General features: G+C 63.2%; 43 protein-coding genes (1 of these 43 running past the window's edge). 22 read left to right on the forward strand and 21 right to left on the reverse strand.

Going from position 1 to position 48,486, the window contains the following annotated elements; all coding sequences use genetic code 11:
- Positions 1-2,367 carry the 5' portion of a helix-turn-helix domain-containing protein gene (locus QMA15_RS23185; RefSeq protein WP_290286735.1) on the reverse strand. The gene continues 1,476 nt to the left of window position 1, outside the view, so 2,367 of the gene's 3,843 nt are visible here — the first part of the coding sequence; the start codon lies at positions 2,365-2,367; its stop codon lies beyond the left edge, outside the window.
- Between the two features lie 186 nt (positions 2,368-2,553).
- On the opposite strand from QMA15_RS23185, the gene QMA15_RS23190 reads away from it, so the two are divergent.
- Positions 2,554-2,853, forward strand: a complete 300-nt coding sequence (locus QMA15_RS23190) for a LuxR C-terminal-related transcriptional regulator (RefSeq protein ID WP_003941253.1) — start codon at positions 2,554-2,556, stop codon at positions 2,851-2,853.
- Between the two features lie 2 nt (positions 2,854-2,855).
- Here QMA15_RS23190 and QMA15_RS23195 read toward each other — a convergent pair whose 3' ends face one another.
- The 3 genes from QMA15_RS23195 to QMA15_RS23205 all read right to left on the reverse strand — a co-directional run bounded on the left by QMA15_RS23195 (position 2,856) and on the right by QMA15_RS23205 (position 7,617).
- A complete protein-coding gene (locus QMA15_RS23195) occupies positions 2,856-4,433 on the reverse strand; it encodes a glycosyltransferase 87 family protein (RefSeq protein ID WP_019746056.1) in 1,578 nt (525 codons plus the stop codon).
- A gap of 39 nt (positions 4,434-4,472) precedes the next feature.
- Complete coding sequence (locus tag QMA15_RS23200) at positions 4,473-6,620, reverse strand: transglycosylase domain-containing protein (protein ID WP_290286779.1); 2,148 nt, start codon at positions 6,618-6,620, stop codon at positions 4,473-4,475.
- 577 nt (positions 6,621-7,197) lie between these two features.
- Positions 7,198-7,617: a DUF5318 family protein gene (locus QMA15_RS23205; RefSeq protein WP_042448217.1), complete on the reverse strand. Its 420-nt coding sequence runs from the start codon at positions 7,615-7,617 to the stop codon at positions 7,198-7,200.
- 128 nt (positions 7,618-7,745) lie between these two features.
- On the opposite strand from QMA15_RS23205, the gene QMA15_RS23210 reads away from it, so the two are divergent.
- The 6 genes from QMA15_RS23210 to QMA15_RS23235 all read left to right on the forward strand — a co-directional run bounded on the left by QMA15_RS23210 (position 7,746) and on the right by QMA15_RS23235 (position 13,174).
- On the forward strand, positions 7,746-8,585 hold the full coding sequence (locus tag QMA15_RS23210; RefSeq protein WP_290286739.1) for a DUF1707 domain-containing protein: 840 nt from the start codon (positions 7,746-7,748) through the stop codon (positions 8,583-8,585).
- A gap of 9 nt (positions 8,586-8,594) precedes the next feature.
- A complete protein-coding gene (locus QMA15_RS23215) occupies positions 8,595-9,416 on the forward strand; it encodes a DUF1707 domain-containing protein (protein WP_290286741.1) in 822 nt (273 codons plus the stop codon).
- An 8-nt stretch (positions 9,417-9,424) separates the two neighbouring features.
- Positions 9,425-10,195, forward strand: a complete 771-nt coding sequence (locus tag QMA15_RS23220) for a DUF1707 domain-containing protein (RefSeq protein ID WP_205907123.1) — start codon at positions 9,425-9,427, stop codon at positions 10,193-10,195.
- A 116-nt stretch (positions 10,196-10,311) separates the two neighbouring features.
- The gene (locus QMA15_RS23225; RefSeq protein ID WP_003946014.1) at positions 10,312-10,875 is read left to right on the forward strand and encodes a PadR family transcriptional regulator; all 564 of its coding nucleotides are present in this window, start codon (positions 10,312-10,314) and stop codon (positions 10,873-10,875) included.
- A complete protein-coding gene (locus QMA15_RS23230; protein ID WP_003945979.1) occupies positions 10,868-11,971 on the forward strand; it encodes an inositol-3-phosphate synthase in 1,104 nt (367 codons plus the stop codon). Before QMA15_RS23225 ends, QMA15_RS23230 begins: the two co-directional genes overlap by 8 nt.
- A gap of 144 nt (positions 11,972-12,115) precedes the next feature.
- Positions 12,116-13,174, forward strand: a complete 1,059-nt coding sequence (locus tag QMA15_RS23235; protein ID WP_290286745.1) for a 2-oxoglutarate and iron-dependent oxygenase domain-containing protein — start codon at positions 12,116-12,118, stop codon at positions 13,172-13,174.
- 8 nt (positions 13,175-13,182) lie between these two features.
- Here the strand turns inward: QMA15_RS23235 and QMA15_RS23240 are convergent, their stop codons facing one another.
- Positions 13,183-15,300 carry an FAD-dependent oxidoreductase gene (locus QMA15_RS23240; protein WP_060939391.1) on the reverse strand — a complete coding sequence of 706 codons (2,118 nt, stop codon included), beginning with the start codon at positions 15,298-15,300 and terminating at the stop codon, positions 13,183-13,185.
- Positions 15,301-15,359: 59 nt separating this feature from the next.
- Entirely contained in the window at positions 15,360-16,745 is a 1,386-nt protein-coding gene (locus QMA15_RS23245; RefSeq protein WP_290286749.1) for a PLP-dependent aminotransferase family protein, read from the reverse strand.
- Positions 16,746-16,842: 97 nt separating this feature from the next.
- On the opposite strand from QMA15_RS23245, the gene QMA15_RS23250 reads away from it, so the two are divergent.
- Positions 16,843-17,550, forward strand: coding sequence for a pyridoxamine 5'-phosphate oxidase family protein (locus tag QMA15_RS23250; protein ID WP_069145284.1), 708 nt, complete (start codon positions 16,843-16,845; stop codon positions 17,548-17,550).
- Positions 17,551-17,630: 80 nt separating this feature from the next.
- Here the strand turns inward: QMA15_RS23250 and QMA15_RS23255 are convergent, their stop codons facing one another.
- From QMA15_RS23255 to QMA15_RS23270, 4 genes are all read right to left on the reverse strand, one after another.
- Positions 17,631-18,869 (reverse strand): HNH endonuclease signature motif containing protein, encoded by a 1,239-nt coding sequence (locus QMA15_RS23255; RefSeq protein WP_290286753.1) that lies wholly within the window; start codon positions 18,867-18,869, stop codon positions 17,631-17,633.
- A gap of 60 nt (positions 18,870-18,929) precedes the next feature.
- Complete coding sequence (locus QMA15_RS23260; protein WP_020971385.1) at positions 18,930-19,745, reverse strand: slipin family protein; 816 nt, start codon at positions 19,743-19,745, stop codon at positions 18,930-18,932.
- The gene (locus QMA15_RS23265; protein WP_029256740.1) at positions 19,742-20,212 is read right to left on the reverse strand and encodes an NfeD family protein; all 471 of its coding nucleotides are present in this window, start codon (positions 20,210-20,212) and stop codon (positions 19,742-19,744) included. The genes QMA15_RS23260 and QMA15_RS23265 overlap by 4 nt, the downstream gene beginning before the upstream one ends.
- A gap of 117 nt (positions 20,213-20,329) precedes the next feature.
- A complete protein-coding gene (locus QMA15_RS23270) occupies positions 20,330-21,079 on the reverse strand; it encodes an IclR family transcriptional regulator (RefSeq protein WP_020971387.1) in 750 nt (249 codons plus the stop codon).
- A gap of 247 nt (positions 21,080-21,326) precedes the next feature.
- Between QMA15_RS23270 and QMA15_RS23275 the strand changes: the two genes are divergently transcribed.
- From QMA15_RS23275 to QMA15_RS23315, 9 genes are all read left to right on the forward strand, one after another.
- Positions 21,327-22,379 carry an NrtA/SsuA/CpmA family ABC transporter substrate-binding protein gene (locus QMA15_RS23275; protein WP_019746070.1) on the forward strand — a complete coding sequence of 351 codons (1,053 nt, stop codon included), beginning with the start codon at positions 21,327-21,329 and terminating at the stop codon, positions 22,377-22,379.
- Between the two features lie 4 nt (positions 22,380-22,383).
- Complete coding sequence (locus QMA15_RS23280) at positions 22,384-23,241, forward strand: ABC transporter permease (protein WP_020971388.1); 858 nt, start codon at positions 22,384-22,386, stop codon at positions 23,239-23,241.
- Positions 23,242-23,261: 20 nt separating this feature from the next.
- Positions 23,262-24,080 carry an ABC transporter ATP-binding protein gene (locus QMA15_RS23285; RefSeq protein ID WP_205908030.1) on the forward strand — a complete coding sequence of 273 codons (819 nt, stop codon included), beginning with the start codon at positions 23,262-23,264 and terminating at the stop codon, positions 24,078-24,080.
- Positions 24,064-25,107, forward strand: a complete 1,044-nt coding sequence (locus QMA15_RS23290; protein ID WP_205907128.1) for an ABC transporter substrate-binding protein — start codon at positions 24,064-24,066, stop codon at positions 25,105-25,107. The genes QMA15_RS23285 and QMA15_RS23290 overlap by 17 nt, the downstream gene beginning before the upstream one ends.
- Positions 25,104-26,213, forward strand: a complete 1,110-nt coding sequence (locus QMA15_RS23295; protein WP_205907129.1) for an LLM class flavin-dependent oxidoreductase — start codon at positions 25,104-25,106, stop codon at positions 26,211-26,213. The genes QMA15_RS23290 and QMA15_RS23295 overlap by 4 nt, the downstream gene beginning before the upstream one ends.
- Entirely contained in the window at positions 26,210-27,364 is a 1,155-nt protein-coding gene (locus QMA15_RS23300; RefSeq protein ID WP_003946051.1) for an LLM class flavin-dependent oxidoreductase, read from the forward strand. The genes QMA15_RS23295 and QMA15_RS23300 overlap by 4 nt, the downstream gene beginning before the upstream one ends.
- A complete protein-coding gene (locus tag QMA15_RS23305) occupies positions 27,361-28,068 on the forward strand; it encodes a class II aldolase/adducin family protein (protein WP_279163332.1) in 708 nt (235 codons plus the stop codon). The genes QMA15_RS23300 and QMA15_RS23305 overlap by 4 nt, the downstream gene beginning before the upstream one ends.
- A gap of 41 nt (positions 28,069-28,109) precedes the next feature.
- Positions 28,110-29,051, forward strand: coding sequence for an ABC transporter substrate-binding protein (locus QMA15_RS23310; RefSeq protein ID WP_172932785.1), 942 nt, complete (start codon positions 28,110-28,112; stop codon positions 29,049-29,051).
- Positions 29,052-29,291: 240 nt separating this feature from the next.
- Positions 29,292-30,542 (forward strand): reverse transcriptase family protein, encoded by a 1,251-nt coding sequence (locus QMA15_RS23315; protein WP_279163331.1) that lies wholly within the window; start codon positions 29,292-29,294, stop codon positions 30,540-30,542.
- 13 nt (positions 30,543-30,555) lie between these two features.
- Here QMA15_RS23315 and QMA15_RS23320 read toward each other — a convergent pair whose 3' ends face one another.
- The 3 genes from QMA15_RS23320 to QMA15_RS23330 are packed head-to-tail and all read right to left on the reverse strand — an operon-like array spanning position 30,556 to position 32,576.
- Entirely contained in the window at positions 30,556-30,942 is a 387-nt protein-coding gene (locus tag QMA15_RS23320; RefSeq protein WP_003946047.1) for a RidA family protein, read from the reverse strand.
- Between the two features lie 42 nt (positions 30,943-30,984).
- Complete coding sequence (locus QMA15_RS23325) at positions 30,985-31,797, reverse strand: alpha/beta hydrolase (RefSeq protein WP_279163330.1); 813 nt, start codon at positions 31,795-31,797, stop codon at positions 30,985-30,987.
- Entirely contained in the window at positions 31,794-32,576 is a 783-nt protein-coding gene (locus QMA15_RS23330) for a helix-turn-helix domain-containing protein (protein WP_019746079.1), read from the reverse strand. Before QMA15_RS23330 ends, QMA15_RS23325 begins: the two co-directional genes overlap by 4 nt.
- Before the next feature lie 195 nt (positions 32,577-32,771).
- Between QMA15_RS23330 and QMA15_RS23335 the strand changes: the two genes are divergently transcribed.
- From QMA15_RS23335 to QMA15_RS23355, 5 genes are read left to right on the forward strand one after another with little or no spacing between them, the layout of a single operon-like run.
- A complete protein-coding gene (locus QMA15_RS23335; RefSeq protein WP_279163329.1) occupies positions 32,772-33,776 on the forward strand; it encodes an ABC transporter substrate-binding protein in 1,005 nt (334 codons plus the stop codon).
- Between the two features lie 10 nt (positions 33,777-33,786).
- Positions 33,787-34,569 (forward strand): ABC transporter permease, encoded by a 783-nt coding sequence (locus QMA15_RS23340; protein WP_279163328.1) that lies wholly within the window; start codon positions 33,787-33,789, stop codon positions 34,567-34,569.
- A 2-nt stretch (positions 34,570-34,571) separates the two neighbouring features.
- Positions 34,572-35,354: an ABC transporter permease gene (locus tag QMA15_RS23345; protein ID WP_202022878.1), complete on the forward strand. Its 783-nt coding sequence runs from the start codon at positions 34,572-34,574 to the stop codon at positions 35,352-35,354.
- On the forward strand, positions 35,354-36,160 hold the full coding sequence (locus tag QMA15_RS23350; protein WP_279163327.1) for an ABC transporter ATP-binding protein: 807 nt from the start codon (positions 35,354-35,356) through the stop codon (positions 36,158-36,160). Before QMA15_RS23345 ends, QMA15_RS23350 begins: the two co-directional genes overlap by 1 nt.
- 25 nt (positions 36,161-36,185) lie before the next feature.
- Complete coding sequence (locus QMA15_RS23355; protein ID WP_019746084.1) at positions 36,186-37,196, forward strand: YdcF family protein; 1,011 nt, start codon at positions 36,186-36,188, stop codon at positions 37,194-37,196.
- Between the two features lie 6 nt (positions 37,197-37,202).
- Here the strand turns inward: QMA15_RS23355 and QMA15_RS23360 are convergent, their stop codons facing one another.
- The 8 genes from QMA15_RS23360 to QMA15_RS23395 all read right to left on the reverse strand — a co-directional run.
- The gene (locus QMA15_RS23360; protein ID WP_279163326.1) at positions 37,203-38,036 is read right to left on the reverse strand and encodes an NmrA family NAD(P)-binding protein; all 834 of its coding nucleotides are present in this window, start codon (positions 38,034-38,036) and stop codon (positions 37,203-37,205) included.
- A 14-nt stretch (positions 38,037-38,050) separates the two neighbouring features.
- Complete coding sequence (locus QMA15_RS23365; protein WP_279163325.1) at positions 38,051-39,991, reverse strand: hydantoinase B/oxoprolinase family protein; 1,941 nt, start codon at positions 39,989-39,991, stop codon at positions 38,051-38,053.
- Entirely contained in the window at positions 39,991-42,090 is a 2,100-nt protein-coding gene (locus QMA15_RS23370; RefSeq protein ID WP_019746087.1) for a hydantoinase/oxoprolinase family protein, read from the reverse strand. Before QMA15_RS23370 ends, QMA15_RS23365 begins: the two co-directional genes overlap by 1 nt.
- Before the next feature lie 281 nt (positions 42,091-42,371).
- The gene (locus QMA15_RS23375; RefSeq protein ID WP_279163324.1) at positions 42,372-43,043 is read right to left on the reverse strand and encodes a carbon monoxide dehydrogenase subunit G; all 672 of its coding nucleotides are present in this window, start codon (positions 43,041-43,043) and stop codon (positions 42,372-42,374) included.
- Positions 43,040-45,562 carry an aerobic carbon-monoxide dehydrogenase large subunit gene (gene cutA, locus QMA15_RS23380; RefSeq protein ID WP_060939376.1) on the reverse strand — a complete coding sequence of 841 codons (2,523 nt, stop codon included), beginning with the start codon at positions 45,560-45,562 and terminating at the stop codon, positions 43,040-43,042. The genes QMA15_RS23375 and cutA overlap by 4 nt, the downstream gene beginning before the upstream one ends.
- Entirely contained in the window at positions 45,559-46,203 is a 645-nt protein-coding gene (locus QMA15_RS23385) for a (2Fe-2S)-binding protein (protein WP_029256750.1), read from the reverse strand. The genes cutA and QMA15_RS23385 overlap by 4 nt, the downstream gene beginning before the upstream one ends.
- A 2-nt stretch (positions 46,204-46,205) precedes the next feature.
- Entirely contained in the window at positions 46,206-47,108 is a 903-nt protein-coding gene (locus QMA15_RS23390; protein ID WP_019746091.1) for an FAD binding domain-containing protein, read from the reverse strand.
- An 89-nt stretch (positions 47,109-47,197) separates the two neighbouring features.
- The coding region (locus QMA15_RS23395; protein WP_290286770.1) for a solute carrier family 23 protein at positions 47,198-48,486 on the reverse strand (1,289 nt) is incomplete at its 5' end.

Here is a 48,486-nt window from a genome sequence, read left to right on the forward strand (position 1 = left end):
CGATTGACGCCCGCCCGCCACGAGGAAACGTCCGTCAGGACTGAACGTCGCGGTGACGATGCCGTCAGCTGGGTGCGGAAGAGCAGGCAAAGCAACGGCATTCGCCGAAACGTCGATGTTCCATCGCAGGACGTCGGGCGTCGAGGTACCGGCGACCAGCTTGGTTCCGTCTGGACTGAACTCCATGTCCTGCACTACGCGTTCACCGTCGACGGGAAGTGTTCCACGGACCGGATTTTCGGGATCCGACACGTCCCACAGCGCAGCGCCGCCGGCGCCACCGGTCGCAAGCAGCCGTCCGTCCGGGCTGTAGGCGACGGCAAAGAGGGCCGTGCCCTCCGAGACTCCGAGGAACTCCGCCTGCGGAACAGCTGAGGCCACACCGTCCACCATCGGATAAAGTCTGACCTTCCCATCCGAACCACCCACCGCCACAACAGTTCCGGCTGGGTTTATCCGGGCCTTCATCGCGCCGGGCGGTCCGATGATGCGAGTAGCCGAATGAACGCCCGACGCATCCAGCAATGCCGAGCGGGCTTCGGTCGTTTCGTTGACCGCAAATGCCGCCAGAGCAAGCTGCGACGCCAGCGACGGATCCCGCTCGCGCATCCTGATCGACTCGGTGGCCACCTGACGCGACATCGCCTCGTCTCGCGCGGTATCTGCTTGGACACGTTGACGATTGGCTCCGATACCGGCGACGGTCGCAACCACCGCCAACACCAGAGCGATCACCGACGCAGCTGCCAACGCAGTCACGAGCCGTCGCAGAACGCGTGTACGTCGGCGATCGGCAAATTCCTGCTGATCACGATGCTCGATGCTCGCAGCGAGGTACTCCCGCTCGGTGGCGTTGAGGTCGGCGGCGCGGGTCCGACTCGGTTCCAGTGGGAGACCGAGTTCACCCGAGTTCAGCCATTCTTCCGTCAGATGAAGACGTGCGGGTCCGAGCAGCGCACCGGGGTCGCGTCCACTGTCTTCCCACACCTGCGCCGCGTAGGTGAACCGGCGATGCACCGCCAGGCCGGCGCGGTCCGAGTCGATCCAATCGCGAAGCCGACTCCACGCTGACAGTAAGACCTCGTGCGAAACCTCGACCGTCTCTTCGTCGACGGTGAGAAGGCGCCGTAAGGCGAACCGGTCGATGACGGTGTTCACGTCGTCGACGTCGTCACCGAGGAAGAGTTCGGTGCGCGGTGCACGCCGACGCGTCTGCGTCACTTCGTCGACGTTGACCAATCGCAGGAAGATCCTGCGCGCCAACTGCTGCTGCCGCTCTGTGAGCTCGCCGTACACTTCCTCCGCGCTTTGCTGGACGGCTCCGGCAATCCCGTCGGTGGCGTAGTAATCCGAGACGGTCAGAGTTTTACGCGTCGACCGTTGCCAGGTCCCCAACAGTGCGTGTGACAGCAAGGGCAAAGCTCCGGGGTCGCTCGCCGTACGCGAGCCGCGTGGTGTCAGCTCGGATACCAGAACCTGAACCAATTCGCTCTGCACGGTCATCCCGGCCTTGATCGCCGGCTCGACGATCACCTCGCGCAATTGTTCGTCGGTCAGTGGCCCGACCACCATCGGCGAATCGTCGAGCAGCGGCACCAAAAGCGGTTCCTCCGCCGCGAGACCGTAGAAGTCGGCGCGCATTCCGATGACGGCGATGGTGTTCTCACCGAGTTCCGCGAGAGTCCGCAGTATTTCCTCGCGCCGATCACCGTCGCACTGCGTCCACAGTTCCTCGAACTGGTCGAGGATCAAGACGGTTGGTTCGTCGGAAATCGACGACGGAATTCCTCCCGTACCCGGCTGCAGAATTTCGACCCGCCAGCCGTCGAACCGTGAATCGCCCTCGGCAACCTTGGGGGCGAGCCCGGCCCGCAGCAACGACGACTTACCCGATCCGGAAGCACCGATCACCATGAACTGACGGCGGCCGACACCTCGTATCGCCGACGCCACCCGTTGGGCCAAGTTGGCAGTGAGTTCGTCTCGACCGAAGAACCACTCGGCGTCCTCCTGCCGGAACGATTCGAGACCTCGATACGGAACGGTGGCGTCGCCGCGTCGTCTGGCCGTCAACTGCCTCACTCGTTGCACCGCACTGATCCAGCGCTGCCGCTCATCCTCGGAATCGACGCCGCATGCCTCGAGGAGCGCAAAAAACATCGGGGTACTCGCCGGCGTCGGCAGGTGTTGGCCGGCAAACCATCCGCTGACGGTTCCGTGCAAACCACCCGAACGCTCGACCGCTTCGCGAACCGTCAGTCCGGCTGCCTTCCGCAACGCCGTGAGCGCCTCAGCAAACTGTCCACGCGACTCGATCTGGCCCGGATCGACCTGATTGTGCCTACCGGCTTCCGCCTTCGAGTTCATAGCGAGGCACTCTATCGGAGCAGGTAGGAGATTTGTCCGTTGTATGGACTCTGTATCGAGAGAGTTGCACCCGTTCCACTGAGACACCTCGATCGAAATACTCGTCTCAGTCGCACCTTGAGCCAGCAGCCCTTCTGCAAATAAGGCAGTCGACGCCCATCCCCTCCGTCGAAAGGCGCTACTCGCATGTCTTCAATCGGCATTTCTCCGAAGATCGAGGCAAACGTGTCCCGAGTCGGCAACCCCAAGCACGGCAAGCACAAGCCGAAGCTGAGCGTCCGCGAGATCGAAGTACTTCTTGCCTGGCTACGTTCGGATTCCAAGTCCGAGGTCGCCGAGACACTCGGCCTACGCGTCTGCACCGTCAACACACACATCACTCGGATCCGCACGAAGTACAGCGACGTCGGGCGGCCGGCTCCCACGAAGGCAGCGTTGTTTGCCCGCGCGGTCCAGGACGGGTACACCACCCTCGACGAGTGGTGACCTCAGACCGCGACGGGTTCCGGTTCCTTCGCCTTGGACGGCTTCAACCAACCGGGTAGCCAGGCAGGTTGTTTGTCCGGTGCTTGATCGAGAACACCGCCCGCCGGATCGTCGATGAACCCGTACCGCACGAGATCCTCCGACGGCCGGTAGATCTGCCGGAGCACCAGCGCGCACAGAACGAGTACCGCGATGTCCCGGATCACGACCGTTCCGGTGAACCACTGCTCGGGCAGCCCCTTGTTGGACACCCCGAGGTAATACATCATTCGTGGAACCCAGACCAGGGCGTCGATGGTCATCCACGCGAGCAGGAGTCTGCGGTGCGGCAAGGCCAACACGGCCAGCGGCACCAGCCACAGAGAATACTGCGGGCTCCACACCTTGTTCGTAAGCAGGAAGCCCGCCACCAACAGGAAGCACAACTGTGCAACGCGCGGACGACGCTGCGCCGTCAGGGCGACGTATCCGACACCGATGCAGACGGCCACGAACAAAAGCAGAGAGACGGCGTTGAGATTCGACGGTGACTCACCCTGTGCGAGAGGACCGTCGAGGCCCTTCCACGACGTGAACGACGCGATCACGTTGTAGAGGGAATCGGGATCGGCCCCGCGCTCGGAGTTGAGCCGGAAGAACTCGTACCAACCGTGGGGGTACAGGGCGGCGATGGGCAGGTTCACCGCAAGCCATGCCGCGACGGCGCTGAGTGCGGTCACCAGCCAGTCCCTCGTCTTGCCCGCGCGCAGACACAGGACAAAAAGCGGTCCGAGTAGGAGCAGCGGGTAGAGCTTCGCGGCGCCGCCCAGGCCGAGCAGGATTCCCGCGAGCACGGGCCGCTTGCGTGCCCACGCCAACAACCCGCCAGCCGCGAACGCCGTCGCCAGAGGATCGAAGTTCGTGAACACGTGCACGATCACCAACGGGGAACACGCGATGAGCGCACCGTCCCACACTCGTCGTCCGGCCAGCAGGGTGCTCGCCCACACGGTGACCAGCCACGCCAACGCCAATCCGAACGCCACGACGTTGAAATAGAGCGCCACCTGAATCGCGCCCGGCAGCCAGGTGATCGAATCCCACGCCTTCGCGACTTTCATTGCGCCGTACTGATAGAGCCCCGAGATGACCGGATACTCCATGTACCGCATCTGGATCGAACCGTCGCCGCGTACTTCTTCCCACGACGTCTTGTACGGGAATGCTCCCTGATCGAGGCGTTCGGCCCCGTACAGCGGAACGGTGTCGGAGTAACACATCGCCACGTACTGACGGCTGCCACTCCAGTCGAGGCCGACCTGCCCGCTCTCGCCGACCGGCGCCTGCTGAATACAGCCGGCCTTCGCGAACCAGCCGAAAGCCAAGAACACCACGGCGAGCAGAAGGATCACTCGCATCGGGGTGAAGAAGCGAGTGCGTCCGATCAGTGCGTGACGACCTACCGGACCGCCGATGGTTCCCGACAGCGCAGACACCATCGCGTCGTTGCGACTGGGAACGTCCCGCCAATCCGCCGAACGAAGATCTTCGGCCAGCGGAGCGGGGGAGGTCGGTTCGGCATCATCAGCATTCGCGGCCACTCCGCGAGGTTACCGTCTTTCGAACCGACCACCCTCCAACTACTGGCCGGGGCTCACACCTGCCGGTTCTTCCTCGGTGGTCTCGCCTGCCCCTGGTACCTGCGGCGTGGTTGTCGTCGGCCGGGAGATGCCCGGAATCGGGATGGTGATGCCCGGCAGAACCTCGACCTGCGTCGTCGTCACCACGGGCGGCGGAGTGGTTTCCGTCGTCGTCGGTGCGGTGGTCGGCGGCGCCGACGTCTTGGGCGGTGCAGGTGCCGTGTACTCCGGAACACCACCGGCTTGGCCGTTGATCTTGCCCGGCGTCGGGAACTTCTCGTTGTCGGTGCCGTCGAGGGCGCCGTCCATCGTGTCCTTCCAGATGTCCGAAGGCAGACCCGAGCCGTAGATCATCGCGCCGCCCGAGTTGGTGATCGCTTCACCGTCGGGAGTTCCGACCCAGACCGCGGTCGAGAGTGACGGCGTGTAGCCGACCATCCATGCGTCCTTGTTGGCTCCGGTGTCACCGAGCTGCGCAGTACCTGTCTTCGACGCCGACAGACGTCCGCCGGCCAGGTTGTGACCGCGCGAGTACGCCGCGATCGGCTGCATCGCAGCCGTCACGTTGTCGGCGACGGCAGCGTCGATGCGGTCCTCACCGGCGGGTGCGCCGCGGTCCAGCAGCACGGTGCCGTCGGCGGCAACGACCTTCTGGACGAAGTGCGGTGCGTGATACGTGCCGGATGCGGCGAGCGTCGCGTACGACGACGCCATGTCGAGCACGCGGGCCTGGTACTGGCCGAGCACGATGCCGTTGTTGGGACCGGAACCGTCAGCCTCGGTGAGCGACGGGCCGACGCCCGGGATGTCCTTCGGGATGCCTGCTTGGTGTGCGATGTCCGCGATTGCCTGCGGGCCGTTGCCGTCGAGGCTGAGCATCTGGCGGTAGAAGCTGGTGTTCAGCGAACGCTTGAGCGCCTCTGCGATGGTGCAGGTGCCGCAGCTTTCACCTTCGACGTTGCCGATGGAGATGCCGTTGACGGTCAGCGGCGAGCTGTCGTACATCTGCGAGAGCGGGATCCCCTGATCCAGGGCGGCTGCGAGACCGAACACCTTGAACGAGGAACCGGTCTGAAGTCCGGCATTCGCGAAGTCGTATCCCGCGCCGTCCTCACCGCCGTAGTACGCCTTGACGGCTCCGGTCTTCGGGTCGACCGATACAACGGCGGTGCGCAGGTTCTCCGGCTCACCCTCCATGTTGGAACGGGCTGCCTCGACCGCTGCGGCCTGAGCCTGCGGGTCGATGGTCGTGGTGATCTGCAAGCCCTCGGTGTTGAGCAACTGCTCGCTGATTCCAGCGTCGCCGATCTCCTTGAGCACCTGACGCTTGATCAGGCCCTCGGGTCCGGTCGAGCCTTGGCTGCTGTTGTCGACCTGGGCGAGCGGGATGTAGACGGGGTACTGCATCGGCGTGCGCGCGGCCTGATCCAGCGTGCCGGCGGACACCATGCCGTCGAGCACGTAATCCCAACGGGACTTCGCGCCGGTCGGGTTGGTCTCGGGATCGAGGAGCGACGGAAGCTGAATCGACGATGCCAGGACGGCGCCTTCTTCGATGGTCAGCTGGTCGACGGGCTTACCGAAGTAAGCCTTGGATGCTGCGCCGATGCCGTATGCGCCGCGACCGAAGTAAATGGTGTTCAGATACGCGGCGAGGATGTCGTCCTTGGACCACTCGTTGGCCATCTTCGAGGAGATGACGAGCTCTTTCATCTTTCGCGTCAGCGAACGCTCCGAGCCGACGAGCGCCTTCTTCACGTACTGCTGCGTGATGGTCGAGCCACCACCGGCACTGTCGCGACCGAGGACGTTGTCTCGGGCTGCGCGTGCGAAACCGGAGATCGAGAAGCCCGGGTTCGAGTAGAAATCGCGGTCCTCTGCGGCCAGAACGGCGTTCCGAACGTGAAGCGGTACCTGATCGAGCGAAACCTCGACGCGGTTGCCGTCCGGCGGGACGACAGTACTGATCACCGTGGTGCCGTCGGCGGCGAAGACCGTCGCCACCTGATTGGTCTTGAGGTCACCTGGCTTGGGGACGTCCTGCACGATGTACGCCGCCATGAAGGCAAGGACGGGCAGAACAAGACCGAGCGCCACCAAGACGTAGGCCGAGCGGCGAACTGTGCGCCACTTGGACTTCTTCTTCACGGTGCTCTTTCTTCCCTTCGGGGGTTGTCCGTCGTTGCCACCGCCACCGGAGCCACCTGTCGGCGGCTTCGTCGGCGGAGGTCCGACCGGCGGGCGGGTGCCCGCGTTGGTACGGGTGGTCGCTGCTGCTGCCGCGACGCGCTGGGTCGGTTCGTTTGCCTGAGCGCCTGCGGCGCGATCCCGAGGCGGCGGGCCGGCAGGTCGGCCTTGCGGCGGACGACCCTGAGGAGGGGGACCGGCGGGGCGGCCCTGAGGAGGCGGGCCCGAAGGTCGGGCTTGCGGCGGACGACCCTGCGGCGGGGGTCCCATCGGACGGCCTTGCTGCGGACGACCCTGAGGGGGCGGACCCATCGGAGGGCGTCCCTGCGGAGGCGGACCCTGCGGTGGTGGACCCATCGGACGTCCCTGCGGCGGACGACCCTGAGGAGGTCCGGCGGGACGGTTGGGACCGACGGGACGGCCACCCGGGTTGTTGCCTCCCGGGTTGTTGTTGCTGGGGGAACTCACGAATCAAATCTCCAGTGGTCACGGACCGATCACGTGCAGACTTCGATCGGGCCCTTCTTCGGGTGTGGCGTTACTCGCTGGCGGTGCGCCGGCTTGGTGGGCGTGCTCGCCGCGGTCGCGGCGGCGCAGGTACTGCGCCGAGCACATAGGACTGCACCAAGTGGTTCCAACTGCAGGTACGGCACACCTCTACAACGTGCACCGTGAACTCCTCTGCTGTTTCCGCAAGCCGAGCGAGCTCGTCCGAGGTTCGGGCCGATCCCGAAACCTGACCGAGCTTGTCGCCGAACACCCAGGACACGAGCGTCAACTGTTCCTTGCGGCAAATGGGGCAGACGACGTCGCTGCCCCGGCCGTGGAACTTCGCGGCTCTGAGTAGGTACGGATCGGCGTCACACACCTGCTTGACGTCGGTCCGACCCGCAGACACTTCGGCCAGCACAGACCGACGCGCGAGCGCGTAGTCCACAACTTGCCGCTGTATCCGCACCTGACCAGCGTACGTGCGTCCGTGCCGCGACGGACGGTTCGGGAGGGTCACGATGAACACATTTCGGGGGCTGGGGGCATGGCGACCAGCCATTACGATCACTTCCTGTGAAGTCTTCTCGTTCTCCGATGACGCGTGCTCGTGATCTTGATCGCGTCGAAACGTGCAATGTGTTGGACGCCGCGTACGCCGAAGGGCAGTTGAGCGCGGAGGACTACTTCGACCGGACCGAGAAGGCGAAGTCCGCGAAGACCCTGCTCGCACTCGCACGCCTGGTCAACGATCTGCAGGTGCCGAAGATCGAGACCAAAACGGTGCCTCGGACGTCGACGGCACGAAAGGCCGTGTTCGTCGGTGCTGCTGCTCTGATCGTCGTCGGCGCGATCGCAGCAGTGGCGTGGAGTCGGTCACCGTTGACGCCCTCGGAAGACATCACAGCCAGTTATGCCAGCACTACTTCCCTCGCTCCGCCGTTGCCGACCACCACCCCGGTGCCGGAGCCGACCGTCGAACCGATCCTGATCGCACACATCGACACGTTGACGCCGGAAGGAATCGGCGCATTCATCGAGAGGTATCGAGAAGAGTTCCGTGACATGTTCGTAGACGACGCCAGCTTCCACGGCGACTACTCATCAGTGAGCCGGGCGGTCCCCGATGCTCCCGCTCTCACCGAGTCCATCAGTTTTCGCGACGGCTTCGAGAGGGAAGTGACGTCCATTCCGCGGCGAACGGGCCAGCCGACCTTCGACCTCGGTTCCATCCAGATCGACAAGCTCGCGCCGTACATGGTGAACATCGGCGACTATGTCAATGTTTCGGACGCCGCGATCACCCACTTGATCGTGGACGCGAACTACGGCGTCCCGGAGATCGCGATCTATGCAGAGAACGGACTCGGCCACCAAGGACGCATCGAGGTCACGCCGTGGGGCGAGATCTCTCGTTCCTACCCGTACGGGAGCTAGGGTGAGCCGGTGAGTGGGTCCCCGACTACTACCTCTACGCGCACCCGTGCGCGCGACGTCGACCGTTCCGATACCTGCGCCGTTCTCGATACGGCTCTGTCCGACGGCCAGATCACGGTCGACGAGCACGCGAACCGGACGGCTGCGGCCATGACCGCGACCACGCTCGGACAGCTCGATCTGCTGGTCCGCGATCTGCAGAAAGCAACGCTGCGCAACGCCGTCGCCAAAGTTCGCCGTATCGACAAGATCTGGTACCTCGCAGCCGCATCGACTATCTTCGCCGGCCTGATCGGGTACCTCACCTTGTCCGCCGACCCTTCACCCCCACCGCCTCCACCGGCGGCAGCCGAAAACGTCGAACCGCTTGCCCCCATTGTGAGTTCGACGTTGAACACGGTCACCGCAAGCGGGATCGGGGAATTCATCACCAGATACAGCGCCAAGTACGGCACGACGATAATCGATTCCGCCAACTTCTACGACGGCTATGCAAGCGTCACTCGCGCCGCCGCTGTCTCGCCGAACCTGGAGGAAGACATCGACTTTCGAGGCGGTTTCACACCACGCGACAGCACGTCGACTCGAGCAGCCAGCACCGTCACCTTCGACCTCGCCGCCGTCGACATCGACAAACTCGCCGGATATCTGGCAGGAGTGTCCGCAAATCTCAACGTCCCCGACGCCGAGATCACACACATCAGCATGAGTTCGTCGAGCGACGATCCACGCGTCTCCATCTACGTGAGCAACAACCTCGGCGCGAGCGGGTGGATGGACCTGACGCCTGACGGACGCCCGATCCGCTTGTCTCCCTTCACTCCTCGATAGGCCCGGACATGCCGAACGATCTGACCAGGACCACCCGCGCTCGCAATGCCGATCGCGAGGCTACCTGCGCAGTGCTGGACTCCGCCTTCGCCGACGGGCAACTCACGGCGACCGAGCACGACGAATTGACCGAACTCGCCGCGGTGGCTGTCACTCTCGGCGATCTCGAAGATTTGACGTCCGATCTGCAGACCGAAGCGTCTCTGCCTGTTCTCCGGAAAGAACCTTCGCTCGACACGCGTTTGATCGCCCTTGTGATCATCGCTCTGTCACTGGTGTCGGCAATCGGCTTCGGAATCAAATATGTGGCGTCGGACGTCACGATCTTCTCCAGCCCCGAGCCACAGTTGCACACCGTCGACGGCCTGGGGGCGATGTTCCGTGCCATCGAAACGCAGTACGGCAGCGGACTGGTCGACGAGATGACCATCTATCCCACTTATGCACGCGTAACGCGCGCCGATCCTGCTGCGCAGCGCAAGAGCCTCGACAGTTACTACCGAGGCGACCTCGAGGACACGACTTCGGGAGGATCGCGCGAACCCGACGTGACACAGATCGACGTCACACAGCTCGATCCTCGCATCGTGATCGCCCTGCTCGACGGCGCCGGAACCACAACGTCGGTGCAAAATCCGACCACTCGGTACGTCTCTGTCGGAAGCACCGAAACCGTGCCGACCATCGAGATCCACGTCGGCAACGACCTCGACGAAAGCGGGTACCTGACCGCTGGCCTCGACGGGGAAATCATGTCGATCTACCCGTTCACCCCCTGATCTAGCCGTGACACCTTGGTACACGTATCGGGCCGCAGTGTGGTTTTATATATCGGCGCGATATAGTTGGTTATCGCATCAAGCGGTTAGGTTCAACGACTCGGGAGGTTTGTCAGTTGCTCGAACTCGCAATCCTCGGGCTGCTCCTCGAGTCACCGATGCACGGATACGAGCTGCGTAAGCGGCTCACTGGTCTGCTCGGCGCATTCCGCGCGTTCTCGTACGGATCGCTGTACCCGGCACTGCGGCGCATGCAAGCCGACGGATTGATCTCGGAAGACGTCGACACTGCCACCGGCACGCTCAAGCGTCGGGCGCGTCGCGTCTACCAGCTCACTCCGGAAGGTCGGCAACGGTTCACCGAACTGGTCGCCGACACCGGGCCGCAGAACTACACCGACGACGGTTTCGGCGTTCACCTCGCCTTCTTCAGCCGCACCCCCGCAGAAGCGCGGATGCGGATCCTCGAAGGCAGGCGACGCCAGGTCGAGGAGCGCCGTGAGGGGCTCCGCGAGGCCGTCGGTCGGGCCAGCGGATCGCTGGACCGCTATACCCGTCAGCTCCATCAGCTCGGACTCGAATCGAGTGAACGCGAAGTGCGTTGGCTCAACGAATTGATCGCAGCCGAGCAATCGACAACAGGAACATCCCGGAAAGAAGGAGAACCCGACCATGGGTGAGAACAGCACCGCGGTGCGCGTAGCCATTGTGGGCGTGGGTAACTGCGCCTCGTCCCTGGTTCAGGGCGTCCACTACTACAAGGATGCCGACGAGACCCAGACGGTCCCCGGCCTCATGCACGTCAAGTTCGGTAAGTACCACGTCCGCGACGTGCAGTTCGTCGCTGCGTTCGACGTCGACGCCAAGAAGGTCGGCTTCGACCTCTCCGAGGCGATCCTCGCGAGCGAGAACAACACCATCAAGATCGCCGACGTCCCGCCCCTGGACGTTCCCGTTCAGCGTGGCCCGACCCTCGACGGCATCGGCAAGTACTACGCCGAGACCATCGAGCTGTCCGACGCCGAGCCCGTCGACGTCGTCAAGGCACTCAAGGACGCTCAGGTCGACGTCCTCGTTTCCTACCTGCCTGTCGGTTCCGACGACGCTGACAAGTTCTACGCACAGTGCGCGATCGACGCAGGCGTTGCGTTCGTCAACGCTCTGCCCGTCTTCATCGCTTCCGACCCGGAGTGGGCTGCCAAGTTCAAGGACGCCGGCGTCCCGATCGTCGGTGACGACATCAAGAGCCAGGTCGGCGCCACCATCACCCACCGCGTGATGGCGAAGCTGTTCGAAGACCGCGGCGTCGTGCTGGACCGCACGTACCAGCTCAACGTCGGTGGAAACATGGACTTCAAGAACATGCTCGAGCGTGATCGCCTGGAGTCCAAGAAGGTTTCCAAGACTCAGGCCGTGACGTCCAACCTGACCGGCGCACTTGCCGGCAAGGTTCACGACCGCAACGTCCACATCGGCCCCTCGGACTACGTGGAGTGGCTCGACGACCGCAAGTGGGCATACGTCCGCCTCGAAGGCCGCGCCTTCGGTGACGCTCCCCTGAACCTGGAGTACAAGCTCGAGGTCTGGGATTCGCCCAACTCTGCCGGCATCATCATCGACGCCGTGCGCGCAGCCAAGATCGCCAAGGACCGCGGCATCGGTGGACCGGTTTACCCGGCTTCCGCTTACCTGATGAAGTCCCCGCCGGTCCAGATGGCCGACGACAAGGCTCGCATCGAGCTCGAAGCGTTCATCATCGGAGCCGACGAGGCCTGATTTAGGTTCACGCTGATTCGGGGTCTTGCGCCAACGGCGCAAGGCCCCGATTCTGTTATCCGCAGGGTGTTTCCGCATCCGCGCGGGTAATCACGCCTGCGGCTGCCGAATCGCCGCGCGGGTCCGGGTGCCGATCAGCGTGGAATGATGGACATCAGAACCATCACACGGATCGAGGACCCCATGTCGATTACGTCGCTGCCAGTGCTCGATCTGTCGCTGGCGCAGAACCCCGACACCGCCGGGCAGTTCCGCACTCAGCTCCGCGAGGCCACCCACGAGGTCGGATTCTTCTACCTGGTCGGCCACGGAATTCCCGACGAACTGCAGCGACGCCTCCTCGCCGTCGCCCGCGAGTTCTTCGCGCTACCGACTGCCGAGAAGCTCGCGATCGAGAACGTCCGCAGCCCGCACTTCCGTGGGTACACCAGGCTCGGCGGCGAACTGACCGAAGGCAAGCAGGACTGGCGCGAGCAGATCGACATCGGCGCCGAACAGCCCGCAGCCGAGCGCACCGACACCTCACCGGCCTGGGAGATCCTGCAGGGCCCCAACCAGTGGCCCGACGCCCTTCCCGAACTCCGCGACGTCATCACCGAGTGGAACGACACACTCACCTCGATCGCATTGAGCCTCTTACGCGAATGGGCGGTAGCCCTGGGCCAGGATGCGAACATCTTCGACGACGCGTTCGCTCACGATCCGTCGATCCTCATCAAGGTGGTGCGTTACCCGGGCCGCCCGAAAGGTGCCGGCTCCCAGGGCGTCGGCGGGCACAAGGACGCGGGTGTACTGACACTGCTCTATGTCGAACCGGGCAAGGGCGGTCTGCAGGTCGAGCACGACGGCGACTGGATCGACGCCCCGCCGATCGACGGGGCGCTGGTGGTCAACATCGGCGAACTGCTCGAGGTCGCTACCGGCGGCTACTTGAAAGCGACTGTGCACCGGGTAGTTTCACCCGAAGGTGACGGTGAACGTATCTCGGTGCCGTTCTTCTTCAACCCGAACTACGCAGCGCAGATCCCGGAGTTCGACCTACCGCCCGAGCTGGCGGCGCGCGCCACCGGCGTCACCGCGGACGCGAACAACCCGATCCACGATTCCTACGGGGCGAACGCCCTCAAGAGTCGACTACGCGCGCACCCCGATGTCGCGGCCCGATGGTGGCCGGACATCGTTGCGGCACAAAGCGCTATCTAGGGGATGGGTCAAAGATCCATCGCAACTTTCCACGCCGTGTGCATCGCACCTTCGATGTAGTCGACGTTCACCGCGTCACCGACCACGTGCACGTCGGAGACGACGCCGATCAGAGCGTCGGCCAGCGGCGCTTGCGCTGACACCCCCGAGGCGACGACAACCATGTCGGCTGGAGCGGTCAGTGTCTTTTCACCGGAACGGAATTCGACGTGCTCCTTGGTGATTCGCTGCACCGTTGAATTGCGGTGAATGTCCACACCGACATGCTTGGCGTGGCGCACAGCCGTCCAGCGGCGCGGCATCGCCATCGGAATACCCAACTGCTGGCCTTCTTCGATCAGCGTCACATTACGACCTCGCTCGGCCAGGAACTCCGCAAGCTCAAGTCCGACAAGCGAACCACCGATCACGACAACGTCCTTACCCATGGGCAGGAACTTGCGGGTCACAGCTCGGATCGCCGCGGGGCTCTTGGTGATACCGGACAGCTTGCCCAACTTGGCCATCGTCCGCAGGAACGGCGGTACCTGTGAGACGTCTCCCGCTCCGGTCATCAACGCGCGCAACGAATCACCGGTGTGCACGTGCGGCAAGTCGCCGCCCGGAACACTAGGCCGCTCACGAACTGCACCGGTGGCCACGACTACGGCGTCGGGGTTCAGTGCCCGGATCGAAGCAACCGAGGCTTCGGTCTTCAGTCGAACATCGACACCGAGACGCTCGATCTCCACTTTCAACCAGCTGAGCAGACGTCCGTTGTCCGGGGTAGTGAGGCTCGAGAACCACAGGGTGCCGCCGAGGCGATCGGATTTGTCCAACACCGTGACTCGGTGCCCACGTTCAGCGGCCACGCGAGCCGTTTCGAGACCACCGGGGCCCGCTCCGACCACAACAACGTGTTTCGGGGTGCTGGTCCGAACGAAGGGGAGCAGCGCTTCGTTGCCCAGGGCAGGGTTCACCGCGCACAGCGGGGTCTCGTCCCAGAAGTTCTCCTGCACGCAGACGTAGCAATTGATGCACGGCCGAACCCGCTCGGGTACACCGTCTTTGAGTTTGTTCACCAGCTGTGGATCGGCCAGGAGCTGGCGGCCCATCGCGGCGAAGTCCGTGCGACCTTCCGCGATCATCTTCTCGCCGACCTCGGGGAGCATACGTCCGACCGTGATCACGGGGATCGATATCGCCTGCTTGATTCGCGTTGCATTGTCCGTGTAGTAGCCGACCTTGTCGGGCAGGGGGCCGTCGGTGAAGTTGGCAAAAGCATTCAGCGCGGTACCGGTGACGTGAATGGCGTCAGCGCCGGCCTCTTCGAACATCTTGGCGGCCGCAGCAGCCTCGTCGACGGTCAGCCCGTCGGTTTCGCCGTACTCTTGACCGGCCAGACGCACGATGACGGCAAGCGCACCACCGACCTCCTCCTTGACCGCCCGAATAACCTCACAAGCCAGGCGAGCACGGTTCTCCATGGAACCTCCGTACTCATCGCTGCGCTGATTCGTGTAGCGACTCAGGAACGCTCCGAGGACGTAGTTGTGGGCACAGTGAATCTCGACGGCGTCGCCGCCCGCCGCCTTCACTCGTCCGGCAGCCTCGGCGAACATGCGGACGAGCCAATCAAGATCTTCCTTGGTGGCCTCGTGGTAGGTCGCCCTCTTGCCCTCGTTGATGGCAGCCATCTTGCCCAGTTCTTCGGGCGTGCAATCGGCCATCGCACTCATGTCACCCGGCGGCTTCGGTGTGGACGGGACCAGCTGCGGTCGGCCGTCGAGGGTATCGATGCGCGCCACCTTGCCGTGGTGTGTCATCTGCACACAGAGCTTGCTGCCTGCGTCGTGCACCGCGTCGGCCAGCGCTTTGAGTCCGGGGATGAACCGGTCTTCGGAGAGCCCCGGTTCCTTGCGGCTGGTGCAGCCCAGCGGGTACGCAACAGCGCAGCAACCGGTGATGATCAGACCCGTTCCACCGGCCGCACGAGCCACGAAGTGGTCGATGTCGCCCTTTTCGATTTCCCCGTCTTCACACAGGTTCATGTCCATCGCAGGGAGAACCACACGATTGGGCACGGTCATCGGGCCGATGGTGCCTGGTGCGAGCAGGTGCGGAAAGGTCTGGCTTCGGATCGTCACGAGCAGACGCTAGAACTGGACCACGCCCATCCGTTGCCGCACTCCCGATCAACGAGACTTCACGCGCTGTGACGCGCGAGGCACTCGGCTATCACCTCGAGCGCATATTCGAGGTCCGCGGATTCCACTCGCCCGTAGCCGATGACCAATCCACCGGGGTCTCCGTGCGTTCGGGTGGACTCGACCAGGGTGGGCACTTCGACGCCGTGTTCAAGTGCCTCGCGAGCGACGGTGGCTGCCAGATCCGCGTCGAGCATGAGCGTCGTGTGCATGCCGGCGCCGAGTCCGCGCAGTTCACCGAACGATGACAGTGCTTCCTCGACCGCCCGATCGCGCTCGCGGTACCTGCGCCGGGCGGTACGTACCGCTCGATCCCATTCGCCGTCACGGAGCAGGGACAGGAGTGCTTGCTGCAGCGGAACCGACGGGAAGTCGCCGATTCGCTTGCGGTGTAATGCTATGCGGTCAACCAGGTCGAGGGGAGCTACCAACCAGCCCAATCGAATTCCGGCGCCGAGCGTTTTGGCAACCGTTCCGAGATACACCACCCGATCAGGAGCCAACTGGGCGAGCGCAGGCAAAGGCGCTACGTCGTAACGGAATTCGGAGTCGTAATCGTCCTCGAACAGGACGACGTCGCGGGCGCGTGCGAACTCGATCAACTGGTTGCGCCGACCTACCGGAAGCAGCCCACCTGTCGGATACTGATGGGACGGTGTCACATACACACCGCGGACGCTCTCCGACGCCGTTTCGAGTTGGTCGACACAGAGACCATGAGCGTCGACGGGCACGTCGAGCAGCGACCATCCACAGGCTGTTGCGGCCGAGGACGCATACCGGTATCCGGGATCTTCCATCGCCAGAACAGCACCACGGGTACGCAGAGCCGACAGGGCGAGGCCGAGACCATGCGTGGCACCTGAGGTGATCAGGATTCTCTCGGGTTCAACCGACATTCCGCGGGCTCTTGCCAGCAATTCCGATAGTGCCGAACGCAATTCGTAGTCACCCGCAGGATCGGGATCCTCGAATGGTGGCGGTTTGGACCCGACATCACGCCACGCCCGCCGCCACGCTGCCGATGCACGCGGCGGCGTCCACGGCACGCCTGGCCGGAGCTGCACCCTGGGCGACATCTTGTCGGCGGCCTTCTTCGGTGTAGTCGTGGGAGTGACCGCGGGAGATGGCGCCTCGGCAACGAAGGTGCCCGAGCCGTGCACAGCGACAAGCCAACCCTCGGCGATCAACTGCTCATACGCCCGTTCCACGACGCCCCGCGCCACCTCGAGCTCCGCCGCCAGCTTCCGGGAACTGGGCAACCTCAGTCCCACTGCCGCCTTACCACTGCGGATATCAGCTCTGAGGTGGTCGGCAATCTGGATCGGGAGCGCCCGCCGATCCGTCCGGTCGAGGACGACGGCTACCGCCGAAGGAAGAAACATTCAGAACCCTCCCGGAAGTGGCAAATCGAAGTGGCCTATCGAAGTCTCCACTGATTGGACCATGACTTGAAGCCACTTTGCCACCAGCATTGTCTGCATGACAGATTCCGTTGTCTTTGCTGCCCCTGCTCCTGCCCCCACTGCACCTATTCCGCTGTCCCCGACAGCACGTACGACGCACAAGCGCGCCCGCCACCACGGCGTCGCAGAACGCGCGGCACTCGTCGACGTCTTGCAGTCCGCGAAGCTGTGCCACATGGGCGTGACCGTCGGCGGAGTTCCCATGGTGTTTCCCACCGCGTACGGGTTCGACCTCGACGGCCCTGACCGCGGCGGGTCTATTTATGTTCACGGCTCGGTGGCCTCGCGAAGCTTGGCTCCGGACAGCGAAATCTGCATCACCATCACGATCCTCGACGGGCTCGTGTTGGCGCGGTCGGGCTTCCACCACTCGATGAACTACCGCAGCGGCGTCATCGTCGGATCACCTCGAGTCGTGACCGACGGCGACGAGCGAGTGAAGGCTTTGAATCTGATCGTCGACCAGGTGGTTCCCGGACGTTCCCAACACTTGCGGGATCACACGCGCAAGGAAATGGCGGCAACCATCGTTCTTGCACTGCCGTTGTACGAGGCTTCCGTCAAGGCCCGCACCGGCGGTCCCGGCGACGATGCCGCCGACATCGGTGTCGAAACCGTCTGGGCTGGAGTAGTTCCTGCAGCTACGCACTTCGGTGAACCGATCCCGTCCGAGGATCTCGACTCCGGTGTCGCGCTTCCGGACCATATCTCGACGATGCTCTGACCGCACACGCGACTCCGACAAACGCAGCTCGCACCGGGGCATGGCTATGCCCCGGTGTGTACGTATTCAGTTGCGCCCGTTCAGGCTGCTGTCGGTGGGCTGTTCCCGCCGATCGGCTGTTGATACGGATCGATCGACATCGGTGGATAGAACACCGACTTCCGATCCTGGCCGATCTCCACCCGCCATTCCGTGTGGTGCAGTGTCCGGTGGTGATGACCGCACAACAAGATCAGATTGTCGAGATCTGTTGGGCCACCATCATTCCAGTGAACAATATGATGAGCATCGCACCACCCCGACGGCGTCCCACACCCCGGAAACGCGCACCCACCATCACGAACCGCCAACGCCCGCCGCTGCGGCACCGTCGCCGTTCTCGCTTCCTTACCGCACTCGAGCGGAACACCATTCTCATCCAACAAAATCCGGGTGACCGTGCAGTCGCACGCCAACATCCGGGCGGTGTCGATACTGATCGGACCCACCCAATCCGTCCACGCGAACCCGAGTTCCTCCGTGGACGGCAACAGGTCTTTCAACGCTTGCAGATCCGTCATATCTTTCGCACTGGCAGTGACCGTGATGTGTGGTTTCACGCCGCCCTCGATCGGACCCAACCCCGCCCGCTCGTACCGACGCAACAACTCGCAAAACCCGTCCGCACGTCGTAGCGCCGGCGTACGCGTGTCCTTGACACCATCCTTCTCCGGCGTCGGCGCCGACAAACTCGACAACAACGTGATCAGACGGGCCCCGTTCACAGCATCCAAGTCACCCTTCACAGACACACGCCCGTACAAGCCTTTCGAGGCGTAGAACTCGTTACGTTCGGAATCCTCGCCGACCGGAACACCGTCCTCGCGTTTGCCGTACTGCTTCTCGATCCGGCGGATCGCTGCCCGCACCGCATCACAATCGGCAATGTTCTTCGACGCCAACCCGAGCAAGATCCTGCGGGCCTTGTCCACATCTGCCAGGGTCATGTTCTTGGGCGGATGCTGACAAAACGACGCCACCTGACGCGCCTTCAACGCATCCACATCACCACGATGAAACGCATCCGCGACAACAGGTTCGAGCATCAACAACCGCGCCAACCCGACCAGCAGACTGCACTCGCCGATCTCCAAATTCGTCGAACCATGCAACCACTGCGCGATCGCCCGAAAACCCTTCCCACCGAGAACCTCACGGGAAAACATCTCCACGATCAACAACACCAACCGCGACTGCAACTCGTGCCGGACACGCACCAGATCGAGAACCTCACCCTTGAGGCCCTCGCCATCCAGTTGCCACGCATCCCGACTGTCCATGCAGCAATCATATTCGAACACAGTTTCGAATACAAGAGAATATCGAGATGAAACTAGCTGCTAATCAACAACTTTCGCATTCCAGACAGAACGGGCATGTTCTTGGGTGGCTGTGGAAACCTCCGCTTGGCCGCCCATGAAGGGCCGGACAAGATCCAGCGGCAAGGGGAAGACAACGGTGGAGTTGTTCTCGCTACCGATCTCGTGAAGTGTCTGCAGATATCGCAATTGCAGAGTGGTCGGATTGCGGCTGATCACCTCGGCCGCCTCGGCGAGCTTGGCCGAAGCCTGAAACTCTGCGTCGGCGTTGATGATCTTGGCTCGACGTTCACGTTCGGCCTCTGCTTGCCTGGCGATGGCGCGCTGCATGTTGGCTGGAATCTCGACGTCCTTGATCTCGACGGTCGTGACCTTGACGCCCCACGGTTCGGTCTGCTGGTCGATGACTTTCTGCAGATCCTCGTTGAGGCGTTCACGTTCGGATAGCAGCGAGTCCAGCTCAGCTTTACCGAGGATGGAGCGCAGTGTGGTCTGGGCGATCTGTGAGGTGGCGGCCAAAAAGTCCTCGACTTCGACTATCGAACGGTCAGCGTCGACGACCCGAAAGTAGGTGACGGCGGTGACCTTCACCGGAACATTGTCGCGGGTAATCACTTCTTGGACCGGTATTTTCAGCGTGACGGTTCGCAGACTGACCCGTTCCATACGATCGATCGCCGGCACCAGAATCACCAGGCCTGGGCCTTTCAAGGTGATCAATCGGCCGAGGCGGAACACCACCGCGCGCTCGTACTCGCGCAGAACTCTCACCGACATTCCCACAAGGACTGCAATCAGCACGACAAACACGGACAACACGACAAGCACGGTGGTCATAGCGGCAGCTCCCACGGTTCACGACGGCGCACTTTCAGAGTCAGGCCTCGTACCTGCTCTACGACGACGGATTCGCCCACGGCAGGCACAGAGTCGTCGTACCCGAATTCCATTCGAGCACTCCATAATCCGCCATCAAGCTCGACCTGACCCTGCGCGCCGGTCCAACTGCGAACGGTCGCGTCGGAGCCGACAAGAGATTCCGTCCCCGTACGCACGGGAGCGCGGCGCGCGGTAAGCGCTTTTCGACTCGCTACCGCCACCACGCCCAGGCCGACTACCGCGACTCCCGCCGTCACCGGGATCGCGATCAATTGGCCGATACCGTCGGATGTGAAAAGCATCCAGACGCCGGCACCGATCATGAGTGCTCCAAGCACACCGAGCACCCCCGCGGTTGGGGCATGCGCCTCGACCACGATCAACAGGACGCCCAGCAGCAGGGCAACGACACCGATCGTCGTCATCACTCGTCTCCACGCTCGCGAGGACGCGGTCACGTCGCGTAGCCATTGTGCGATCGCGCCCTCGGCTTCAACGGTAATCACGTTCGGCCGGATCTGCCACAAGCACTTCACGCCAGTTCAGAGAAGCACTTCACCGATCTGTCGCGCAGTTACCTTGGCAAGGTCGGCGAGGAACGGAATCCGTTCGTCGATCATCAGCTCGACCGGACCACGAAGCCCGAGAGCGTAACGCACAGTGCCGGATCCATCGATGATCGGAATTCCGATCGTTCGGTAATCCGGGGTCAACTCCTCGTCGTTGAATCCGTATCCTCGCTCACGAGTCAGTTCCAATTCCCGGCGGATACCGGCAACATCGGTGATCGCACGCTGAGTGGTCGCTTCACGTGGCAGCGCAGCGAGCTCGGAATCGTCGACATCGGACCACGCCAGAAACGCTTTCCCGAGTGCGCTCGCATGCAAGGGAAGGCGGACACCCTGGAGCACGTGCCCGTCGGCCTCGCGCCATCGGCTGAATCCGAGCAACACCACCTCACTTCCGCTTCGCACTGCCAGGGAGGCGGATGCTCCTGTCGTCGCGGCCAATTGCTCCAAATAGGGCTCGGACAGATAGATCCGATGCTGCCGGTAGGAGACCTGTCCGTAAGCCGCCAGCGCCGCGCCGATGCGATACCGACTGGTTGCGTCGTCCTTCTCGAGGAACCCCGCGTCGACGAGCGACTGCAGCAATCGATGCGTGGTGCTGACCGCAAGCTCTTGTCGCCGCGCAACTTCCGAGACTCCCAGTTCTTCGCCACTGCGAAAACATGTGAGCATGGTCAGGGCACGGGTTACCGTCTGAACTCCCGCGCCGCGTGCGTCCGTCACGAACGATCCTTTCGCTGTGGCCTGATCGACCTGAGAATCGGACGCTAACACGGACCCAGCAGTCCGGCCATCCTTTCCATCAGGTGGAAAGGAACCAGACGCGGACCCACAAAAGCCCAGATGAACAGACTTCCGATGTTGTCAAGATTTCCAATCTCCAGAAAACAAACGGGGGTAAAACAGACACGCACCCAATAGCGTCATCGTCGTCAGTTCTGACGAATCAACGCCTGAAGGAGCCACATACATGTCCCGCTTCCGCCGACTGCCACGAGCTGCCGCTGCGCTCGCCATGATCCCGCTGGCCGGGTTGGCGGTGGCGTGTGGGTCTTCCGATTCCGACAGCGCCGCAGGCAATTCCAGCGCCGACTTCACGCTCAAAGTCTTCGATCCCGGAAACTCCGGTGCCATCGCCGTCGGCAAGCGTGACGGAACCTACGACGAGGCGCTGGCACCGCTGGGCGCAAAGATCGAATGGGTCAAGACCACACCGGGATTCAGCTCCAACCTCAAACTGTTCAACAGCGGTGAGCTCGACATCCAAACCGGCGCATACAGTCCCGTCGTCGGCGCACTGTCGAAGGACGTGGGTGTCCGCATCTTCGCCACGTCCGACCCGTACAACAAGGACCAGGCCGGCATCATCGCCACTCCGGAATCCGGAATCAAGACCGTCGCAGACCTGGCCGGCAAGCGCATCGCCGTCAACCCTGCGGGTAAGGGCGAGTACATCACGCTCAAGGCCCTGACACAGGCCGGAGTGCCGATCGATTCCGTCGAACGCGTTCCTCTGCAACAGGCTGACGCGGCGTCGGCGTTCTCCACCGGGCAGGTCGACGCGTGGGCATCGTTCCTGATTCCGTATCAGGAGGCCAAGGCCAAGGGCGCAGTCGAGATCGCAACCGAGGCGAGCATCGACTCCGTGGACAGCACCATCATCGCCGGCCGCACCGCAGTACTCGAAGCGCATCCCGAGGTGGTCCAGAAGTTCCTCGAGGTCACTCAGGAACTCACCGCGAAGCAGCAGGCCGACCCAGCAGCCTTCGAGAACGTCTTCGAACAGACCGGTCCGCGTGCACTCTCCGGACAGCGACTCGACGACGCGATCACCCTCGGCGGCCAGATCACCAACTTCCGCTACCCGACTGCAGCCGACGCCACCGACCTCGAATCCATCTCCACGCTGTTCGCCGAGAACAAGGTGATCCAGCAGCCCCTCAAGGGCAGCGACGTGATCTTCGACCTCCAGGGTGCTGTGGCAGGTTCGGCAGCGGCAGCGCCCACCACCGAGGGGAAGTGACCCGATGGTGACGCTGACCCGCCCCGCACGAACGGCGTCGCAGTCAGTGGAACATCCGCAACTCGAAACGCCCCGCTACCGGCGCAATCGCAGCAGGCCCAAGTGGGTCTCGATCCCCCTCCGCTTCCTCGTGCCCGCGCTGCTGGTTGCCGGATGGTGGATCGGATCCGCTACCGGACTGATCCGCGAAGAGATCCTGGCCGGACCTCCGGCGGTGTGGACGGCATTCGCCGAGCTGTACCAGTCGGGTCAGTTGGTCGACTTCGGTCTCGCGTCGCTTCAACGTGCTGCACTCGGTGTTTCGGTCGGTGTGATCGTCGGATTGGTGCTCGGGGTTCTGTCCGGTCTCTCCTCGCTCGGTGAAGAACTGATCGACTCGACCATGCAGATCAACCGCGCGGTTCCGTTCCTCGCGCTCGTTCCGTTGTTCATCGCCTGGTTCGGTATCGACGAAACTTTCAAGGTGGTCCTGATCGCAGTCGCGACCGTCGCCCCCATGTACGCATACACCTACCTCGGTGTGCGCGGGGTCGATCGTAAGATGGTCGAAGCGGCACAGGGTTTCGGACTGACAGGTTGGCGACTGGTGTTCGGAGCGATTCTTCCGACCGCCCTCCCCGGTGTTCTGATGGGGCTTCGAATCTGCTTGTCGCTCAGCATCACCGGATTGATCGCCGCCGAACAGGTCGGCACACGTGAGGGGATCGGATACCTGGTCACCCTGGCGCAGGAATACAACCGCACCGACTACATGGTTCTGTGCATCGTCATGTACGCGGCGCTGGGTCTCATCTTCGACGCCGTGGTCAGGCTGATCGAGCGGTACTCCATGCCGTGGCGGAGATTGTCGGTGGCGCGGTGACGAACACGACCGTCGGCTCGCTGCCTACCTCCGAAGCACCTCTGCCGCCGTTGGCAACGCGTGAGCGGACCGGCACCACTGCGGCCGAACGACGAGCCGGATCACCAGTGGCAGTCTCACTCACCGGAGTGCGGAAGTCGTTCGGTGACAAGACTGTTCTGGGAGGTATCGACCTCGAGATCACACGCGGAGAGTTCGTCGTTCTCCTCGGCCCCAGCGGCACCGGCAAGACGACCCTGTTGCGAGTGCTCTCCGGTTTGGAAGCACCGGACAGCGGCGAGGTGCTGGTTCCGCGCGACCGCACGGTCGTCTACCAGGAACCGCGATTGATCCCGTCGAAGCGAGTTCTGGCCAATGTCACAGTCGGACAGAAGCGGTCACGTCAGGTGACCGACAATGCACGCAACGCACTCTCCGAGGTCAACCTCGCGGACAAGCACCGTGCCTGGCCGGCCACCCTCTCCGGCGGTGAGGCCCAACGCGTCGCATTGGCTCGCGCTCTCGTTCGCGAACCTGAACTATTACTGCTCGACGAACCGTTCGCGGCCCTCGACGCTTTGACCAGGCTCCAAATGCAAGACTTGGTAGGCGATCTGGTCGCCCGTCACCGTCCGGCTGTACTACTCGTCACGCACGACGTCGACGAAGCCGTACGACTTGCCGACCGCGTGCTCATCCTCGACAAGGGCGGGCTTGCCGTGGACGTCGACATCGACCTGCCACGCCCCCGCGATCGGAACGATCCCGAATCTTTGCGCTACCGAGCGAGTTTCCTGAAGGAACTCGGTGTCGGCCGCACCTTCCCCGACGGACAGGACAGTCATGACATTGATCGCTGATTCCGCAATCGACACACTCTGGTACACCCGCTGCCCCGTTCCCACCGCCAGCGGTCTCGCCAACAGTCTCGGTTGGCTCGACCGGACGGCAAACGAATCCGGAGTGCGTTTCGGCGTACTGCAAGATGCCGGACCGGAATTGGCAGTGCGCCATTTCGATCACCATCTCTCCGGACTCATTCGCGAAGGCGGCAACGTCCCCGCACTGGCCGCGCGTGCCAGTGGTTCTCCGACGAGGCTCATCGGGCTCACCTGGATCGACGAGGCCCAGGCAATCCTGGTGCGCGGAGACTCCGACATCCGCGAAGCAGGTCTTCTGGCCGGCGCTCGGATCGGTATCCCGGCCTGGGCTGCGGATCAGGCCAGGAGCTTTCCTCGCGCCATGGCCCTGCACGGCTTCGCCTCCGCACTTCGACTGGGCGAGTTGAGTTTTGCCGACGTCACCCTCGTCGGGGTTGCGACGACCGCAGCCCCCGAGGTCCGCACCGCCTCGTCCACCCGCAACACGACGTGGGGTGTCGAATCCCTGCTCCGCGGCGACGTCGATGCCATCTATGTCAAGGGCGCCCGCGCCCAGGAAGTTGCCCGCGAACACGGCCTCGCCGTTGCCGTCGATCTCGATTCCACTGCATCCCTACGTGATCGCGTCAACAACGGCACCCCACGACCGATCACGGTTCATGCCGACCTACTCGAACAGCGCCCGGACATCGTCGTCGGTTTCCTCGCCGAGAGCCTGAGAGCAGCGGACTGGGCCGCAGCCAACATCGACGAGGTCCGAGCCGTGCTGCAGACCGAAACACAGTCCGGGCCCGAAGGTGTGGTGGCAGCCTACGGCGAGAACTTCCACACCGGACTGCATTTGAGCCTGTCGGACGAGCGTGTGGACCTGCTCGGCGTGCAGAAACAATTCCTGTATGCGCACGGCTTCCTTGCCGCCGACTTCGACCTGCGGTCCTGGGTGGCGCACGAACCACTGGAACAGGCACGCGCACTTGTCGCCGCGCAGAAGGGCACAGAAGAATGACGGACGTCTACTGGGAGCTGCCCTCGCGCGGTGACGGACGTCGGGCAGTGTCCGCGCTGAACAGTCGCGGCGGCTTCGGGCCACAGCGACCGACTACCGTCGCGACCGATGTTCGCCCCGGAAACTTCGGGCCCTTCGACGAATTGGCACAGATCGTTCTCGCAGCCGAACTGTCGGGCGTCGACGGCGTTGTCGCACCGTACGATCCGAATGGCGAAGAATCCTGGATCGTTGCTGCCGCCGCCCTACGTCAGACGCGTCATTCGCGAGTGGTCGTGGAGTTTCACCCCACTTTCGGCACCCCCGTCTACGCCGCCAAAATGTCGGCGACACTTCAGCGCCTGTCGGCAGGTCGTCTCGAATGGCGAGTGAAGGTAGAGACGGACCCCGAAGACGCCGCTGCTCGCGGAGACGTGGTTCGAGGTGCCGACCGCTACGCGCGCGCCGCGGAGTTCCTGACCGTCGCACGCGGTGTGTGGAACGAGGAACAGATTCTCCCCGGCGGATTCGGCGGCACGGGTTACGACTTCGACGGCGAGTACTACGACGTACTCGGCGGCGGATTCCGAGGCATCTTGTCGGGACTCCGCTTTCCCCGAGTACATCTGACCGGAGACTCACCGGAAGCTCTGGAACTCTCGGCCCACCATGCCGATGTCCATCAGTTCACCCTTGCCGGTGACGAGTTGTCGACACGGATCACCACCCTCGACGACCGAGCATCCGAACTCGGCAGGAACGTCGAGAAGGTCCTGCGCATCCCGATCATCGCGAGGGAAACAGCCGACGAAGCCTGGGCTCGCGTCGAACGGCAACTGAGAGAAACCGATTCCGCTGCACTCGAGATCGACCGGGGCGGCATCCTGTGGTCCGGATTCGACCGCATCGGCTACGAGCACAGTATCGGCCTCGTCGGAAGCTACGAGGAAGTGGCGCAGCGATTGTCGTCGTATCGCGATCTCGGCGTGGACGGTTTCGTCCTGTCCGGTCGGCCACACATCGAAGAGTTGCACCGGGCGGGCGAGCATCTTCTGCACCTGGTCGATCCCGAGGGTCGGATCCGCAAGGAAGAGAAGGCCACCACAGAAGAGAAGGCCACCGCATGAGCATCGATTTCTATTGGCGGATCGGGATGGAAGGCGACCACGCGTCGCTGCGTACTCCGCGTCGCTACAACCGCGGCGATGCCGGTGGATACGGGCCGGGCAACATCGCTCCCGCGATCCGCGGCGGCGAGTTGGACGGATACAGCTACATCGACCACATGGCCGCGGTGGCAAAGGCTTCCGAGTCTGCCGGCTTCCTCGGTGGACTGCTGCCGTCCTTCCCGATGACCGAGGATCCGTGGGCGACCGCAGCAGCGTTGGCCGCCGAGACCACCACGTACCGTTTCATGGTCGCGTTCCAACCGGGTTTCCTTCACCCGGTACAGGCCGCGCGGATGTCGGCCAGTCTGCAGCGAGCAACCGGCGGACGTCTGGTTTACAACATCATCAGTGGCGGAGGCGGAGCGCCTCAGCTGTGGTGGGGCGACAAGGTCGACCATGACGATCGCTACACCAGGACGTCCGAGTTCCTCGATGTCCTCAAGGGTGTGTGGGACGGCGAACCTTTCGACTTCGACGGTCGCTTCTTCCAAACCCACGGCGCTGCACTTCCACCCGGACTTGCCGGCCAGCCGTTTCCCGAGGTGTACTTCTCCGGGTCTTCGGCAGCAGCCGTCGCCGCCGCCGGACTGCACTCCGATTACTACCTTTCCTGGCTGGAGCCGTACGCCGATCTGAGAGCCAAGATCGACGGCGTGCGGGAGAACTCGGCCAAGCTGGGACGCACCCCGAAGTTCGCCGTACGCATCGACGTCGTTGCCCGGCACACCGAAGAAGCCGCGTGGGCCGAGATCGAGAAAGGCTGGGCTTTCGTCGACAAGGGGGCCGCCGACCGCGCAGCGCAGGGTGATTCGGTGGGCGCCGCCCGCATCAAGGGGTGGGTGCCCGAACACATCACAGGTTACCGAGATCTGGAAGTGCAGCCCAACGTGTGGTGTGGCTTCAGCCTCATCCGCGGCGGACCAGCGTTCGGACTGGTCGGCAGCTACGAACAGGTCGCCGAAAGACTCGACGAGCTGCGCGAACTGGGCGTCGACGCCTTCATCCTCGCGGGTAACCCGCATCTCGAAGAGGCATACCGCGTCGGCGAAGAAGTTCTTCCCCTCCTGCAGCGCACCCCGATCACACCTTCTGGACTGGAGACTCGATGACCACCACCGAAACTCGACTCGACGCCGATACCGCAGCATTTGTCGAAGCAGCGCGCAAAGCAGCAGACAAGGCATTCGACGTCTTCCGCAAGACCGGAACGGTTGCAGCCAACGGGACCGTGAACTTCGTCGAACGCGTACCCGGCACCGAAATCGCGGTCGCCCTGAACGACCCGGGACCGTGGGCGGACGATCCGTCGGTGTCACCGGTTGTCGCTACGTTCGATGGAGAGGTGCTGTCCGGCAACGGATCGGCTGGTTTTGTCACCGGCTACGCGTCAGTGTTCCGTGAGCATCCGGAAATCACGAGCGTCGTCCACATCCACACTCCGTGGCTCGGCGGTTGGGCACAGACACACCGGTCGCTACCCATCCGCTATGCGGCTTCGCAGAGGCTGACGCTCTCCCGAGAGATTCCGCCGCACATCGATCGGTCCCGTTCTGCGGGCGAGTTCATTCTCGAGCGCCTCGAACGCGATCCCGATCTGGTGGCGATCTTCGAAGCCAACGGCGGGGTCAACGTCATCGGCCGCAGCGGGTTGCTCGACCTCGCGAAGTTCGTCGTCCTCCTCGAAGAGGGCGCCCAGTTCCAGGCGATCGCCGAAACCCTCGGCGGTTCGGTCGAATTCGATCCGTCCAACCTCACGGTCCAGTGGGGCCGTAGCGGACTCGCCGACGAGGCGCGTCGACGCGGCCTCATCTAGCCACCCCCATCACTGATTCAGAACAGGAAACCGTAGATCTCATGACCGTTCGCGTCGGATACTTCCCACACAACAATTCGCTGTTCGTACTGCGCCACACCGGAATCCTCGAACGCCGTCTCCCCGATGTCGAGTGGGTGGACCTGCGTGAGCTTCCCGCCAAGCCTGCAGTGAACCCGGAAAACGCCTTGCCGACCCTGCACTCGGACTGGCTGTTCGAGGAGGGCGGATACGACGTGATCGGAACCGGCTTCACGCCGCCCGTCACCGGTTTGGCCCAGGGCCGCGATCTCGTCTACATCGGAATCTCCGGCCCCCGCGTGGAGAACGGGCGCCTGGTAGTCAAGGCAGAGTCCGAGATCAACACGGTAGAGGACCTGCGCGGCAAGCGCGTCGGCATCGCGCACGGATCGTGGCAGACCACACTGTTGTTGTTCGCCTTGGATCAGGCGGGGCTGACCTGGTCCGACATCGTCCCCGTCGATACCGACGTGCGCGGTGGTGGAGCGGACCTCGTCGACGGCACCATCGATGCCTGGGTAGGAGCGTACCCGGGGCTGACCGACATCGAAGCGAACCACGAACTGCGCACGCTGATCGCCACCGACGGACTCTTCAGCCACCCCTCACTGTGGTTCACCCGGCGCAATTTCGCGGATACCAACCCGGAAGCCCTCCAGGCGATCATCGAGGCCCTGCAGGAATCCGACGCCTGGATCGAAGCCAACCCCCGCGAAGCCGCGCAGATCTTCGTCGACGACATCGAGAAGCGTGGCGGGTCCGCGAGCATCGATGCCTGGGAAGCTGCACTGCGCGGACGTCCTTTCGGTGTCAACCCGGTCACCGACGAGTTCCTCGACGAGCAGCAGCGCGCGGCCGATCTCCTGCTGAGCAACGGACTACTGCCGAAGGCGGTCACCGTCCGCGAAGCAGTCGTGCCGTGGATCAGCGAGTTCGTCGGTTCGGATCGTTCGTCGATCTGAGAACCCACACCTGACAGATCCGCTTCACACGTGACAGATACCGAACGGTCTGCCATTGTGAAGGGATGCGGCGGCGCGTGGGTGAGAGTTGGTCCACGCGACCAGTCTCAGGGGTAACCCCTGGGTCGGCCAGAAGAATTGGATACTGCGTCCACCGGCGTTCGGCACGCTCCGCGTGCTTGCCGCCGCACCGGACAAAGGATTTGGTCACCCCGCCCCGTCGCATCCCGGAGTCGAATCATGCGTGACTTCGAGCTCGATCCCGAGTTGGCGCGTCGTCTGGCCGTTGCGGCTGCTGATGCTCCGTGGACCCTCAGCGGACTCGAGGAGGCATTCGGAACCGTCTTCGGCGTTTCCCCGACGCTCCTGGCCGTGCGCGTTCTCGACCTCATGCCCGCCCCACCGTTCGAACCGCAAACGCTGTACCGATTGCTTCGCGAACTACCTCGCCTGCGGCCTGTTCCTCTCTCACTGGACACCAATGAATCTTCGGTGTGGCGGTTCGACGTTCCCCGCTACAACACCAGTGTGGACCTGGCTCGTTCACTGGATCTGACGATCTCCGAACTCGAGTGGTTTGCCGACCGAGGGGAATGGCTCCGCACGAAACCCCTACCGCTACGCCACTACCGGCCCATGCAGATCAGCAAGAAGACCGGCGCTCGCCTCCTCGAGGTACCGAAACCTCGATTGCGCGAAATTCAGCGCAAGATTCTGCGCCGCATACTCGACCTGGTGCCCCCGCACGACGCGGCACACGGATTCGTCCGTGGTCGAAGCCCTCTGACTTTTGCAGCGCCGCACGCACAGTCGGAGATCGTGATCGGTGTGGACCTCGCGCAGTTCTTCCCCTCGATCAGCGGCAGCCGCGTCCACTCCGTCTTCACCGCCCTCGGCTATCCACCCGCAGTGGCGGGAGTTCTCACCGGATTGTGCACTGTTGCAACACCTGCCGATACCCTGCGCGGCCTACCGTATGCACAGGCATCACAGCTACGCACCGCGCATCTTCCGCAAGGCGCGCCAACTTCGCCTGCACTGGCGAATCTCGTCGCGCGCAAACTCGATATCCGCTTGAGTGGACTCGCACAAGCAAACTGGCTCACCTACACCCGATACGCCGACGACCTCGCCTTCTCCGGAATCGAAGTAGCCGACGTCGGACCCCTCCTCTGGACGGTCGAGCAGATCGCCAGGGACGAAGGGTTTGCCGTCCATCCACGAAAGACCAAGGTGATGCGCCCTCATCGACGCCAACACCTCACCGGATTGGTGATCAACGACCAACCGTCGTATCCGCGTGACGACTACGATCGCTTGCGTGCCCTGCTGCACAATGCCGCCAGTACTTCTGCGCAGGAACAGAATCGGGACGGTATCGAGAACTTCCGCGCCCACATCTACGGCCGAATCGCGCACATCGGCGAAACCAGCACTACGCGCCGACGCACATTGCTGCGCCTGGCTGAACGTGTGGATTGGGACGGCTAGTGCCCGCGAGCAGTCAGACCCGCGGCGTGTAGGCCATGCATTCGACTTCCATGTGCGCACCCAGCGCCAGTCCGTCTGTTCCGAACGCACTGCGGGCCGGCAGTCTCGACGCCGGGAAGTACTCGAGGTAGACCTTGTTGAACTCCTGCCAACGAGACATGTCGTCAAGCATGACAGTGCATTTGAAGATTGCTTCGACGCCGGAACCGTAAGCGATCAGCGAAGCCACGATGTTCTCCATGGTCTGTCGAGCCTGCGCTTCGAAGCCGTCGGCCAAAGTCCCGTCCGGGAGCATGCCGATCTGACCCGACAGATACAGAACGTCTCCGACGCGCACTCCGGTGGAGAACGGCGTATCGAAAGCGGGTGGGATGAACTCGACGGTCTGAGATGAATCCATTAGATCTCCTCGGAGTTGGAATATGCGTGACGAGTTGGTGTTTCAGCGCACTGGGCGGGCACGAACATCGGCCAGGAAGTGCGCCACCAACTCGTTCCACGCGTGTGGGTCCTCGAAGTAGGGGGAGTGGCCGCGGTCGGCAAGTTCGACCACTTCGGCGTGGGGCAGGAACTCGGCGGCGCTGCGAATCCGCTCGGGTGTCATCAAATCGTCCAGCTCACCCGCGATCAGCAGAACCGGCGCCGTCACCGCGGCAAGATCGCTCGGCGAGTAGTTGTGGGCCTTGAGAATTCGGAAGAACTCGGTGTCAGGTGGGCGATGACCGAAGGTGCCGAGAGCTTGGTACAGGTATGCCCTCGCCATGTCCAAGCTCGGCAACCGTCCGCCCACAGCGGGGTGTTCCCCCAGTGGCCGCGCCGTGACGGGCGCCGCGGTGAGGGGAGGTGCGCTGTCCGGACCGAATCCGACGGGAATGCCGCCGGTCGTGCAGGCCAGGACTACCGACTCCACCCGGTCCGGAACAGCGATTGCGGCCCCCACTGCGGCCCAACCGCCCATCGACTGGCCGACCACGTGCGCTCGATCAACCGCCAACAGGTCCATGATTTCGATCAGATCCGAGACTGCCGCTACCGGGCCGTGGTTGCCATTCTCGTTGGTGGACCGTCCGAATCCTCGCTGATCCCAGCTGATTACCCGATAATGCTGAGCGAAGTACGGTACCTGTTGGTACCAGACCGCAGCGTTGCCGCCGAGACCGTGCGTGAGAATCAGATCCGGGCCCTCGCCGGCAGTCTCGTACCAGACCCGTTCGCCGTCTGCGACGGTGATGAAGCCCTCGGTCCGTGAAATCATCCTTCTTCTCCTGTGTCGGACGGGCGCTTGCCCGAAGTGTGGTCAGTGAGGAGTTGCTGCACTTCATCGGTGGCCCGCAGCAGGTGTTCTTCGACCATTCGCGTCGTTTTCGCATCGAAGTCGGTATCGAACCCGATCACCGTCAACGCGCAGAGCGGAGATCCCTTGCGGGAAGACACTGCACGCGAGACCGAACCGATGATGTCCTGAGATCGTTTGTGTACAACGGCGAATCCGGTTTTCTGCGTCTCGGCTATGTCGGCGAGAAAGCCGGTGGGGCCTTCCAGCGGATAGCCACTCTTCTCCACCATCGCCAGGTAGGGCGCCCGGGTGTTGTCCTCGAGTGCCGCGACCAACGCGAGCGGACCCGCGAACCGGTGCGGCGGAAGCAGATCCCCGAGCATCCGAGTGATCATCTTGAGTCTCTCGGGACGCAGCGCCGCGATGATCCGCGTTCCGCCGCTCTCGAGAACCTGCAGATTCACCATCATGTCCGTGCTCTCGGACAGCACCCGCATGGTCGGATCGCACAAGGCCGCCAACGAGTGCGCTGCCGCTTCGTGGGAAACCTGCAGTGCAGCCGGGCCGGGGAGATAGCGACCGTCGTAGCGGAAGACCCAACCACGGTTCGCGAGTTCTCCGAGCACTCGGTGCGCAGTCGGGCGGAGCATCCCGACTTCTTCTGCCAGTTCGCTGAGCTTCATCGGCGTGGTCGAGCGCGCGATGGCCTCGAGTAGATCCAGCGCTTTGTCGACGGCGGACGCAGAACCCTTCGTCATCCGATCCCCTCCCGGTGCCGTGGATGTACCCGGCGATCCGAAATCTCGTGTTCTTGGAAAACCCTTGGCATTCGCCTAGGAAATTACTATAGTCACAACAATCGTTCCGGCGTACGGAATTCTTTGAGCGTCTTCACCTTCCCACCGGATTACCGGCAAGGAAGTCATATCTTTCCCAGCGAGAGGCTTTCGGACATGACGGTTGGACATACCCTTCGGTCGACACCACGGTTCAGAGTTGTTGCCCTAGCTGCGGTCGCGACCGCAGCATTGGCACTGACCGGCTGCTCGAGCGACGCCACGGCCTCCGACGACGGGGGCACCCAGACCACCACGATTCGAATCGCACCTCAGCCGATCGCAGACTTCGCACCGATCTGGCTCGGAATGGAGCAGGGATACTTCACCGACGAAGGACTCGACATCCAGCTCGTCGAGGGCGGCGCCAGTTCCTCGGCTCAAATTCCGTTGCTGCTCAGCGGAAATGCAGATATGGCAGCCACGACCGCCGCCGCCGCAATTCAGGCACGCAGCCAGAACATGCCCGTCACCATCGTCGGAGGACTCACGAATTTTGCCGCGAGTGACGACGTCGACCAGTCCGGCCTCGTCGTCGCCAAAGACAGTTCCATCAGCGGCTTCCGTGACCTCGAAGGCAAAACCGTTGCGATCAGCGGATTGAAGTCCGTCAGCGAGGCAGTCATCTCTGCTGCGGTGGAGAAGTCCGGTGGAGCAGCGGACAAGATCTCGTTCATTCAGGCGCCCATGCCCAACCTCGGCGACCTTGTTTCCACTGGCGGAGCCGATGCGGCATTCCTCATCGATCCGTTCCTGAGCAAAGCAACCGACTCGGGGCTGAAGATCCTCGGCCACCCCTTCCCCTTGGCCGCGCCCGGTGTGCCAGGGACCTCGCTGGTCGCTTCGGAATCGTTTGTCGACGCGAACCCGGACTCACTCGCCAAATTCCGCACGGCGCTTGCCAAATCCGTCGACTACGCCAATCAGAATCCGGGCGCCGTCAAGGCTGCACTCTCGACACAAGCCAAGATTCCGCTCGAAATGCTGGCCAACAGCAAGAATCCTCAGTTCGTCGCAGTAGTGGAACCGGGTGCTCTCGGCACGGAGATCGAACTGCTGGTCAAGTACGGGGTACTGACGGATTCGGTCGAGGCCGATTCCTTGCTGACCCCGGCCAACTGAGTTGTCCGCCTTGACAACCCTGCAGACTCGCCGCAGGCAGGTTCTGCTCGGTCGGCTGCTGACGCTCTTCGCGTTGGCAGCCGCCTGGCAGATCTTCGGAATGCTCGGCGACGAGGACGTCAAAGGTATTCCGAAGTTCAGCGACGTGGCAGTGGCCCTTGTGAACGAACTCGGCACGTCCCCGTTGTGGACATCACTGGGACAAACGGTGACCACCACAGCGATCGGATTGGCGCTGTGCCTGGTCATCGGGATCCCGGCAGGACTGCTGCTCGCCGCGCACCCGTTCCTGACGGTCTCCTCCCGTTTCGTCATCGACTTCTGCCGAACCGTTCCGCCGCTCGCAATCATTCCGCTCTTTCTGCTGATCATGGGCCCGACGCAACGGATGGCGGTGGCACTGATCGTGGCAGTAAGTGTGTGGCCGATTCTGCTCCAGACGATTCACGGTGTGCGCAACGTCGACCCGGAACTGCTGGCGACCGCACGCTCCTTCCGACTTCCGCTGTGGCGCAGACTCGCTCTCGTCGTCGCACCGGCGTCGATGCCCTACATCTTCACCGGGATTCGCATCTCGGCAACACTGAGCTTGCTGCTGACCATCGGTGCAGAATTGATCGCGGGCGTGCCGGGACTCGGTAAGGAGATCCTGCTGAGCCAATCCGTCCCCGATCGAATGTTCGCACTGATCATCGTCGCCGGACTACTCGGAATGCTGCTCGCCTTCGCCGTGATGGCGATCGAGAATCGTTTACTTGCTTGGCATTACATCCCGAGGAGGATGACGACGTGAAGATGATGTCAGGACTTCGACTCCTCGCGTGGGAGTTGTGGCTGCCGATCTTGATCGTCGTCGTATGGTACTTCGGTTCGGAGTCGAGCAAGTCACCCTACTTCCCGCCACTGTCGCGTATCTGGAAAGCGTTTGTGGACAACTGGTTCGGTCCGGGATTCGCCCACGACGTCGTACCGAGCTTGACCAACCTTGCCTTCGGTCTCGCCGTGGCACTGGTGGTCGGCATCGGCGCCGGTCTCCTGCTGGCCCTGTTCCCGCTGGCTGCCGATATTGCCGATCCGTTTCTCCAGTTCTTCCGCGCCATTCCGGCGCTGGCCGTATTGCCCGCCCTCTTCATCGTTTTCGGAACCGGTTCGACGGGTAACGTTGCCGCCATCGCCTTCGGCGCGGTCTGGCCGATACTCCTCAACACCCTCGACGGCATTCGCTCCATCGACCCGAGTATCCGATTGGTGGCGCGCAGCTACCGGATCCGTACACCCCTCCTGGTGACGCAGGTACTCCTCCCCGGAGCGATGCCGCAGATAACAGTCGGCATCCGTACCAGTCTCGCGATCGGTGTCGTCATCATGGTCGGCAGCGAAATGTATGTCTCCACTGCAGGAATCGGTCACTTCGTGATCGTCGCGCAACAGACATTCGCCATCGCGGACATGTGGTCCGGAATTCTCCTGCTGGGAATCATCGGATACGTGCTCAACCTCGGATACGGCGTGATCGAACGATGGTTGCTCAGATGGCAGCCGCGGACCCACGACGCTCTCGCAGTGAAAGGAAACTGATGTCATCCACAGAATCTGCGGCATCGATACCCGCAGTCGAACTGAACGGCCTCGGGGTGACCTACGGCGGCCCCACCGGCCGCGAAGTGCTCCGCGGGATCGACCTTACGGTCGCACCGGGAGAAATCGTCTGCATCGTCGGCCATTCCGGCATCGGCAAAAGCACGCTGATTCGTTGCATCGCCGGTCTGCAGAAGCCGACCACCGGTGAGGTCCGCATCGCCGGGATCGCGATCGATGCACCGCCGGCCACTCTGGCTCTCGTGTCACAGGACTACGGACGCACACTGATGCCGTGGCTTCGAGTGGGCGAGAACGTTCGCCTGCCGCTGCGGGGCAACAGTCTGGCGCGGAAGATTCAGAACGAGAGGGTTACCGATGCACTCGCCGTTGTCGGTCTAGGTGGTGCTGCGCGTTCCTACCCCTGGCAGTTGTCCGGCGGAATGCAGCAGAGAGTAGCGATAGCTCGCGCTCTCGCCTATCGGCCGCAGGTACTCCTCATGGACGAACCCTTCGCGTCGGTCGATGCGCAGACCCGCGCGGAACTCGAAGACCTGCTGCTGACGCTTCAACGTGATCTTGGTATCACCGTCCTCCTGGTCACCCACGACGTCGACGAGTCGGTGTACCTGTCCGATCGAGTGGTCGTACTCGGCGGAACGCCGGCATTGATGCAGGACATCGTCGACGTCCCGTTGACCGGAGCTCGAGATCAACTGACCACCAAGGCGGACCCACTGTTCATCGAGTGCCGTACCAGGGTGCTGTCCGCGATCCAGCAGTCCAAAACGGTGGCGCCCGTGTAGTGGGCACCTCGCCTAGTCTGGCTCCGTGATCCTTCTCCTCATCGGCCTCGCGCTGCTCGGATTCTGCGGCTACCGGTTCAGGCAGGATCGGCGGAGGCTGAGCAACGGCGTCTATCTACTTCTCGGAGTGATCTTCACCGGTCTGTGGATGCTGCAGTCGGGTGCACCGGGGACCGAGATCCCGTCGTTCGTCATCGCGACGATCGCTCTGCTCTCGCCGTTGCTGGTGCTCCTGCTTGCAGGATTCCTGATCGTCAACGGGGTCACGATGCTGCGGCGCGAGGGATTCAGCGTGGCGAACCTGCTCTCCCTCGTCGCCGGACTCGGACTGCTCGTTCCCTACGTACTGCTCGCATCAGCGTTGCTGACGCAGAGATATTGGCTCGCAGTCGTTCTCGGATCGTTCAGCCTGGTCGCGTCGTACCTGGGGTTTCTGTTCACGAGCTTTCTGCTCTACTCCTACGTGTACGGACGCCAGAAGTACCAGCCCGGGATGGACGCGATAGTGGTGCACGGCGCCGGGCTTTCGGGTGCCGACGTGACGCCCCTGCTGGCCAGCCGTCTGGACAAGGCCGCGGACGTCTTCCGCGCCGAGGTCCGCGAAGGACGTTCACCACTGTTGGTCGTCAGCGGCGGGAAGGGATCGGACGAGGTGGTCAGCGAGGCTGAGGCAATGTGCGTCTACCTCGTCGATCACGGGATCCCGCGCGAGAACGTGATGCTAGAGGACCGTTCGACCACCACGCTCGAGAACCTCGAGTACACCAGGGACCTTCTCCGCGCCGACACCACGAAGCCTCGAATGGTTCTGGTCACCAGCAACTTCCACATACTCCGAACCGCAACGTTTGCCCGAAGCCTCGATCTGGATGCAGAAGTCATCGGTTCCCACACCGCCCGGTACTACCTGCCGAGCGCTATTCTGCGCGAGTTCGCCGCCGTCACGGTGGAACACAAGTGGCTCAACGGAACGGTCTGCCTGATCCTCGCCGCCCTGCCCCCACTGGTTGTCTGGGCGGCAGGAGGCATTGCGTAGCAAGCATCACCGAATCAGGCTCTCGACGCCCATCGGTCGGCGACCCAGAAGCAGTTCCACGGCAGCACTGCCCGCAAGGAAGTCGTGGTGGTTGTAGAACTCGAACATCGCCGCCAATCGTGAGCTGGCGTTGACGTCCAGGCTGCTGCCGATCTGTTCACGCCATTGATCCACGCTGATCTGTTCTATCGCGACGGTACGTGACGTCTGCTTCTCCACCATCTGTGCCACCTCCATGACGCTCAGAGCTTGCGGGCCGCCCACCTCGTACGTAGCTCCGTGATGTTCGCCCGGGCCCTCGCTCAGGACGACCGCGGCAACAGCTGCCACGTCCGCCAAACTCACGAACGAGAACCTCGTGTCCGCGCTGTACGGCACGACGATGGTCTCTGACCGACCCGTGAGTACCGCTTCGAAATTCTGCGCGTACGCACATGGTTGCAGCACAGTCCATTTCAAGGGCGAACGATGCAGTTCGTCCTCACACCTGGCTTTGTCCAGGTGATGCGGCATTGACGGGCTGAACGGCCACGCCACGGAGTGATAGACAAAGTGCTCCACCCCCGCCGAAGCCGCTGCCGTCAGCGCATTGCGAAGCAGCGCCGGCTCGTCGGGATGGACGTTCGGGGCAATGAAGTACACCCCTCGGCACCCGGCGAGCGCCTTGCGCAGCCCTCTTCCCGTTTCGAGTTCTACCTCGAAGTCCCCGTCGACACGCGCCTTTCGCACCAGTCGCCGAGCTGTCACGCTCGGCGGCAGTGCAGCGACGACTGCCTCACCGGTCTTACCCGCGGCGCCGATCACCGCGATGTCGGCGCCGCGAGCAATTCCGTTCTCCATGAGAGTTTTCCGTCCTAGACGTAGTCGTAGACCGCTGAGGTGGCGCCACCGGAAAGCTGCGCGTAGCCCGGACCCCGATCGAAGAAGGGTTCGTTCTCACCGCGCTCCGAGCGCAACTGATCCCGTAGCTCCGTGGTAGCAGCCTCGTCGACCGACGGCTCGTCACCCTCGATCAGGACAACACCGTAGTCGTCGCGTGCACCCTCCACGGAAACCTTGCGCCACTGAATGTCTCGCAAGACCTCTTCGATCGGGCGCTCCAGTGGATCTCCCCAACCGCCACCACCGGTGGTGCGAATCCGTACGACCTCGCCGGCCTTGATCGGCTCGGCATCGGTCAGCGCGTCGAACTCACGCTCGTTCGGTCCACCCGGATCCAGGACCACGGAGAACGGCCGACCGGCCTTGCCGCCCTTGACTCCCCAGCAGGCGAGGATCGAACGATCCGCAATGGACATGAAGTGCGCATCCTTGAGCATCCGGATGTGCTTCTCGTATCCCAGGCCGCCGCGGTAGCGTCCGGCTCCGCCGGAATCCATGGCCAGACCGAGCTTTTCGACGATGAAGGGGAAACGGCTCTCGGTGAATTCGGTCGGCAGGTTCCGTGAATCGGGAACGACGTGAATCGTGTCCTCACCGTCGGCGTAGTAGCGTCCGCCCGAACCGCCGCCGAGCACCTCACGCATGAGGTACGAGTGACCCTCGAAGTCCTCACCGTAAACACCGGTGTACCTGATGGTCTCCTGATCGGCGGGCATGTTGCCGTCCACAGCCTTGGCGACGACGCCGGCCAGCACTCCGAGAAGACGGAGGATGACAAACGTGCGAGCGTTGGTGGGGGCAGGGAAGATCGGGGTGATCAATGTTCCCTTCTCGGGGAACTTCATCTCGATCAGCGGTACGACGCCCTCGTTGACATCCAGTTCGGCCATGCGCTCCGGGGTGTCCGCGAGGTTACGCAGAATCGGGGCCAACCACTTGATGAGGAAGTTTCCGTCCGCGTAGTCACCGCAGTGGTTGATCGGGCCCTTTGCCTGCGGTCCGGTTCCGTTGAAGTCCAGGATGAGTCGCTCGCCGCCCTCGTCCTCCGGTCGCGTCTTCGTGAGCGTGATGCGCTGGATGTGGAGCATCGGCTCGTCGACGCCGTCGTGCTCGGCGTAGTCCTCCCACGTGTACTCACCGACCGGGATCTTGCTGAGGATCTCGCGGCGGTACGTCTCGGTGGTCGCGTCCATCATCGCGTCGAAGCACGACTCGACGGTGTCGACGCCGTAGCGCTCGAACAATTCGGTGAGTCGACGCGCACCCATCAGGCACGCCGAGCACTCGGCGTCGAGGTCAGCTGCGAGAGCGTCCGGCATGCGGGAGTTACGCGTCATGATGCGCAGCGCCGCCTCGTTGGGAACTCCCTGGTCCCACAGTTTGATCGGCGGAACCATCAAACCCTCTTCGTACACCGTGGTGGCGCCGGACGGCATGGAGCCGGGGCAGCAACCGCCGATGTCGTCGTGGTGACCGAACGCCTGAACGAACGCAACAACCTTCGGCTCGGCATCGGGAGTGACGCGGGCGAAGACAGGCACCGTGACGCAGAGGTCGGGGAGATGGCCGATGCCACCTTCGGACAGGTAGACGTCGTTGTGGAAGTACACGTCTCCCGGCTTCATCGTCTCGAGTGGGAAGTCCCGGGCGATCGGATGAACCAGGGCGGAATACGAACGGCCCGTGAGCTTGCGGAGGTTCCGGTCGTGAATACCGGCGCGGAAATCGTGAGCGTCACGGATCATCGGCGAACGCGAGGTGCGCGAAATGGAGGTCTCGACCTCCATTTCCACGCTGGCGAGGTAACCGGCGACGATCTCGACCAGAATCGGATCAGGTGACGCGCCGTCGGTAGCGGTGAGTCGGTACGGCTTGGCCGCGGTGGCAGCAGCAGCATCGAGAATGGCGGTCATCACTTCACTCCGTTCGAGTCGGAAGACTTCGAGATACGAATGTTCCCGAAGGTGTCGATACGTGCCGAGAATCCGGGGTGGATCGGGACAGTCGAGCTGAACTCCTCGATCACGGCCGGTCCTTCGATGACGTCACCCGCACCGAGCAGCGTGCGGTCGTAGGTAGCAGTTTCGACCCAGCTGTCGAAATACGATTGCCGCGAACCGGTTCGGGCGGTGTCGGCGCCGGTGCCGGCGGGGATCTCCTTGAGCGTCGGACGCTTGATCGGGCCGATGCCGCTCACGCGCAGGTTGACCCACTCCACGTGCTGCGACGGGTCTCCCCGGAAGTCGTAGCCGTACAGTTCGCGGTGCGCCTGGTGGAACGCCTCGGCCGCGTCGTCCATGATCTGCGCCGTGACGGTACCTTCCGCCACCGGGACGCGTACCTCGAAGGCCTGACCGAGGTAACGCAGATCCGCAGTACGGGAGTACTTGCGCTGCGTCTCGTCGAATCCTTCTTCGGCAAGCGCGATCTCGGCTTCGCCGGCCAACGCGTCGAACTGGCTCTGCAGGTCTTCAGCCTTCAACCGGTCGTGACGACTGACATGCGTCTGGACGTAGTCGTTGCGGACATCGACCGTCAGCAGACCGAACGCGGAGACGTTACCCGGATTGAGCGGGACAAGAACGTCTTTCAGACCCAGGATGTCGACGAGACGGCAGGCGAGCAGGGAGCCGGAGCCGCCGAACGTCACGAGGGTGAAGTCGCGAACGTCGAGGCCACGCTTGACCGTGATCTGACGCAGGGCATTGGCCTGGTTCCACGCCGAAACCTCGAGGACACCGACCGCACACTCCTCGAAGCCCAGACTGAGCTGTGTTGCAAGCTCTTCGAGGCCCTTGCGTGCCAGTTCTGTGTCGAGGGGAATTTCGCCGCCGAGCAGATGGGGTGGGATGCGTCCGAGCAGGACGTGCGCGTCGGTGATGGTCGGTTCGCTGCCGCCCTTGCCGTAGCACAACGGTCCGGGATCGGCGCCGGCCGACTGAGGGCCGACTCGGAGGGTGCGTTCCGGCGTCATCCACGCGATCGAGCCACCGCCGGCGCCGACGGTCACGACGTCGATCATCGGGATCTTCGACGGGTAGTTTCCCACTCGCCCTTCGGTGGTCAGCGCGGGCTCGCCGCGAACCACGACGGTGACGTCCGTCGACGTTCCGCCGCCGTCACAGGTCAACACCTGCTCGACGCCGGCCGCATCGGCGATCAGCGCAGCACCGAGAGCTCCGGCAGCCGGTCCCGACAGGACTGTCGTAATAGGCTGGTGAACAACCTCTTTGGCCGACAGGACACCGCCGTTGGACTTCATGACGTAGAACGGGATGTCCCGGGGTTCACCGTCGGTGGTCGAGAACTCACGCAGACGATTCGCGATGTTGTTCACGTAGTTTCGGATGTTCGGCTTGACCGCGGCGTCGACGAGAGTGGTGATGGACCGCTCGTATTCGCGGTACTCACGAAGCACCTGGCTCGAGATGCTCACCGTCGCATCGGGGAAGACCTCGAAGAGGATGTCGCGAACGCGCTCCTCGTGCGTCGGATCGGCGTACGAGTGCATGAGGCAGACGCCGATGGTCCGGATGCCGCGGTCCTTGAAGAACTGCGCTGCGCTGCGGACGCTCTCTTCGTCGAGCGGACGAATCTCGCTGCCGTCGAAGGAAAGCCGTCCACCGACGGTGCGTACACGATCGGCGGGAACGATGCGTTCGGGCTTGACCCAGAAGTACGAGTTGCCGTAGCCGTCCGGCACCGACTGACGAGCGATTTCGAGAACGTGCTCGTAGCCTTCGGTGGTGATGAAGCCGAGGTTCTCGACCTTGCCTTCGAGCAGCTTGTTGGTCGCAACGGTCGTGCCGTGGCTGACCGCACCGATCGAGTCGCCGCTCTCGCCGAGCTTGGCGAGTACCTTCTCGATACCGGCGAGAAAGCCCTCGGCGGGGTCCGCCGGGGTGGACGGGGTCTTGGTGGTGACGATGGCGCCGGTTTCGTCGTCCACTGCCACGATGTCGGTGAACGTTCCGCCGGTATCGATACCGACCCGAATCTTCCTGGGTTCCACGCTTCCTCCTGAGATCTTTGGCTCGTCTCGTCTGGTACCGATCGACGGTTGCGGCCTAGCCGGTGAGTGGCTCGTACCTGACGTGTAGTGCTATTCCACAGGTTCGGAAGGGCGGATTCTTTGTCACAATTCGCCGAATCGGGGGGCCAAGGTTCGGCGCACGATCACGAGCGGATCTTCGCCGGCGCCCCCGTGGGTTACGCGGACGTGAAAAACGCCCCGAACCTGGTCGGTTCGGGGCGTTTCCCTCATCGTGAATCAGCTGTTGACACCTGAGTGAACTACTCGCGACAACCAGAACGCGCCAGGAATCCGCCTATAGCAACACCTGACAAAGCAATGGCTGCGCCGACGACGGCGCTGACCATCACCGTGCGAGCATCTGTGCCGCCCGCTGTCGGTGCAGCGGCCGGAAGAATCGCCGGTGCCGCGACAGCTCCGGAGACTACCGGCGCGCCTTCGACCGCCACTGCCGGTATTGCCGCCGCCACGGCGGCAGTGACCTTCTCGGGGATGCCGTTGGCAATGACGCCGTCGATGCTCTTGAAGAACACCCCGGCCATCTTCTTGGCTACACCGGTGATCATGCGCTGCCCGACGCCGCCGACCATCCCGCCGACCACGGCATCGGCGTCATACGAAAGCAGCGTGCCACCCTCGTTCTCCGTCAAGGTGACCGTGACGTCCGCCTTCACCGTGCCGGGAGCACCAGCCCCCGAAGCCGTCATGACAAACGAATTGGGCCGATTCTGTTGCGACAGAACAACCTCGCCGTCGTAGACGCCCTTGATCGACGCAACTCCGGCCATGATGGAGAGCTTGTAATGATTGTCTGTGAGCTGCTCGAGCGACTGCACACCGGGAATGGTCGCGGCCAGTACACGACCGTCCTGGAGCTTGTCGTAGACCTCTTCGCGAGGTGCCGTCAACTGCGCGGTGCCGGCGATTCTCATGAATTCTCCTCTGATGACGAACCCGCATGTGCGAGTCGAAGTTCGAACAGTTCGGACGGTGAAATGGGCATGGACGTGATCGAGATTCCTTCGGCGTCCTCGATGGCGGCCGCGATGACGGCACTGGTGGGGATCACACCGGCCTCACCGGCACCCTTCATTCCGAGTGGGTTGAGCCCTGACGGCGTGACGGTGTGATCCATCTCGAGCGAATCCGGCATCTCGGTGACGAACGGCATCAAGAAGTCCATGTACGACGCGTTGAGCATCTGCCCGTGCTCGTCGTAGACGATCCGCTCGTAGAGTGCGCCGCCGATACCTTGCGCGACGGCGCCCATGACCTGACCTTCGACGATGCGGGGGTTGATCACGTTTCCGCAGTCGTGGATGACAACGTAACGACGGACCGTGATCTCGGCTGTCACGGGATCGGTTTCGACGATCGCCGCGTGCACTCCCGAAGCGAAGGTGGAACTGGGCGGCGAGTAGTAGCCGGTTGCTTCCAGACCGGGCTGCTCACCCTCGGGAATCGGCGGCTTCGACATGTCCGTGTCGGTCTTGGCGAAACCGGTGGCCAGCTTCGACTCACGGTCGAACGCATATCGTAGCGGGTTCGACAGCACGGCAACAACACTCAGCGGTACGGACGTACCTTCCACACCTGCTTCGGTGCCGATCTTGCACACGTGGCCTTCCCGGAGTTCCAGTTCGGTTTCCGGCAGATCCAAGATTCCGGAGGCGATCTTCTTCGCCTTCTCCGCGACCATCTGCGCCGCGACATGGAAGGCCGAACCCGACATGACCGCCCCACGCGAGGCGAAAGTGCCTACGGCATAACCGAACCGGCGGGTATCACCCGTGACGATCTCGACGTCGGAGACCTTGACTCCGAGATCGTCCGCAACGATCTGGGCGAACGCGGTCTGATGGCCTTGGCCTTGCGTCGTCAAGCCTGTTGCCGCCTTGACCTTTCCGGACGTCTCGACCACGACGTGGGCACCCTCGTAAGGTCCCGGGCCGGTTCCCTCGACGTACGCACCGATACCGATTCCGACCGACCGCCCTTCGGCGCGAGCCTTCCTCTGGTACTCGGGAAATCCGTCCCAGTCGATGAGCTTCTTGAGCTTGTCGATGCCTGCCTGGTAGTCGCCCGTGTCGTAGATCAACGGGCGTCCGTCCTGGAACATCAGGCCGAAGTCGTACGGCATGTCCTCAGGGCGAATGAAGTTCGCCTCCCGCACCGCGATCTTGTCCTTGTTCAGGTACTTGGCGATGGCGTCCATGGATCGCTCCATAGCGAACACTGCCTGCGGACGTCCGGCGCCGCGGTACGGGGTCACGATGACCGTGTTGGTGTACAGCGAATAGGCGTTGACCCGGAACGACTTCGGCTTGTACGGCCCGAGAACCTGCGTCGCGGTGTTGATCATGACGATGATCCCGTACGGCAGGTAGGCACCGTTGTCGTGCCAGAACGTGAAGTCGAACGCCAACAGGCGACCCTCGTCGTCGAATCCGATGTCGACCTTCTGGATCTGCCCACGCTCGTGCGCGCTCGAGATGAAGTGCTCACGGCGATCCTCGACCCACTTCACCTCACAGGAGATGCCGGCCTGGCCGAGGCGTCGAGCGGCCCACGTGATCATCACTTCTTCGGGCCACGGGTGAACGATCTTGACGCCGAATCCACCGCCGACGTCAGGAGCGATGCAGTGAACCTTGTTCAGTGCCATCCCCAATCGCGCGGCGATTGCGGCGCGGGCGGACGTGGAGGTCTGGGTGGATGTCCAGAACGTGAGGGTGTTCTCGTCGCCGTCCCAGCGCGCGTAGACACCCTTGCCCTCCATCGGCATGGAAGCCGAACGCTCGATTTCGAGATCCAGCGTCAGTCGGTGCGGCGCGGCGGCCAGTTCGGCATCCAGATCTCCGAACCCGTGCTGCAGGTGAGCGGCGACGTTGTCCGGAACGTCGGCGTGGACGGCGTTGGCGGCAGTGCGAGCAACGTCGATCCCCACTACAGGCTTCAGCGCCTCGTAGGTGACGTCGATCTTCGCGCAAGCGTCCTCGGCGATGTACCGGTTGTCGGCGACCACCATGGCGATGGCTTCGCCGACATGCTTCACCTCGTCCTTCGCGAGGGGATACCCGTTGCGCGGAGCGATGATTCCCGGATGCGGAATGAGCAGTGGCAGGTTCTCCGCCATTTCCGGCGTGTCGGCCAGGAGATCTTCGTAGGTGTAGATGGCATGCACACCAGGCACTTCCAGCGCCTGGTCGATGTCGATGTCGATGATTCGCGCATGAGCGTGCGGCGACCTGACGAATGCCGCGATCAGCGCGTTGTGGCCCAGATCGTCGAGGTATCGCCCCTGACCGCTGAGCAGACGCGTATCTTCCTCGCGCGGAATCGGTTTACCGAAGAACTTGCCGTCGTCGGCAACCGAATGATCGGCCGTCGAATGATCGGAAGCGGGGTGCTTCGCCCCGTTGCGCTTTGCTGGTTTGACCGGAGTACTCATGCCTTACCCGCCCGTCCTCCGACGGGATTCGTCGTTCCCCGCACCTTGCGATCCAACGCCTCCCGAGTGGACGCGTCGTCGATTCCGAGCGGGAACTGCCCGGCCCGTTCACGCTTGATCTCGGCTGCGCGCAGAACCGACGCCCTGATGTTCTGGTATCCCGTACAACGGCAGAGGTTTCCCGCGATCGCGTCGGTTGCTTCCTCACGTGTGGGATTGGGGTTCTCCTCGAGAAACGCCGCGATGGTCGTCACGAATCCCGGTGTGCAGAATCCGCACTGCAAACCGTGACAATCCTTGAACGCCTGCTGAACCGGATGCAAAGTACCGTCCGGCTCGACGAGGCCTTCGACGGTCGTGATCGATCGACCTTCGAGGCTGGCAGCGAGGACGAGGCAGGACCGAACCGGCTTTCCGTCGAGCAGCACGGTGCACGCACCACACACGCCGTGTTCACAACCGACGTGCGTGCCCGTCTTACGGAGGTGGTGACGAATGGCATCCGAAGCCAAAGTGCGGGAGGGAAGAACGACGGTGCTCGTCACCTCGTTGAGCGTGAACGTCACGGCCACATGGTGCTCACCGGTGTCTGCTGCCAACTCGGCAAGTTGATCATCGATGGAGCGATCGTTTTTGGACATTGTCACCACTTTCCTGCCAGTACTGCGTTCTCACTGAGAGCATCCGTTGCCGCCGCGAAGCCGACCCGCGCCGTGAGCGCGGACACCAACTGCGAGCGGTACGCCGCCGTCCCGTGAATGTCTGCCTCGGTATCTATCTGCGCGCGGGCGCATTCTCCGAGAGTGCGCCATCGCGGGTCTCGCTGATCCGTCGCGGACGCCCCCGCCAGCACGTCCGTGTAGTCCACGACCTGCCCCAGTTCTCCGGCGGACACGTACGTCATGTGCGCTTCGGCCACCAGACCGTCGACCACGCGAATCCGGGCGACGACGCCGACCAGTGCATAGTCACCGTGACGACGCGCGATCTCGTCGATGGCGGTCCCCACTCCGGGTTCGGCGCCGGGCACCGACACCGACACCGCGATCTCGTCCGATTCCAGGCTCGACTCGAGAGGACCGGCAAAGAGATCCGTCGACGCGATCTCGCGGGTGCCACGCACCGACTGGACGGTCACGCTGCCGCCGAGCAGTGTCAGGACTGCCGGCATCTCCGCCGACGGGTCGGCATGGACGATGGAACCGACGCTCGTCCCGCGGTTACGGATCGTGGGGTGCGCTACCAACTGCAGAGCACGGTTCAGTAGAGGCTGAACTCGACGAGCACCTTCGTCGGCCGCCAGCACCGAGTGCGTGGCCAGGGCCTGGAACCGCACTCCTTCGTCTTCGGACGAGGTCACCGAAGCGAGGTTCGGGATCGATCCGATGTCGACGATGTGGGCGGGCGCGGCGAGGCGCATGGACAGCAGCGGCACAAGCGATTGCCCACCGGCGAGCACCTTCCCCTCGTGAGAGACCTCGGAGAGGATTCGGCACGCGTCCTCGACCGAGGACGGTCGGTGATAAGTCAGCGGCGACGGTTTCATTACTCAATCCTGCCTCTATGAGTCACTTCACGTTTTGTGCAGATGTGACAACGGTCACGGGTCATACCTGGCATACATTCAACTTGGCATCACGTGAGCTGCGCCACGGGCTCTTCCCGTTCGTCATCTGACGTATCCGGACCCGTCGTGGAGCCCGGTCGCCTGCCGGGCTCCGGCCTGTTCAGTTCGGGGTTCCTGGACCCGACGAACTGGCAGAAGTGGTACATCACGATCAAGACGATGGTGCCGAGCGCGATGCCTCCGAGTGAGAACGTGTCACTGAACTTCAGAGCCGTGTCGCCGATACCGATGATCAGACCGGTGGCGATCGGCATCAGATTCAGCGGATTCCCGAAGTCGACACCGTTCTCTTTCCAGATCTTGGCGCCGAGCAGACCGATCATGCCGAACAGAACCACAAGAATTCCGCCGAGAACGCCGCCGGGAGTCGCCGCCATGACCGCCCCGAACTTGGGGGAGAAGCCGAGCAGGATCGCGATGACACCCGCGATCACGTACGCGGCGGTCGAGTACACCCGAGTGGCCGCCATGACACCGATGTTCTCGGCGTGTGTCGTCGTGGGAGAGCCGCCTACTGCGCTGGCGATGGCGGTGGCAAAACCGTCACCGGCAATTGCGCGTCCGATGTACGGGTCGAGATCGTCGCCCGTGATCTCGGCGACGGCCTTGACGTGACCGGCGTTTTCCGCGACCAGTGCGATGACACCGGGAAGGACCAGAACGATGAACGTGAGGCTGAACGAGGGAGCGTGGATACCGACGATTCCGTTGGCTTCGTCCGAGAACGGCGGCAACCCGAACCATGACGCCGAGTGCACCGAATCCCAGTTGACACGAAAGTGCTCGGTGGGTGCTCCACTACCGCCGGCGGACGTGATCGGACCGGAGACCCGGTCGAGGACCCACGAGAAGATGTAGCCGAAAACCAGCGCGACGAGAATGGCGATACGTCCCAGGAAGCCGCGTAGCGCAACGCTCATCACGATCAGGGCAACCATCACGATCAGTGCCACCCATTGGTCCTGCGGCCAGTACAACCCCGCGACAACGGGCGCCAGGTTGAAACCGATCAGCATCACCACAGCGCCGGTGACCACCGGCGGTAGCGCTTTACTGATGACGCCACCGCCGAGAAAGTGGATGGCGATGCCGACGAATCCCAGAACCAACCCCGACACCAGAATCGCACCGGTCACTTCCGCCGTCGTTCCACCCTGAGCACGAATAGCGGCAACGCCGCCGACAAAGGCCGCCGACGTACCGAGGTAACTGGGGACGCGTCCTTTGACCACCAGGAGGAAAAAGAGCGTACAAAAGCCCGACATCATCACGGCAAGTTGAGGATTGAGCCCCATGA

The sequence above is a fragment of the Rhodococcus sp. APC 3903 genome (assembly GCF_030407755.1).
GTDB lineage: Bacteria > Actinomycetota > Actinomycetes > Mycobacteriales > Mycobacteriaceae > Rhodococcus_F > Rhodococcus_F erythropolis.

Excerpts from the sequence above, each read along its gene's own strand:
- QMA15_RS23350 (WP_279163327.1), top strand. The coding sequence starts at position 35,354 with ATGTCATCCACAGAATCTGCGGCATCGATACCCGCAGTCGAACTGAAC.
- QMA15_RS23230 (WP_003945979.1), top strand. The coding sequence starts at position 10,868 with ATGGGTGAGAACAGCACCGCGGTGCGCGTAGCCATTGTGGGCGTGGGT.
- QMA15_RS23360 (WP_279163326.1), bottom strand. The coding sequence starts at position 38,036 with ATGGAGAACGGAATTGCTCGCGGCGCCGACATCGCGGTGATCGGCGCC.
- QMA15_RS23345 (WP_202022878.1), top strand. The coding sequence starts at position 34,572 with ATGATGTCAGGACTTCGACTCCTCGCGTGGGAGTTGTGGCTGCCGATC.
- QMA15_RS23260 (WP_020971385.1), bottom strand. The coding sequence starts at position 19,745 with ATGACCACCGTGCTTGTCGTGTTGTCCGTGTTTGTCGTGCTGATTGCA.
- QMA15_RS23275 (WP_019746070.1), top strand. The coding sequence starts at position 21,327 with ATGTCCCGCTTCCGCCGACTGCCACGAGCTGCCGCTGCGCTCGCCATG.
- QMA15_RS23305 (WP_279163332.1), top strand. The coding sequence starts at position 27,361 with ATGACCACCACCGAAACTCGACTCGACGCCGATACCGCAGCATTTGTC.
- QMA15_RS23330 (WP_019746079.1), bottom strand. The coding sequence starts at position 32,576 with ATGACGAAGGGTTCTGCGTCCGCCGTCGACAAAGCGCTGGATCTACTC.
- QMA15_RS23190 (WP_003941253.1), top strand. The coding sequence starts at position 2,554 with ATGTCTTCAATCGGCATTTCTCCGAAGATCGAGGCAAACGTGTCCCGA.
- cutA (WP_060939376.1), bottom strand. The coding sequence starts at position 45,562 with ATGAGTACTCCGGTCAAACCAGCAAAGCGCAACGGGGCGAAGCACCCC.
- QMA15_RS23255 (WP_290286753.1), bottom strand. The coding sequence starts at position 18,869 with ATGGACAGTCGGGATGCGTGGCAACTGGATGGCGAGGGCCTCAAGGGT.
- QMA15_RS23295 (WP_205907129.1), top strand. The coding sequence starts at position 25,104 with ATGACGGACGTCTACTGGGAGCTGCCCTCGCGCGGTGACGGACGTCGG.
- QMA15_RS23390 (WP_019746091.1), bottom strand. The coding sequence starts at position 47,108 with ATGAAACCGTCGCCGCTGACTTATCACCGACCGTCCTCGGTCGAGGAC.
- QMA15_RS23325 (WP_279163330.1), bottom strand. The coding sequence starts at position 31,797 with ATGATTTCACGGACCGAGGGCTTCATCACCGTCGCAGACGGCGAACGG.
- QMA15_RS23300 (WP_003946051.1), top strand. The coding sequence starts at position 26,210 with ATGAGCATCGATTTCTATTGGCGGATCGGGATGGAAGGCGACCACGCG.
- QMA15_RS23250 (WP_069145284.1), top strand. The coding sequence starts at position 16,843 with ATGACAGATTCCGTTGTCTTTGCTGCCCCTGCTCCTGCCCCCACTGCA.
- QMA15_RS23265 (WP_029256740.1), bottom strand. The coding sequence starts at position 20,212 with ATGACGACGATCGGTGTCGTTGCCCTGCTGCTGGGCGTCCTGTTGATC.
- QMA15_RS23335 (WP_279163329.1), top strand. The coding sequence starts at position 32,772 with ATGACGGTTGGACATACCCTTCGGTCGACACCACGGTTCAGAGTTGTT.
- QMA15_RS23245 (WP_290286749.1), bottom strand. The coding sequence starts at position 16,745 with ATGTTTCTTCCTTCGGCGGTAGCCGTCGTCCTCGACCGGACGGATCGG.
- QMA15_RS23290 (WP_205907128.1), top strand. The coding sequence starts at position 24,064 with ATGACATTGATCGCTGATTCCGCAATCGACACACTCTGGTACACCCGC.
- QMA15_RS23320 (WP_003946047.1), bottom strand. The coding sequence starts at position 30,942 with ATGGATTCATCTCAGACCGTCGAGTTCATCCCACCCGCTTTCGATACG.
- QMA15_RS23220 (WP_205907123.1), top strand. The coding sequence starts at position 9,425 with ATGCCGAACGATCTGACCAGGACCACCCGCGCTCGCAATGCCGATCGC.
- QMA15_RS23365 (WP_279163325.1), bottom strand. The coding sequence starts at position 39,991 with ATGACCGCCATTCTCGATGCTGCTGCTGCCACCGCGGCCAAGCCGTAC.
- QMA15_RS23210 (WP_290286739.1), top strand. The coding sequence starts at position 7,746 with ATGACGCGTGCTCGTGATCTTGATCGCGTCGAAACGTGCAATGTGTTG.
- QMA15_RS23315 (WP_279163331.1), top strand. The coding sequence starts at position 29,292 with ATGCGTGACTTCGAGCTCGATCCCGAGTTGGCGCGTCGTCTGGCCGTT.
- QMA15_RS23385 (WP_029256750.1), bottom strand. The coding sequence starts at position 46,203 with ATGTCCAAAAACGATCGCTCCATCGATGATCAACTTGCCGAGTTGGCA.
- QMA15_RS23280 (WP_020971388.1), top strand. The coding sequence starts at position 22,384 with ATGGTGACGCTGACCCGCCCCGCACGAACGGCGTCGCAGTCAGTGGAA.
- QMA15_RS23235 (WP_290286745.1), top strand. The coding sequence starts at position 12,116 with ATGATGGACATCAGAACCATCACACGGATCGAGGACCCCATGTCGATT.
- QMA15_RS23375 (WP_279163324.1), bottom strand. The coding sequence starts at position 43,043 with ATGAGAATCGCCGGCACCGCGCAGTTGACGGCACCTCGCGAAGAGGTC.
- QMA15_RS23310 (WP_172932785.1), top strand. The coding sequence starts at position 28,110 with ATGACCGTTCGCGTCGGATACTTCCCACACAACAATTCGCTGTTCGTA.